Below are 57,671 nucleotides of genomic sequence, written 5' to 3'. Positions count from 1 at the left end.
CGGCGCAAACGGAAATCAGGACCGTGCAAATCGGCCGGTCCGCTCTGGAACGGATGGAAGAAAGCGCCAGGCACCGGCGTGAACACGGCATCCCAGAACAACAGGCCGAACAGCGAATTGATCAGGGCGTTTTCGACATACAGCGCCGGCGCATCGGCACAGGCCAGGTGCCGGCTGAGCGCCTGCTCGACCGAGATGCCCGGAGCAGGCCGCGGCAAGGCGATTTCGTGCTGTGCGATGCTGACGGCAGCGGACGGCGTCAATCTGGGATGGCCAAGCGCGCGCCGCAGACGCGGCATGACGCGCAGCAGTTGCTGCTGTTCGGCTTCACTCTCGGCCTGCTGTTCTGCCTGCTGCGCCAATGCAAATGCTGCTTCAGGCTGGCCGCAGCGCTCCAGCACCCGGATCGCCCGCAGGCGCGCGCCGGGCCGGCTGCTGCCGGCATACAGGCGCAGCGCCGGCGCCAGCTCGCCATTGCGTTCATAGTGCTGGGCGACCTGGAACAGCAGCTTGCCGCGGCGCTCTTCCAACCATGGGTTCGGATAGGGCTGGGCGGATATATCCGCCGCTACCGCCTGCGGCTCCTCGCCGCCGAGAAAGCGTTCGCGGCAGGCATGCAGATGCAGGTAGTCATCGATATCCTGGCGGCTGCTGAAGCCTTGCGCGGCGGGCGACAGATCGACCTGCTCATATTTGAAGATGCCCAGTTCGGACAGCACGAATTCCGACCAGTCCTGGTACAGGTTACCGAAAAACATCAGGCGCAGGCGGTCGCACAGCGCAGCCACCGGTTCGCATAGCTGCAGCAGGCTGTCGGCGGCGCCGGGCCACCATTCCTCCAGGCTGCGCACGCCCGCCGCACCGCCTCCTGCCTGCCGCAGGAAATCCAGCTGCTCGCTCTTGCGCGCCACCTGCCGCAGCTGCGGGAAAGCGGCGGCGATCTCGGCCTTGTTCAGTACCCGGAACAGCTGGCCGATATCCAGCAGCGGCCGCGGCTCGACCCAGCCCGCTGCAATCAGCGCCGCCGCCGCGCTGGCGGCGCAGCCGATTTCATCGTAACGCAGCTTGCTGAGCCGGAACAGCTCGCCCTTGCGCATCACCATCCGCACCAGCAATGCCGCCGAGGCTTGCGGCAGATTGCCGAAACCATCGACGAAGGCCTGCTCTTCCAGGCTCAGCAAATGACGATAGCGGGCGCGCACCGAGTCCACAACGGTGACGAAGTTGTCCAGGTAGTAGAAACGGTTTTCCAGCGTTTTGTTCATGTTCCGGGTGCAGGGGCTCAGTGCCGCAATAAGCGTCGCTTTTGCGTATATTAGCACTGTATGAACGTACAGCTGTTTTGCAATATATAGAAATGCGGAACCGTCGAGGACGGCGCTGTTGAACCAGGACAGCGGCCGCGGCATGTTCGCCGGACGCAGCCCGGCGACTTTCCTCAGCCATCCATGCATAAAAAATCCCCGGCGCTACAGATGTCGCGCCGGGGATTTTTTACAGGTCTGAGATATTAAGCGATCACACTAAGCGATCACACTTTCTGCTTCGCTGAAATCGCATTCGCCACCACCAGCGCTGTCATGTTGACGACGCGGCGCACCGTGGCCGACGGGTTCAGGATGTGCACCGGGGCAGCAGCGCCCAGCAGCACCGGCCCCACCGTCACGCCCTGGCCACCGGTCATCTTCAGCACGTTGAACAGGATGTTGGCAGCATCCAGGTTCGGCGTGATCAGCACATTGGCATCGCCCGACAAGGTCGATTTCGGCAGGTATTGGGCGCGCAATTCCGCGCTCAAGGCGGCATCGCCGTGCATCTCGCCATCGGCCTCGACATCCGGCATGCGCTTGACGAACAGGTCGCGCGCAGCGCGCATCTTCTTGGCCGAAGGCCGGTTGCTGGAGCCGAACATCGAATGCGACAGGAAAGCCACCTTGGGCGGCACGCCGAAACGGCGCACTTCTTCCACCGCCATGGCAGCAATGTCGGCCAGCTGTTCTGCGCTCGGATCGTCGTTGACGAAGGTGTCGGCGATGAACAAAGTGTGCTTGTCCAGCACCAGGCCGTTCATGGCGGCGAAGCCTTTGGCGCCCTCGCGCAGGCCGATGATGTCGCTGACATGCTCCAAGTGGCTGTCGAAGCGCCCCACCAGGCCACACAGCATGCCGTCGGCGCCGCCCAGCTCGACCAGCATCGACGCAATGGTCGTGTTCGAACGGCGCAAGGTCGATTTCGCCATCTCCGGCGTCACGCCGTCGCGCGCCTTGATCTCGTGATAGGCCTCCCAGTACTGGCGGAAACGGACGTCGTCTTCCGGATTGATCAGCTCGAAATCGCGTCCCGCCTGCAAGCGCAGGCCGGCGCGCTTGATACGCGCTTCGATCACGGCCGGACGGCCGATCAGGATAGGCCGCACCAGCTTTTCTTCCAGTGCGATCTGCACCGCGCGCAGCACGCGCTCGTCTTCGCCCTCTGCATAGACGATGCGCTGCGGCTCGCCGCGCGCAGCCAGGAATACCGGGCGCATGAACATGCCGGTGTGGCTGACGAAACGCATCAGCGACTGGCGATAGGCATCCATGTCCTTGATCGGACGCGTCGCCACGCCCGACTCTTCGGCGGCGCGCGCCACCGCAGGCGCGATGCGCAGGATCAGGCGCGAATCGAAAGGCTTTGGAATGATGTATTCCGGGCCGAACTGCAATTCCTGTCCGGCATAGGCCGACGCCACTTCTTCGCTGATCTCGGCCTTGGTCAGGTCGGCGATCTCGCGCACGCAGGCCACTTTCATGGCTTCGGTGATGCTGGTGGCGCCGCAATCGAGCGCGCCGCGGAAAATGTAAGGGAAGCACAGCACGTTGTTGACCTGGTTCGGATAATCCGAACGGCCGGTGGCGATGATGCAATCCGGCCGCGCTTCCAGCGCCAGCTCCGGACGGATTTCCGGTTCCGGATTGGCCAGCGCCAGGATGATAGGCTGGCTGCCCATGGCCTTGACCATATCCTGCGACAGCACGCCAGGCGCCGAACAGCCGAGGAAGACGTCGGCGCCGACGATCGCATCGGCCAAGGTGCGCGCGTCGGTGCTTTGCTGGTAGCGCTGCTTGGAAACATCCAGCTTGTCTTCACGCTTGTCGTGGATCACGCCGCGCGAATCGCAGACGAAAATGTTTTCGCGCTTGACGCCGAGTTCAACCATCAGGTCGAGGCAGGCAATCGCCGCGGCGCCGGCGCCTGATGCTACCAGCTTGACTTCGCCGATCTTCTTGTTGACCAGTTCCAGGCCGTTCAGCAGCGCAGCCGATGAAATGATGGCGGTGCCGTGCTGATCGTCATGGAAGACCGGGATCTTCATGCGTTCGCGCAGCTTCTTCTCGATGTAGAAACATTCCGGCGCCTTGATATCTTCCAGGTTGATGCCGCCCAGGGTCGGCTCCAGCGCCGCGATGATCTCGACCAGCTTGTCCGGATCGCGTTCGGCCAATTCGATATCGAACACATCGATGCCGGCGAAATTATGGAACAGGCAGCCCTTGCCTTCCATCACCGGCTTGCCGGCCAGCGGGCCGATATCGCCCAGGCCCAGCACGGCGGTGCCGTTGGTGACCACGCCGACCAGGTTGGCGCGCGAAGTGTATTCCACCGCCATCTCAGGATCTTCATGGATCGCCAGGCAGGCGTAGGCCACGCCCGGAGAATATGCCAGCGACAGGTCGCGCTGGTTCGACAAAGGCTTGGTCGGCACCACGGCGATCTTGCCGCGCGTCGGGCTGCGGTGATATTCCAGCGCAGCATCGCGCAGGGCCTGCTCGGCCGCCGAAAGAATGGTGGGGGTGCTCATTGATGGTCTCCTGGATACGCTAACGAAAATTCTGTGGCAGCGACATTAGCACAATGCCTATCGATTCGGTTTCTCGACGACCGATATCTCTGCTGTTGAAGATGCTTTTGGGAAAGGAAAATATTCTGTGGAGTTATGGTTTGAATTGTGCGGCTCATGGCAAATGGTAGACGAATCTGATCAAATTTGCAGCGTTCCCGTTAAAAAAACAAACCAGCCCATCGAGCGTCGCCTGCAGCGATTTCTGCAAAATATCCAGAGAGCAATTTTTGTGCGGCGCATCATGTCATTTACTGCGAACTCTGACAGCTGTACTGAGAAATTCATTGCGGTATAAAGGCCGTGGATTTGAAGAATTTTCCTTGACGATCGACAGATTCAAGCCTTTTACCGACAGACTCAATTCATCGCAAGCTCGCGACTGTTTTCATTGAATGTGCATATTTTTGATTTTCTGCTGCGCGAGCACGATAAAAATAAAATATAAAGGAATAGCACATGTTTGATTCTGCATTAGCCCAAAACACGGACGTTCAAATCGCGCAAAAATCTGGAGACGCTGAGGAGACAGATCCGGTAAAGATGGGATGGATGATCGGCTCACCTCCCCCTCCCGATAAAATAATCAGATTCTCGGATGGCGGCTCTTCCACGTTCCCCAAAACTCGCTGGTCGTTTTCCAATTCCCGCCAATTTATTCCCAGCACTGTCGTAGCGCGAGGCAGCGGACCGGTCAGCCTGTTACCGGCAGACAAGCGCGCAGACGCGGATATAGACAATGTATCGTTCCAACCGTTAGTAGGCGTTGCCCCAATGACCTGGAAGCAGTCGCTGGCCGCCAACTACACGGACGGAATTGTCGTGCTTCACGACGGGAAAATCGTCTATGAACGCTATTTCGGCGTGCTCACCCCTGAAAAACAGCATGTCGTGATGTCAGTCACCAAATCATTTTTTGGCACCATCGGCGCCATGCTGGTTGCAGAGGGCTTGATAGATGAGACCGCAGCGGTGTCCGAATATGTAGAAGAACTTGAAGGGACCGGTTTTGGCGACGCAACCATACGTCAAGTGCTGGATATGCTTACCGGCATCAAATACTCTGAGGACTATACCTGCCAGGACGCAGAAATTTACAAACATATGCTTGCCGGCAGCATGATTCCACGTCCGCCTGATTACGGCGACGACAAGCCGCAAACGTTTTATGAGTATCTTGAAACAGTAGAAAAAGAAGGCGATCACGGTAAAGTCTTTGCCTACAAGACCGTTAACACCGATGTGCTTGGCTGGGTGATTCGCCGCGTAACAAAAAAATCAGTGGGAGAAAATTTACAAGAAATGATCTGGAGCAAACTGGGAACAGAGCAAGATGCCTACTTCTCGGTTGACACCATTGGCAATGAATTTGCCGGCGGCGGTTTGAATTTGTGCCTGCGGGACATGGCGCGCTTTGGCGAAACAATGCGGCTCGACGGTTTTTTCAATGGCCAGCAAATTGTGCCTAAAGCCGTTGTGGCAGATATCCGCAATGGCGGCGACAGGGGGTTCTTTGCCGCCGCCGGCTATCGAACCCTGCCGGGATGGAGCTATCGCAACATGTGGTGGGTATCGCATAACAAGCACGGCGCGTATATGGCGCGCGGCGTTCATGGGCAAGCGATCTATATCGATCCCGCAGCAAAAATGGTCATCGCCCGCTTGGCTTCAAACAAGACGGCGGCCAATGCACCGGACATAGATAACGCTTCCTTGCCAGCCTACCATGCGCTTGCTGAATATCTGATGACGCGATAGACCCGTAGTTGCAGCCCCACACCGCTACGAGGACCGCTATTATCCGGTGGTCCTGCCCGCTCAAGCGACAACACTGCTTTCCAAGGGCTGCAAGACAAGCAGGGTTTCATAACTCCAGCGCGTCCAGCTTGAGGCTACGCCCAGGCGGGCGGTGTTGGGACGGATCTTCGGTTTGTGGATCGCCACCCGTATTTCATCGAGCATGGGGAATTGGCGGAAGGACAGGCTGGCCACTTCCGAGGCCAGCGTTTCCAGCAGGCGCGTATGCGGCTTGGCTTGCAGAAAGGCGGTGACCACGCTGCAATAATGATCGTAGTCGATCACCGCGGCGGCGTCGACGTCGCCTGCGCCGCTGCCGCCGGTCTTGTACGACAGTTCGATGTCCAGTTCGACCGCCTGCGGCTTTTCATGCTCGTGCGGATGCAGGCCCACACTGGTCATCGCCGACAAGCCCTCGACGAAAATCTGCCAGCGCACGCCGCTGGCGATGTTCTCGCTTTTCATCAAAAATACTCCTGACAGGCGTCAAGCAGGATCCGGCCGAAATAGTCGGCAAAGCTGCGGCGGATGATCAGTTCATAGGCGCCGTCGTCCAAAGGACGAAGCAGGACGCCGGCCTTGAAGTAATGGCTCTGCGCACACTGGCCAGGCTTGAATACGCCGGCATGGAAATCCAGCGGGCAGCCCTTCTGCAAGACTGCGCGCGCCTTTGTGCCGCTGAGCACCAGGCTGGTGCTGCCGCTGCTGACATCCACCACCGAGGCGAACTCTCCCGCCAGCGCGCCGGCCAGGTCGGCGCACAGCGCAGGCAGGCGCGGCTGCCTGGACTGGATCAGCCATTCATTCGGCGCCAGCCAGTAGATGACGAACTGTTCGCTTTCGGCGATCGTATTCGGCTGCACCGGCAATGCGACGCCGGTGCGATCCTTGACTGCCCGCAGGAAGCTTGCTGATCCAGCCTCGCCCTTGATATTGATCAGTTCCAGGAAAGGCTTCTCTTCCAGCCGGACCGGCTGGTCGGCGCCTGCCGTGAGCGGCGCCAGCAACTGTCCCAGTTCCGCCAACGGCGATTCCTGCTGTACCTGAAAAAGCTGGGTTTCATTCAACATGTTGACGGACTCCTTCTGCATCGTAGAACACCAGGCTGCTGATCTTTGCGGCAATATTGCGGCCGTTCTCCAGCGATATGCTGACTTCCTGCCCCATCTTGCCGAGGCCGCCCTTGACCAGCGCGAAAGCGATCGAGCGCTGCAGGATCGGACTGAAGTAGCTGGACGTCACATGCCCTATCATGCTGGCGGTCGGCTCGTTGCTGGGCTCGGCCAGGATCTGGCTGCCTTCCGGCAGCACGAAATCCTTGTCTTCGCTGAGCAGGCCCACCAGCTGCTTGCGGTTCTCGCCGGCGGTATCCGAGCGCGACAGCGAGCGCTTGCCGAGGAAATCCTTGGATTTGGCCACCAGGCCGCCCATCCCCAGGTCGAACGGCGTGACCGAGCCGTCGGTATCCTGGCCGACGATGATGTAGCCCTTCTCGGCGCGCAGCACGTGCATGGTTTCGGTGCCGTAAGGCGTGATGTCGAATTCCTTGCCTGCTTCGATGATGGCGTCCCAGATCGCCCGCCCCATGTTGGCCGGCACGTTCACCTCATACGACAGTTCGCCGGAAAAGCTGATGCGCATGATGCGGGTGAAGACGCTGTTGATGCTGCCTTCGCGGAAAGACATGAAGGGAAATTTCTCGTTGGAGAAATCGATATCCTTGCAGACTTTCTGCAGCACGCGGCGGGCGTTCGGCCCCACTACTGCAAAGGTGGCGAAATGATCGGTCACGGAAGTCAGGTTGACCTTCAGGTGCGGCCATTCAGTCTGCAGCCAGCGCTCCATCCAGTCCAGCACGCGCGCCGCGCCGCCGGTGGTGGTGCTCATCAGGAAATGCTGCTCGCCCAGGCGCACCGTGACACCGTCGTCGAACACCATGCCGTTCTCGTCCAGCATCAGGCCGTAGCGGCACTTGCCGACCTCCAGCTTGTTCCAGGGATTGGTATACATCCAGTTCAGCAGCGTGACGGCATCCGGTCCCTGCACATCGATCTTGCCCAGGGTGGAGGCATCGAGAATGCCGACGCTGTTGCGCGCCGCCAGGCATTCGCGCGACACCGCCGCATGCAGGTCTTCCTGTCCGCGCGGGTAGTACCAGGGACGCTTCCAGTTGCCGACATCTTCAAACAAGGCGCCCTGCTCCAGATGCCAGGGATGGATGCAGGTCTTGCGGATAGGCGCCAGGAACTCGCCCAGTTCGCGGCCGGCCACCGTGCCGAAGCTCACCGGCGTATAGTTCGGGCGGAAAGTCGTGGTGCCGGTTTGCGGGATGCTCTGGCCCAGCACTTCCGCCAGGATCGCCATGCCGTTGATATTGCCGAGCTTGCCCTGGTCGGTGCCGAAACCGAGCGCGGTGTAGCGCTTGACGTGTTCGACCGAATGATAGCCCTCGCGCGCGGCCAGATAGATATCGGCGGCGGAGACATCGTTCTGGTAATCGACAAACTGCTTGGGGCCGCGCCCGACGCGTTTTCGGTCGCCCACCAGCCACAGCGGCATGAGCGGCGCTTCCGACAGTTCCGCCACTTTCCAATTCGGCAGCGCCGCCGCTTTCAAGCCAACCGATTCGACAGCCTGCTGCGCGGCCAGTGCGCCGTCGCGCAAAGCGCCGGCCAGGCTGAAATCGCCATTGGCGGCGCCGGCGCTGGTTTCCTTTTGCATCGCCGAGCCCGGCACAAAGCAGGCTTTTTCATTGTTCCAGTGCGCCTTGCCGCCGGACTGGGCGAACAGATGTATGACTGGATTCCAACCGCCGGAGACGCCCAGCAAGTCGCAGGCAAGCGACGTGATGAACTGCCCCGGCACGCCATCGCTATGCGCGGCGACTTCCACCTTCTTGACGTGGCGGCGGCCATGCGCAGTCACCACCACGGCGTCGTTGATGATGTTCACGCCCTGCCGCTTGGCGGCGGCCGGCAGGCTGCTGCCGCTGCTGTTACTGTTGCTGTTGCCAGTCGGACGCGGATCGACCACGGTCACTTCGGCGCCGTTGCTCTTCAAATCAAGCGCGGTCTGGTAGGCATCGTCATTGTTGGCGAAGATCACCGCCTTGCGTCCAGGCAGCACGCCATAGCGATGGATATAGGTCGACACCGCCGAGGCCAGCATGATGCCGGGCAGATCGTTATTGCCGAACACGATAGGCCGCTCATGGGCGCCGGTCGCCAATATCACGTGCTTGGCGCGCACCTTCCACAGGCGCTCGCGCACTTTGCCGCCCCGCTGCGCCAGCGGCAAATGCTCGCTCAGGCGCTGGGTCACCGTCACCAGGTTGTGATCCTGGTAGCCGAATGCCGTGCTGCGCGACAGGATCGTCACTTCCGGCGAGGCCTGCAATTCCGCGCTGATTTTCGCTACCCACGCGGCGGCCGGCAAGCCGTCGATCTGCGCCCGGCCGGACAGCAGGCTGCCGCCCAGTTCCGACTGGTCGTCGACCAGCACTACCCGCGCGCCGGATTGCGCCGCCACCCACGCCGCCGCCAGGCCGGCCGGGCCGGCACCGGCCACCAGCACGTCGCAATGGGCATAGGTTTTTTCATAGCGGTCCGGATCGCGCTCGGCGGGCGCCTTGCCGAAGCCTGCGGCTTCGCGTATCACTTCTTCATACTTGCCCCACCAGCTGCGCGGCCACTTGAAGGTCTTGTAGTAGAAGCCGGCCGGGATGAAGCGGGCGAACAGCTGGTTGATCGCCATGCGGTCGTTTTCGATGCTGGGGCTGGCGTTGACGCTGGTCGCGCTCAAGCCCTGGTATAGCTCGATTTCCGTGGCGCGGGCGTTTGGCACGGTGAAGGCGCCGCTTTCCAGCTGCACCAGCGCATTCGGCTCTTCCACGCCGGCCGTGACGATGCCGCGCGGGCGGTGGTATTTCCAGCTGCGCGCGACGAAATGCACGCCGTTGGCCAGCAGCGCCGAAGCCAGGGTATCGCCTTGGTAGCCCTGGTAGCTTTTGCCGTTGAAGGTAAAAGTGAGGGGAACGGCGCGGTCGAGGCGGCCGCCGCTCGCCAGTCTGTGTGTCTGGTTCATCGGTTGGCCCATCTTAGGCTCCTGCGCCGTCGGCGGCAGGCTTGGTTTCGAACTTGCTGTAGCTGAGGAATTCGTAAGTGACGGTATCGCGCTCGGCCATGAACCAGCGCCTGCAGCCCTGGTTATGCACCCACTGCTCGCGGTGCACGCCGCGCGGATTCGTGCGCATGAACAGGTAGTCGCCCCAGGCTTCGTCGCTCAGTTTTTCGGTTTCCAGCGGACGGGCGATACCGGCTTCGCCGCCGCAATGGAACTCACTCTCGGCGCGCGGCCCGCACCAAGGGCAGGTGATCAGTAACATGGTGGTTCTCCAGACAGATGGCGGATTGAATCAGGATGCGAAAGGCAGGATCAGTGGGCGACGGCGGCGGCGCCGTGCTCGTCGATCAGGTGGCCGCTGTAGAAACGGTCCAGCGCAAACGGCGCGTTCAGCGGGTGCGGATTGTCGTTGGCGATGGTGTGGGCGAAGACCCAGCCCGAACCCGGCGTCGCCTTGAAGCCGCCGGTGCCCCAGCCGCAGTTGAAGTACAAACCCTTTACCGGCGTCTTTGAAATGATCGGGCAGGCGTCTGGCGAAACGTCGACGATCCCGCCCCACTGGCGGTTCATGCGGACCCGGCTGAACACCGGGAACATTTCGACGATCGCCTGCAAGGCGCCTTCGATCACCTGATAGCTGCCGCGCTGGCCGTAGCCGGCGTACTGGTCGACGCCGGCGCCGATCACCAGGTCGCCCTTGTCGGACTGGCTGATGTAGGCATGCACCGCGTTCGACATCACCACCGTATCGAGCACCGGTTTGATCGGCTCCGACACCAGCGCCTGCAGCGGATGGCTTTCCAGCGGCAGGCGGATGCCCGCCATCGCCGCCAGCACGCTGGAATGGCCGGCAGCGACCACGGCCACTTTCTTGGCCTTGATAAAACCCTTGACGGTGTCGACCCCGGTCACCGCGCCGTTCTCGCGGCGGATGCCGGTGACGCCGCAATTCTGCAGAATATCGACGCCGCGCTCGTCGGCGCCGCGGGCAAAGCCCCAGGCCACCGCGTCGTGCCGCGCTACCCCGCCGCGGCGCTGGAACGAAGCGCCCAGCACCGGATAGTGGCTGTTGAGATTGATGATAGGAACGATTTCCTTGACCTGCGCCGGCGTCAGCCATTCGGCATCGACGCCGTTGAGGCGGTTGGCGTTGATGCGGCGCTCGGTGTCGCGCACATCCTGCAAGGTATGCGCCAGGTTCATCACGCCGCGCTGGCTGAACATGACGTTGTAGTTGAGATCCTGCGACAGGCCTTCCCACAGCTGCATGGCCTTTTCATACAGCATCGCAGATTCGTCCCACAGGTAGTTGGAACGCACGATGGTGGTGTTGCGGGCGGTGTTGCCGCCGCCTATCCAGCCCTTTTCGATGACGGCGATGTTGCGCAAGCCGTGCACCTTGGCCAGGTAGTAGGCGGTAGCCAGGCCATGGCCGCCGCCGCCGACGATGACGATGTCGTATTCCTTTTTCGGTTCCGGGCTTTTCCAGGCCCGCTGCCAGTTTTCATGGTAGGAGAGGCTGTTGCGGATCAAGCTGAATATCGAATAATTGCTCATAAACCCCTCAAAATTCCGGAACCGTTTCGTCAACATTGAATGCCGAAAGCTACTCAGCACTCAATGACATTTACCGCCAAACCGCCGCGTGATGTTTCCTTGTACTTGGTCTTCATGTCGGCGCCGGTCTGCATCATGGTCTTGATGACCTTGTCCAGCGACACATAGTGCTTGCCGTTACCGCGCAGGGCCATGCGGGCGGCGTTGATCGCCTTCACCGCGCCCATCGCATTGCGCTCGATGCAGGGAATCTGCACCAAGCCGCCGACCGGATCGCAAGTCATGCCGAGATTGTGTTCCATGCCGATTTCGGCGGCGTTCTCGATCTGCTCGGTGCTGCCGCCCAGCACAGCCGCCAGCGCGCCTGCCGCCATCGAACATGCCACCCCGACCTCGCCCTGGCAGCCGACTTCAGCGCCCGAGATCGATGCATTTTCCTTGTAGATCAGGCCGATCGCCGCCGCCGTCAGCATGAAGGTCATGACGCCGTCCTTGTTCGAGCCCGGAATGAACTTGGTGTAGTAATGCAGCACCGCCGGCAGCACTCCTGCCGCGCCGTTGGTCGGCGCCGTGACGATGCGGCCGCCGGCGGCGTTTTCTTCATTGACCGCCATCGCATACAGGTTGACCCAGTCCAGCATAGCCAAAGGATCGGTGAACGATTCCTCGGAACGATCCTTCAGCTGCCGGTACAGTTCGGCAGCGCGCCGCTTGACCTTCATCGGGCCCGGCAGTTCGCCATCGATGGAACAGCCGCGCTTGACCGCCGCCGCCATCACATCCCAGATTCCCAGCAGCTTGGCGCGCACTTCTTCCTCCGAGCGCCAGTGCTTTTCGTTTTCCATCATCAGGGCAGCGATGGTCAAACCGCTTTCCGCCGACATGCGCAGCAGGTCGTCGCCGCAGTGGAAGGGATAAGGCAGCTCGCCTTCCGGCTGCACGCTGCCGGCCTGCACCAGGTTGACGCGCTGACCTTCCTTGCTGACCACGAAACCGCCGCCGACCGAGTAATATTCTTTCTCCGCTATCGCGCTGCCAGCCGCATCCAGGGCGACGAAGCGCATGCCGTTCGGATGCTGCGGCAAAGCCTCGCGCCGGAAAAACAGCATATGCTCCTTTTCCACGCAGCCGATCGGATGGGTGCCGTTCAGCAGCAGCTTCTTGCTGCTGCGGATTTCCGCCAGCCGCGGCTCGACGTGGTCAGGGTCGATGGTGTCCGGCAGGTTGGCTTCCAGCCCCAGCAATACCGCCTTGTCGCTGCCGTGGCCCTTGCCCGTGGCGCCGAGCGAACCGTACAGCTCGACGCGCACCGCGTGCACCGCATCGAGCAGATTTGCGTCGTGCAAATACGCAGCGAACCGGTTGGCGGCAATCATCGGTCCCACCGTGTGCGAACTGGATGGGCCGATGCCGACCTTGAATAAATCGAATGTGCTGATGTTCATAGACAACCCGATTTCATACTCTGGCAAAATTCTGTAAAACCGTTCATGACAACTCCTGGGTGGGTTGAAGTATTTTTCTCGGCAAACATCACCGGCCGCGCAAGACGCCACAACGCAAGAGTACAGTGCAACAGTGCTGATCGATGCTGCCTTCAGCGATAACCGCAGTGCTATTCCTTGACATCATTTTGTCCTTGCAGCGGCTGGTCTATTTTCCGTAGCTGACAAGTGTTTGTCCTTTTCCGACAAGCACGACATTTTAATTTTACGACCAAGTGGCAACCTCAATGCGATGACATTTCCTTGTAGGGGATAAGTTAAGCGCACAAACCTTGCCAATTAGGCATTTTCGGCCAGGGCGGCAAGCTTTTCCCCTGCAAACGAGAAATGGCTTTCGCGGCGGCAATGCCAAATCGCGGTAGGATAGCAAGCTTCCTTTCCCCGACCTAGCCAAAAACACCTCAGCCACCAGATATGTCTAACGCCAATCTACGCAATCAATGCCATACCTTCTTTTCTGCATCCGCACCGCGCTCCGCCGCCCAGGATTTTGCCGCGATGGCGGCCTGGTGCGAGGAGCATGATATCCAGCACGACAGCTATGGCGAAGGCAAGCTGATCCAGGATTTCGAGAACAAGGTAGCGGGATTGCTGGGTTTCGAGGCGGCCCGCTTCATGATCACCGGCACCATGGCGCAAACAGTAGCATTGCGCATTGCCTGCCAGGACAAGAACAAGCGGCTGGTGGCGCTCCATCCGACGGCGCATATCTTGCGCCACGAAAGCAGCAACTATCAGCTGCTCGACCATTTCACCGTACTCAATGTCGGCGGCCCGTTCCGGCCCTGGACGGCGGATGACCTGAAAGCCTTGCCGGACCGACTGGGAGCAGCGCTGTATGAGCTGCCCATGCGTGAAATCGGCGGCCAGCTGCCGGCTTGGGAACAGCTGGAAGCAGTCAAGCAATACTGCAGTGAAAAGAATATTCATTTGCACCTGGACGGCGCGCGCCTGTGGGAAGCCGCCGCCGGCTACGACCAGCCGCCGGCCAGCGTGGCAGCCGGCTTTAACAGCGCCTATGTCTCCCTCTACAAAGGTATCGACGGTCTGGGCGGCGCCATGCTGCTGGGCACACGGGATTTCATCGGCCGCGCATCCGAATGGATGAAACGCATGGGCGGCAACGTCTATCAGCGCTCACCTTATGTGGTGGCAGCGGCAATGCGTCTGGATGAAAAGCTGGCGCGCATGCCGGCCTACCTGCAGCGCACGCGCGAACTGTATCAATTGCTGACGCGCTACCCGCGCTGGCAAGTCAACCCGCGCCAACCGCATTGCAATATGCTGCATCTCTACCTGCCGGTCGAGCGCGAGGCAGCGAACGCCGCGCGCGACCAGCTGGCCAGGGAACACGGCGTCTGGCTGTTTGGCCGCGCCAGCGACGCGGCCTTGCCGCAGCAGTGCTATATCGAGTGGTATGTGGGAGAGGCGCTGCTGTCGCTGTCCGACCAGCAGGTTGTTACGGCGCTGGATCAGTTCCAGGCGCTGCTGGCGCCTGCCTGACAAATACGGCCGCCGCGCCAAACGGCCGGCGGCCCTACTCCATCAAGCCGCTTTTTTCAGCAAATGATGCGGATCGATGACAAACTTCTTCGGCGCCCCGGCATCGAACTGCTGATAGCCGGCCGGCGCCTGGTCCAGGGTAATGACCTCAACGCCGACGATATCGGCAATCTTGATGCGGTCCCACAGGATGGCCTGCATCAGCTGGCGGTTGTACTTCATCACCGGCGTCTGGCCGGTATGGAAACTATGCGACTTGGCCCAGCCGAGGCCGAGGCGGATGCTCAGGCTGCCGCGCTTGGCGGCGCTGTCGACGGCGCCCGGATCGTCCGTCACGTACAAGCCGGGGATGCCGATCTTGCCTGCTACCCGCGTCACTTCCATCAGCGAATTGAGCACGGTGGCAGGCGCTTCCGCCTGCGCCCCGGCATGGCCGTGGCCGCGCGCTTCAAAGCCGACGCAGTCAATCGCGCAATCGACCTCGGGCACGCCCAGTATCTGCGCGATCTGATCGCTGAGCGAAGCATCGGTGGACAAGTCCACCGTTTCAAAGCCGACGCTGCGCGCATGGATCAGGCGCAAAGGATTGACGTCGCCGACAATCACCACCGCCGCCCCCAGCAAACGCGCGGAAGCAGCCGCCGCCAGTCCGACCGGACCGGCGCCGGCGACATACACGGTAGCGCCGGGACCGACGCCGGCGGTGACCGCGCCGTGGTAGCCGGTCGGCAGGATATCCGACAGGCAGGTCAGGTCGCGGATCTTGGCCATCGCCTGTGCTTTGTCCGGGAAGCGCAGCAGGTTGAAATCGGCATAAGGCACCATCACGTACTCGGCCTGGCCGCCGATCCAGCCGCCCATGTCGACATAGCCGTAGGCGCCGCCGGCGCGCGCCGGATTGACGGTCTCGCAGACGCCGGTGTGCTGTTCCTTGCAGGTGCGGCAGCGGCCGCAGGCGACGTTGAACGGCACCGACACCAGGTCGCCCTTCCTGATGGTTTCGACATCGGCGCCGGTCTCGATCACTTCGCCGGTAATTTCATGGCCCAGCACCAGCCCCGCCTGGGCCGTGGTGCGGCCGCGCACCATGTGCTGGTCGGATCCGCAGATATTGGTGGACACCACTTTCAGGATCACGCCATGCTCGATTTTCCGGCCTTGCGGATTATCCAGCTTGGGGAATGGGATGGACTGTATTTCTACCTTGCCCTGTTCGATATAAACCACGCCGCGATTTTCCGACATTGTGTCTCCTCCAGTCAGGATGTTATGAAATCTGAAATTTGCCGTCTGGGCGATCCTGCCTCGCCGGGGACGACGCCCCCGATTGTTTGCTCCGTTACAATCCGAGTGAAGTCTTCACCGCCGGCAAACCGTCCTTGCCGTCGAAGGTCTTGACGCCGGCCAGCAGTTTTTCCAGGGCCTGCGGATTCTTCTTCAGCCATTCCTTGGCCGCGGTCTTCGGATCTTCCTTGTCCATGATGCGTCCCATCAGCTGGTTTTCGATGCCGGTGGAAAATTGCAGGTTGGCCGCCAGCTTGTCGGCATTCGGGCAACGTGCTGCGTAGTCAGTCGCGGTCACGGTGTAGACCTTGGCTTCGCCGTAGTTGGGGCCGAACACCTCATCGCCGCCGCTCAGGTAGCTGATCTTTTGCTGCACATTCATCGGATGCGGCTCCCAGCCCAGGATCACGATCCATTTCTTTTGCTTGACCGCCCGGCCCAGCTCGATCAGCATGCCGGCCTCGCTGGATTCCACCATCTTGAAGTTCTTCAGGTTGAACTGGTTCTTGCTGATCATGCCCTGGATCAGCGCATTGCCGTCGTTGCCGGGCTCGATGCCGTAGATCTTGCCGTCCAGCTCCTTGGAAAATTTAGCGATGTCGGCAAAGGTCTTGAGGCCGGCATCGTAAGCATAGGTCGGCACCGCCAGCGTATATTTGGCGCCGGTCAGGTTAGGCGTGGCCAGCACCTTCACCGAACTGTCCTTGACGAACGGCGCGATGATCGGATCCATGGTCGGCGCCCAGTAACCGAGGAACAGGTCGATCTGCTTGTTCTTGACGCCGGCAAAGGTGATCGGCACCGAAGCGATGGTCTTGCTGGTGTGATAGCCCAGCCCCTCATAAACAGCAGATGCGAGGCCGGTGGTGGCGGCGATATCGGTCCAGCCGACATCGGCGAAACGCACGTTCTTGCACGATTGCGGCTCCTGCGCCTGCGCGGAACCCGGCATCAGCATAAAACAGGCCGAGGCCATGCCCATGCCGGCCAGCGCCAGCTTGAATGATTTCATTGCATTTTCTCCTGTGGCAAAGACGAAAGTCCGACGCTCCCGGTTGCACTGCATCGGCATCAATTAAACGCTTAGCTTCGCACTTCGACGCAAGGCCCGCGCTCAGCGGGAACCATGCGTGCTCGTACAAGCCAGAAATTACTCGCATGCGCGCAAGGGCTTAGACCGATTGCGACATGCTATTGCCTGCCTGCGTCAAACAGCTCGTCCGGCGCCAGCGGCAGCGGCGGCAACGGCGGCAATTCGTCGACCGCGGCCAGGTAAGGATGGCGCAGGTGCCGCTCGCTGCTGGGCGAACGTCCGAACTGGTTGCGGTAAGCCTTGCTGAAATGGCAGGACGACTGGAAACCGCAAGCCACGGTCACGCTCATGATCGACATTGTGGTCTGCAGCAGCAGTTCGCGGGCGCGCCGCAAACGCAGCTGCAGGTAGTAATGGGTAGGCGTGACATCAAGGTAATACTTGAACATGCGCTGCAGCTGACGCTGCGACAAGCCCACCAGCCTGGCGATCTCCTCAAACGACAGGGTTTCCTCGATGTGGGTTTCCATCAGCCGCGCCACCTCGATCAGCTCCTTGCGGCTGAAGCCGAGCCGCGCTGCAATCGGAATGTGCTGCTGGTAGGCGCCGTCGCGTATCCGTTCCAGGATGAACTGTTCGGAAATTTCCGCCGCCAGCGTCTTGCCGTAGCGGTTGGCGGTCAGGTTCAGCATCAGGTCGATCGGTGCGGTGCCGCCGGAACAGGTGAGGCGGTCGCGGTCTACTGCAAACAGCCCCTCGGTGAACAGCACCCGTGGAAAATCCTCACGCAGGGCCGAGATGTTTTCCCAGTGGATGGCGCACTGGTAGCCGTTCATCAGGCCGGCTTTGACCAGTGCATAGCTGCCGGTGCAGATCCCGCCCAGCATGACATTGCGCCGCGCCAGCTGGGTCAGCATGGCGTTCAGCTTATCGTTGACCGCCTCGTGGATCTTGACGCCGCCGCAGACGAACAGGATGTCGGGCGTGCCGGCCTGTTCCAGCGTCAGCGTCGGCGTGATCGGCAAGCCGTTGCTGGCCTGCGCCGGCAAGCCGTCGACGCTGATCACCGACCAGCGGTACAAGGTCTGGCGGCTGATGTAGTTGGCCATGCGCAGGACTTCGATGGCGCTGGCGAAGGCGATCATCGAAAAATTCGGCAAGGTCAGGAAACCGAAATGGACCACCGCCGCTGGCGCCGCGCTGTGCGGTGAAACCGGTTTTGAAGCTAGCTGCTGCGAAGACATCCTGCCTCCATCTTTGGCTACCGGCGCTGGACTTCCAGCGCGCGGATCACGTTGCTGCAATCTTGCTCAAGTTGCGCATGCTCCTGCCGGCCTGCTAGCCGGCGGCCAGCGCCGGACTCTTGCGAAACCATTTGCGCAGCCGGAAAAATCGCTGCACCTTGCCGGCTTCCGGCGTGCGGCCGAAACTTTCGGTAATGCGGTCCAGGACGATCGCCAGCAGCACCACGCTCAGGCCGCTCTCGAAACCAAGCCCGATATCGAGCCGCTGGATGCTGGCCAGCACATCGTTGCCGAGGCCGCCGGCGCCCACCATGGAGGCGATGATCACCATCGACAAGGCCATCATGATGGTCTGGTTGATGCCCGCCATGATGGAAGGCAAGGCGTTCGGGAACTGCACCTTGTACAGCAGCTGCCAGCTGGTGCAGCCGAAGGCCTGGCCGGCTTCGACGATTTCATTGTTGACCTGGCGGATGCCGAGCGCGGTCAGGCGCACCGCCGGCGGCATCGCAAAAATCACGGTGGAAATAATGCCCGGCACCCGGCCCAGGCCGAACATCATGGCGGCCGGGATCAGGTAGACGAAGGCCGGCATGGTCTGCATCAGGTCGAGGATGGGCCGCACGATCATCGCCACCCGCTTGCTCTTGGCGGCCCAGACGCCGACCGGAATCCCCAGCGCCAGGCTGATCAGGGTGGAGGAAATGGTCAGCCCCAGGGTGACGATGGTCTGGTCCCAGAAACCGGTGTTGTAGATCACGAAAAACGACACCGCGGTGAACAGCGCAAACTTGAAACCGACGCGCCAGACGCCCAGCGCGATGAAGAAGCCCATCAGCAGCCACAGCGGCAATGCTTGCAAGCCGTGCTCTATGGATTCGGCAAACCAGCTGATGGCGTTGCCGAAACTGTCGAAACTGTTGCCGTGCTTGTCGAGGATGTAATGGACGAACTGGTCGACCCAGCGTCCCAGCGGAAGGTGCTCAGACATGCGAACCTCGGGATGTTGACAAAGCTTTCAATACCATGGCCTGGCTGATCGCGCCGCAATAGCAGCCGTCGCCGTCCACCACCGGCAAGGGCGAGCGGCTCACTATCAGCTTGTCCATCACGTCTTCCAGGCTGCTGCGGTGATGGATCGCCTCGATCCGGTCCATGCCGCTGGCCTGGGGATTGCCGCTGGCGTCGGCATGGCGGCGGGTGGCGACGATGCCCTGCACCTTGCGCGCGCCGTCCACCACGAAGGCGTAGTCGGAGCGGCTTCTGGCGTACAGCTCGCCATTGGCATGCACTTCGCTGGCAGAGGCCACCAGCGGCACGGCGTTGGCTTGCATCAGGTCGCCGGCGGTCAGGTAGCGCTTGGTGTCGACGCCGTCGAAGAAGGCGCGCACATATTCTTCCGCCGGGTTGTCGATGATTTCCTGGGCGGTGCCGACCTGCACCAGGCGGCCGCCTTCCATGATGGCGATGCGGCTGCCGATGCGCAGCGCTTCTTCCAGGTCGTGCGAAACAAAGATGATGGTGCGACGCTGCTCCTTTTGCAGATCCAGCAACACGTCCTGCATTTCCTTGCGCTTGAGCGGATCGAGCGCAGAGAAGGCTTCGTCCATGATCATCAGCGACGGATTGACCGCCAGCGCCCGCGCCAGGCCGACGCGCTGCTGCATGCCGCCCGACAGTTCGCACGGCAGCTTGTTGGCGAACGGCGCCAGGCCGACCTGTTCCAGTACCGCCATGGTGCGCCGTTCGCGCTCTTTTTTCCCGGCGCCGGCCACTTCCAGGCCGAAGGCCGCATTCGAGAGCACGGTGCGGTGCGGCATCAGCGCGAACGACTGGAACACCATGCTCATGTCGCGCCGGCGCAGCTTGATCAATTGCGAATTCGTCATCTGCGCCACGTTCTGGCCATCCACCAGGACATTGCCGGCGCTCGGATCGACCAGGCGGTTGATGAGGCGGATCAGGGTCGACTTGCCGGAGCCGGACAGCCCCATCAAGACGAAGATCTCGCCCTCCTGCACCTCGAAGGAAACGTTGTGGACGCCGACCACCTGCCCGGTTTCGGCGAATATCTTGTCCTTGGAGTGCCCTTTTTCGAGCATGCTCAAGGCCAGTTGCGGATTGTTGCCGAAGACCTTGTACAAACGGTCGACCACTACTTTTGCAGACTTCATTACCTGTCTCCTGATAATGCATGCGATCAGTTGCTGCCGGGACAATGCCTTGCTGCAACGTATCGCTAGCGTGCGGGTCTAGCCTGACGGTCATTGCCCGCTTGTTTGAAATCCACTGCCGCAGAGTGTATGTGCAGCACAGCAGGAAAGACAAGCAGCAGCGGCATCGGCCCGACCGTCACGATCGCGGGAAATCCACGGAAAACTTCGTCCAGCGTTAATGACATAGTCGCGACAAAGGTCTTTGATCGAATGACGATTTACGACAAGCGCTTAATCAAAAACGACGAAGCACGTGTCGTGCCATGACTGGTGGCGGCCGGCACGCAGGCGGTATGTCGCAATTCCATCATTTTTAGTCGCAATTGCGGGGAGTTGCGTTTGGACGCCGGGACAATAATTATCCGCAGGTAATCGCCCCACACATCAACCTGGCGCGCGTTGCCGCACCGGCACGGCAGCGATTCGACTGCCGCCGCATCCATGCAGTCTCGTTTTCTGTTTGCAGCAATCGCCGGCAATCGTCATCAAATGCGGTCGATGTCAAAATGGAAACGCATTCAAAGGGAGCAGCAGACATGTTTCAGAAATTCAACAGAATCAGGATAACTCCGTGGCTGGCGGCGCTGATGGCCTGCGCCTTGCACCTGCCTGCACTGGCCCAGACCAGCGACGGCGGCGGCGCTGCTGCTGCGCCGGCTGCGGCGCCCGCCGTCGCTCCGGCATCGCCGTTCACCGCCAACGTCACGATCGCATCGCAATATGTCTCGCGCGGTTTCCGCCAGACCTGGGGCAAGCCGGCGATACAGGGCGGCGTCGACTATGCCCATCCGAGCGGCCTGTTTGCCGGCACCTGGATGTCGAGCGTGAGCGATCATTTCATCGAGAACGGCTCGGTCGAGTGGGACTTGTATGGCGGCTATACCGGCAGCGCCGGCGACCTGACTTACACCGGGCAGATCTACTACTACGTCTACCCGGGCGCGGAAGTATCGTTTGCCCGCACCAAGTACAACTATGGCGAAGCGGTCGCCTCGCTCACCTATAAATGGTTCAACGTCAAGTACTGGCTGACCTACACGCCGGACTATTTCGGCTACAACAGCGCCACGCTGGGCATAGGCAGCGGCCAGCACAGCCGCGGCTCCGGCTATCTCGACCTGAACGGCACTTTCGATCTCGGCAGCGGCTACAGCCTGCTGCTGCATTACGGTAACGAACGGGTAAGGAATTTTTCCGCCTACAGCTTCCAGGACGGCAAAGCGGCGCTGAGCAAGTCCTTCGACGGCGGCTGGTCGGTCACCGGCGCGGTCACCAAGGGCTGGGGCAAGAACGGCGTCTACGATCATTACACTACCGGCGTCCTGAATTCAGCCGGCGTGGCGGCAGTCTCCAATCCGCTGGCCACAACGCTGGTGCTGTCGCTGACCAAAACCTTCTGACAAACCGGGGCCGCCTGACGGTTTTCGGGTCAGGCGGAATGCAGGCGGAAATCGAGCGCCGACGGCCGGCCCGGCAAGCTCAGGGTGGCTTGCGCCGCCGGCGACTGGCTGATCACCTTGCCGCGCCGGATCACATAGCGCCTGCCGGCGCGCAGCCTGATCGCCTCCACCGTGCAGCCGGCGTCCAGCACCACCAGGTCGGCATTGCAGCCCGGCGCCAGGCCGTAGCCGCCAAGGCCGAGTATGCGCGCCGGCGTTTCCGTCACCGCCATGAAGCAGGCGTGCATCGCTTCCTGCCCGGTCATCTGCGCCACATGCAAGCCCATGTGCGCCACCTCCAGCATATCGCCCGATCCCAGGCTGTACCAGGGATCCATCACGCAATCATGGCCGAAGGCGACCTCGATCCCGGCTGCCAGCATTTCCGGCACGCGGGTCATGCCGCGCCGTTTCGGGTAAGTGTCGTGGCGGCCCTGCAAGGTGATGTTGATGAGCGGATTGGCGATCGCCGCCACGCCCGCTTCGCGGATCAGCGGCAGCAGCTTGCTGACGTAATAGTTGTCCATCGAATGCATCGAGGTCAGGTGCGATCCCGCCACCAGGCCGTGCAATCCCAGCCGCCGCGCATGGAAGGCCAGGGTTTCGATATGGCGCGACATGGGGTCGTCCGATTCGTCGCAATGCATGTCGACGCGCAGCCCTTTTTCGGCGGCGAACTCGCACAGCAGCTTGATCGACTCGGCGCCCTCGGCCATGGTGCGCTCGAAATGCGGAATGCCGCCGACCACGTCAACGCCCATGGCGATGGCCCGCTTCAGGTTGGCGAACGCATTCGGACTGCGCAGCAAGCCATCCTGCGGAAACGCCACCAGCTGCAAATCGAGATAAGGCGCGACCCGGCGCTTGACATGCAGCAGCGCCTCCACCGCCAGCAGGCGGTCGTCGCAGATATCGACATGCGAGCGGATCGCCAGCAAGCCGCGCGCCACCGCCCAGTCGCAATACTGCATGGCGCGCGCCACCAGCGCTTCCTGCGTCAGCATGGGCTTCAGTTCGCCCCACAGCGCAATCCCCTCCAGCAGCGTGCCGGAGCTGTTGACGCGCGGCAGGCCGTAGCTGAGGGTGGCATCCATGTGGAAATGGGCATCGACAAACGGCGGCGTCACCAGGTTGCCGCCGGCATCGATTTCCTGCGCGGCGTCGACCGCCAGCGCCACGCCCACTGCATTGATGCGGCCGCCGGCAATAGCAATATCGACCCCGGTCCTGCCGTTCGGCAGCGAGGCATTTCGAATAAGCAGATCCATAAGCATCCTCTTTAATGAGATACGCGAAAGCCGGTACGTTGCCAGCGCGGCGTGAACCCATAGTAACGGCAAAGGAAACGCGCTGACAACCGCCGGCTTGCACTCGTTGCAAGGGAACTTATGCGCCGGCGCGGCTTCTGATGCACAGCCATGCGCGATGCGCTAGCCGCATTCGGACCATGGCAAGGACCCGGATGCTAAGATCCAACACGTGTCATTTTCTCTACTCATTATTTCATCATGGCATAGTGAATGGCAGAACATGGCGATCCGGCAATCCGTGGACTCCCATCATGCGTTTATTGAAAAACAGACCCCTGACCTACATTGTTTCCGCAGGGCTACTTTTACTGATTGCCTTCGGTCTCTACCGACATTTCTTTTCCGCTGGCAAAGAACCGCAATATCTCACCGCGCCGGTCACCACCGGCGACATCCAGGACACCGTGCTGGCTAGCGGTTCGCTGGAAGCCTTGCAGCAGGTGAATGTCGGCGCCCAGGTATCCGGCCAGCTGAAATCGCTGAAGGTGGTGCTGGGCCAGGAGGTAAAGAAAGGCCAGCTGGTGGCGGAGATCGATTCGCTGACGCAGCAGAACGCGCTGCAAAACGCGCAGGCGGGGCTGAACCAGGTGCGCGCCCAGCTGCGTTCCAAACAGGCCAGCCTGGCGCAGGCGCGCCTGAATTTTGCGCGCCAGCAGCGCTTGCTGGCGGGCGATGCCGGTTCGCGCGAGAACTATGAAAGCGCGCAAGCCACGCTGCAATCGACCCTGGCCGATATCGATGCGCTCAACGCCCAGATCGAACAGGCCAAGATCACTGTCAGCACCGCCATGCTGAACCTCGGCTACACCAAGATCACCGCACCGATGGATGGCAAGGTAGTGTCTATCGTCACCAAGGAAGGGCAAACCGTCAATTCCGCACAACTGGCGCCGACCATCATCATCCTGGCCGAACTGAAAACCATGACCGTGAAAGCGCTGGTGTCGGAAGCCGACGTCATCCGCGTCAAGCCGCAGCAGCCGGCCTTCTTCACCATCCTGGGCGATCCCGACCACCGCTACCACGGCACCTTGCGCAGCGTCGATCCGGCGCCGGATTCGATCAGCAGCGACGGCACAGATAAAAGCAAGACCAATGCAACCGCAGCGCCGGTGTACTACAACGCCCTGTTCGACGTCCCCAATCCCGACAACAAGCTGCGCATTTCGATGACTGCGCAGGTCTCCATCGTCCTGAACGAAGCCAAGGGCGCACTGATGATTCCCTCGACCGCGCTGGGCGAACGCGGCAAGGATGGACGCTATCTGGTCAAGGTGCTGCGGGAAAAGGAAGGCAAGCATATAGTCGATAGCCGCCAGGTGCGGATCGGCATCAACAATGTCCAGGCGCAGGTGCTCGATGGCCTGAAGGCCGGGGAAAAGGTTGTCATCGGTGAAGCCGACGGCGCCCCCGCGGCCGAACAAAGCGCCATGATCGCGGGCTGAGCATGGAACCCGCACTGCTAGAACTGAGCGGACTGTACCGGCGCTTTCCATCCGGCGAAGAAACCGTCACCGTCCTCAACAATATCAACCTGAAGATCGCCGCCGGCGAAATGGTGGCGCTGGTCGGCCCATCCGGTTCTGGCAAGTCGACGCTGATGAATATCCTCGGCTGCCTCGACCGGCCCAGCAGCGGCAGCTACCACGTCGCCGGCCAGGCTACCGGCGAGATGCAGCCGGATGCGCTGGCGCAGCTGCGGCGCGAGCATTTCGGCTTCATCTTCCAGCGCTATCATCTGCTGCCGGACCTGGATGCCGCGAGCAATGTCGAAATCCCGGCGATCTATGCCGGCAAGCCGGCGGCGGCGCGCAGGCAGCGTGCACATGAGCTGCTGGCGCGCCTGGGCCTGGCCAACCGCAGCCACCACCGGCCCAGCCAGCTGTCCGGCGGCCAGCAGCAGCGCGTCAGCATCGCCCGCTCGCTGATGAACGGCGGTCAGGTGATACTGGCGGACGAACCGACCGGCGCCCTCGACAGCCACAGCGGCCAGGAAGTCATCAAGATCCTGCAGGAACTGCATGCCGAAGGCCATACCGTGATCATCGTCACGCACGACATGCACGTGGCCGAATATGCGCAACGCATCATCGAGATCAGCGACGGCGAAATCATCGCCGACCGTCCTAGCAAAAGCGGCGGCAGCATCGTGTCAGCTCCAGCGCCGGCTGCCGCAGCAAACGTCAGCCGGCCGCAGATCGGCCTGCAGCAGGAGTCGTCCTGGCGCGCCACCGGCGCCAGCCTGGTCGAAGCCTGCCGCATGGCTTTGCTGGCCATGCGTTCGCACCGGCTGCGCAGCTTCCTCACCATGCTGGGGATCATCATCGGCATCGCCTCGGTGGTGTCGGTGGTGGCGCTGGGCGAAGGCTCGCGCCGCCAGATCCTGAAGGACATCAGCTTCCTCGGCACCAACAACATCACGATCTATCCCGGCAAGGACTGGGGCGACGAAAAGGCCTCCGCGCTGCGCACCCTGGTGTCGGCCGATGCCGATGTGCTGGCCCAGCAGCCGTATGCCGACAGCGCCACGCCCGGCGTCACCACGGCGGCCACGGTGCGCTACCGGAACATCTCGGTGAGCGCCTCGCTGCAAGGCGTCGGCGACCAGCATTTCCGCGTGTACGGGATCGAGATGGCGGAAGGGAGATCCTTTACGCCGGACAGCATCCGCCATCAGCTGCAGGAAGTGGTGATCGACCACAACACGCGCCAGAAACTGTTCGGCAGCGGCGGCGATCCTGTCGGACAGGTGCTGATGCTGGGAAATGTCCCGAGCCGCATCATCGGCGTCGCCAAGAAGGAAAAAAGCTCCTTTAGCGGCGGCGGCAGCAGCCTGACCTTGTGGGTGCCCTACACCACTGCACAGAAGCGCATCGTCGGCCAGTCTTCCCTGCAGTCGATCGCGGTGCGCATCAACGATGCCGCCTCGCCTGCCGCTGCCGAGCAGAGCATCGTCAAACTGCTCACCCAGCGCCACGGCAGCAAGGATTTCTACATCCTGAACAGCGACAGCATCCGCAAGACGATCGAATCGACCACCCGCACCATGACCCTGCTGGTGTCGATGATCGCGCTGATCTCGCTGGCGGTCGGCGGCATCGGCGTGATGAACATCATGCTGGTCTCGGTCACCGAACGGATCCAGGAAATCGGCGTGCGCATGGCGGTCGGCGCGCGCCAGGGCGACATCATGCGGCAGTTCCTGATCGAAGCGGTGCTGGTGTGCCTGCTGGGCGGCGTGCTCGGCATCGGCCTGGCGCTCGGCATCGGCGTGCTGTTCGCCAGTTTCGGCGGCAGTTTCCAGATGCATTATTCGCTCACCTCGATCGTGGTCGCCTGCACCTGCTCCACCCTGATCGGCATCATCTTCGGATTTCTGCCCGCCCGCAACGCGGCCCGCCTGGATCCGGTCGAGGCCTTGGCACGAGAATGAAACCTATCCCCATGCGCAATTTCAAGATGACTCTCGGCGTTGCCGCCATCAGCCTGCTGGCTGGCTGCGGCAGCTTGCACACACCCTACCAGCCGCAAGCGCTCAGCATGCCGACCGCCTGGCAGAACCAGCCGATCCCGACTGCCGGCGCCGCTACCCAGCGCGACCGCTGGTGGCGCAACTTCAACGATCCGCAGCTGGATCAGCTGATCGAGCTGGCGCTGGCGCGCAACAACGACCTGGCTGCGGCTGCCATCCTCGTACGGCGGGCGCAGCTGCAAGCCGGCCTCGCCGCCACCAATCCAACCGTCTCGCTAGGCCTGAGCACCAGCAACAGCCGCAACCTGGGTGGTTCATCCAATAATCCGCCAGGCCTTTCCGGTGCGCCGGCCAGCAGCCGCAGCCAGTCGCTGAGCGCAAGCGTCGCCTATGAAGTCGACCTGTGGGGAAAACTGGCCAGCCAGCGCGACGCCGCCCAATGGGAGGCGCTGGCGACGGCGGAAGACCGCGACAGCGCGGCCTTGTCGTTGATCGGCACCACTGCCGGTCTCTACTGGAAAATCGCCAACCTGCAGCAGCGCATCGCCCTTAGCGAGCAAAGCATCGCCTATGTCGCCAGGATCCTGCAGCTGGTGCGCGTGCAATACGACGCCGGCGCCGTGTCCTCCCTGGAAGTGCTGGAAGCCGAACGCTCGCTGGCGTCGCAGCAGGCCGGCCATACGCAGCTGCTGCAAGACATGGTTGAAACCCGCAGCGCGCTGGCGATCCTGTTCGACGGCCCGCCGGAAACCGAGGGCAGCGAACATTACCGGCTGGCCGCCGAGACCCTGCCGGCTGTCGACGCCGGCCTGCCTGCCGAGCTGCTGGCGCGGCGCCCGGATTTGCGCGCGGCGGAACTGCGCCTGCGCAAGACGCTGTCCAGCGCCGACGCCATTCGCACCAGCTACTACCCGACCTTCAGCCTGACCGGCAGCCTCGGCAGCGCCAGCACCAGCCTGCAAAACCTGCTGCAGAACCCGGTAGGCACGCTGGCCTCCAGCCTGACTTTTCCATTCCTGCAGTGGAACCAGATGCAGCTGAACATCGCCGTCTCCAAGATCGATTATGAAAAGGCCTCGGTCGACTTCCGCCAGACTTTCTACAAGGCCTTGCGCGACGTCGAAATCGCGCTGTCCGCACGCAGCCAGTTCCAGGCCCAAGGCCTCAAGCTGGCACAGTCGCTGGCGGCGGCCCGGCACGTCGAAAGCCTGTACCAGGAGCGCTACCGCGCCGGTTCGGTGGCGCTGAAGATCTGGCTCGACGCACAGGAAACCTTGCGCTCCGCTGAGATTGCCATGGCGGACAACAATCTCAACCTGCTCAACAGCCAGGTCAAGCTGTATCAGGCGCTCGGCGGCGACATGAAAATAGCCGCCGCCAGCCCACCGGCTGCGGAGCGGCCGCCCTTACCCTACAACGAGAAATAGGCAGGCCGTTGCGGCTGCCTTATTTTTGCAGCCACTCGCGGACGCGCTGCGGATGCGCATCCAGCCATTGCCTGGCCGCCGCTTCCGGCTTGGCGCCGTTTTCCACCGCCAGCATGACGCTGTCGATCTCGCCCGGCTTCCATGAAAAATTCTTCAGCAAGTCATTGACCGGCTTGGCCTTCGCCGCCAGGCCGGGATTGGCGATATTGTCGACATGTTCGGCTTCGCCGTAGACCTTCTTCGGATCGTCGAGGAACTTGAGTTTCCACTTGGCGAACATCCAGTGCGGCACCCATCCCGTCACCGCGATCGCCTTGTTGTTCCTGATCGAGCGTTCCAGCTCAGCGGCCATGCCGCTGCCCGAGCTTGGCAGCAGCTTGTAGTCCAGGCCGTACTCCTTGATCGCCAGTTCAGTCTTGGTCATGACGCCGGCGCCGGCATCGATGCCGACGATGCGTCCCTCGAAAGCAGCTTTCTGCGCCGGCAAGTCCGCAATGCTGCTGGCATTGACATAAGCAGGCACAATCAGCCCTATCCTGGCGCCAGGATAATTGACGCCCAGATTGACCACCTTGCCCTTCAGCTTTTCATAGTAGGCACCCTGGGTAGCCGGCAGCCACGCCGACATGGTCGCGTCCAGGTCGCCGCGCGCCACGCCCTGCCACATCAGGCCGGCGGAAACCGGAATCAGTTTGACTTCATAGCCGAGATCCTGCCTGATGATTTGCGCCGCGACATAGGTCGTCGCCACGCTGTCGGACCAGCCTTCCACATAGCCGATCCTGATGACCGGCTTAGGTTCAGCATTCACCGCGCCCGTGCTTGCGAGGCATGTCAGTGCGAGGACAAGGCAGCATAGTTTTCGTAGTGGATTCATGGCAGGACTCTTTCAATGTTATTGCAATCAATTGGGGTCAGAGTCGAATTGATTTTCTTCGACTTACTGCTGCTCGTGCTCCGTAACCAGCTAATTGAATTAATTGGGATCGGAGTCGAATTTATTTGCATCGGCTTGCTACGGCTGGCGCTCCGTGGGCCGTCAATTGGGGTCAGAGTAATTTACGACGATGAAACTGTCGTAAAAAAACTCTGACCCCAATTGACTGCGTTTCCGGTGCGCCTTCTTATTTGTCTACTACGAATTAATTGGGGTCGGAGTCGAATTTATTTACATCGGTTTGCTACGACTGGTGCTCTTTGGGCCGTCAATCGGGGTCAGAGTAATTTACGACGATGAAACTGTCGTAAAAAAACTCTGACCCCGATTGACTGCGTGATTGACTGCGTTTCTGCTGCCTTTTCTATTTGTCTACTACGAGGTTGCTTAGCGGTTTGCTGCAGCACAGGAGCACCATGCCTTGGTCGATTTCGCGCTGGCGGATGCCGCCTTTGTGCTGCATGTCGACGCTGCCGGAAACCAGCTTGACTTTGCAGGTGCCGCACATCCCTTGGGCGCAGGACGATGCCAGCCGCACGCCGGCATTGCGGGCGGCTTCCAGCACATGCTGCTGCGGGCCGCAGACGATCTGACGGTTGCTTTTCTGGAAGTTGATTTCGAAACCGGCCAGCGCCGCTGGCTCGCTGCTTGCCGGTGTTGCGCCGCTTTCTGCTCCGCCGATTGCTCCGTTTTCCGCGCTTGCCTGTCCGGCCTCCAGCTGCAAAGTCTCGAAGGAAAAGCTTTCTTCGTGATAGCGCGCGCGGTCGAAGCCTGCTTCATCCAGCATGCTGCGCACCGCCTTCATGTAGGGCGCGGGGCCGCAGACGAAGACTTCGCGCTCCATGAAATCGGGCGCCATCAGTTTCAGCGCCGCCAGCGACAGCATGCCGGTCGGTCCCGGCCAGTCGCGCCGCTGTCCCAGCCGTTCACAGATGAAACGGGTCTTGAAATTCTGCTGGCTGGCGGCGATCAGGCCCAGCTCGCGCTCGAAGATGATGTCGTCCGGCGTGCGCGCGCTGTGCATGAAAACGATGTCGCGGTCGTCGCACAGGTCGTGATGGGCGCGCGTCATCGACATCAATGGCGTGATGCCCGAACCGGCCGACAGGAACAGGTATTTCTCCGCCGGATGGAGCGCGCAGGTGAAATCGCCGGCCGGCCGCAGCACCTTGACCTTGTCGCCTGCTTTCAGGTTATCGTGCAGCCAGTTCGACACCGGCCCGCCCGGCACACGCTTGACCGTGATCGAGATGGCATGCGGCCGTGCCGGCGACGAAGAAACGGTGTAGCAGCGGTTGACGGCTTCGCCATCGATTTCCAGCTCCAGCGTGATGAACTGGCCGGGCTGGAAGATGAAGGCGCTGCCGTCGGGCGTGGCGAAGAAAAAACTCTTGACGTCATGCGTCTCCGTCCGCACCTGGCAACATACCAAGGTATCCTCGCTCTCGCTGTTCCACGGCGGCGGCATGGCGTCCCAGAAATTCCGGCGATTCAGTTTATTTGTTTCCATGACCGGTCCCGGCAGCATTTCGGCTTTCAATCCATTCTCCGCAGCAGGCTCACTGAAGCAGCCTCGGGCGCGGCCAAGCCTGCCTGCAGACGGCCGATGTACCAGGTGCAGAATTTTTCCACCAGGCCTTCCGTAAACGGCGAATAAGGGCCGGGCTGATAGGCGCTGCTGCGCGCCCCCTGCTGCGACAGCTCGACCAGCCGCTTGTCCTGGTCGTTGGTGGCGTTCCACACCGCCGTCAGGTTATCCAGCTGATAGTCGATGCCTTCGCGCGCATCCTTGTGCACCAGCCATTTGGTGCGCACCAGCGTGCGTTCCGCCGACAAGGGCAGGACCGAAAAACTGACAATATGATCGCTCATGAAGTGATGCCAGGAATTCGGCTGGGTCCAGAACGACAGGCCGCCCAGGTCGGCGCGTTTGAACTGCCCCAGCAGCATCCCGCAGGCGACCTTGCCATCGAGCGTCTGCGATTCGCCAGCGCGGTCCAATGGCAGGCGCTGCGTGCGGAAACCGCTCACCAGCTCGTCCAGGCGCTCGATCTCGGCCGACGGCAGGCCGCCGCGCTCCCATTCGGCGCAACGCTCCGCGGCCAGGCGATTGAACTCGCCGATCTGCTCGGCGTTGCCGGGCGCGGTCTGGTAGCCGAAGCCGAATTCAAACAAGGACGCCGTCAGTTCCGGATGGTTGGTCGCGCAGTGGTAGCACTCGCGATTGTTTTCCATGGTCAGCTTCCAGTTGCCCTCTTCGATCAGGTCGACCTGCTTGGCGATCTTGCAATCCTGCAGGCCGTGCGGCAGCAGATACGGCGCCATGGCTGCGCGCATCACCGAAAAATCTTCAGGCGGATGTTCCGCCAGGCAGATGAAGATCAGCCCTGCCAGGTTTTCCACGTGCACCGGCTTGAGACTGTGCTTGCAGCGGTCGAATTTCTCGCCCATGTGTTCGGCATAGATCAGCTCGCCACCCAGGTTGTAAGTCCATTGATGATAGGGACAGACCAGGTTGCCGACCGAACCCTTGTGCTCGGAACACAGGCGCGCGCCGCGGTGGCGGCAGACGTTGTGATAGGCGCGCACCGCCATGTCGTCGTCGCGCACCACCACGATGGAATTGAGGCCGATCTCGACCGTCACGTAGTCGCCCGGCTCGGGAATATCCGGATCGACCGCGACATGGATCCAGTGCTTGCCGAAAATCTCCCGGACATCCATCTCGAAAATTTCCGGGCTCAGGTAAAACGGCGCATCCAGGCTATGGCCCGGCAGGCGTTCGGCGATCAGTGCTTGGATCTCTTTGGATACTTTCAATTTTTTCTCCATGTGGTGCATGTATGGAACCGCCGCAATTGCAAACGTATTTGCAAACGCATCTGCAAACTAATAATCGACCAGGCGATGCTCGCGCAAATAAGCCAGCACCGCCTGCGCCTTGTCAGCCGCACTGCCCTCCTGCAGCACCTTGCCGCCTCGGCTTTCGGCCACGGTGGCCGCCTGCATGCGCGCATGGCCGGAACGCTTCTCGGGCGCCGCCAGCTTGCGCGGCAAGGCTTTGGCGGCTTCGACCTGCCATTCCTCGCCGGCATCGCTCGTCTCCCCAGGAAAAACCTGGCTGCTGATGCGGCCGGCACGCAGCCTGGCATAGGCATAACGCAAGCGGGACGGCGCCAGCGGATGCACCGTCAGCAAAGCCGGCAGCGGCAAGGCGACCTCGCGCCGCCGTCCTTTCGGCAAGAACTGCTGGGCGACGATGGCATCGCTGCCCGGCGTCACCGCAATCACCCCGGCCAGCAAAGGCAGGTTCAGCCGCGCGGCCAGCCGATAAGGCAGCATGCCGCTGGCTTCGCCGCTCTCGGCGCGGCTGCCGCACAGCACCAGGTCGTAGGCTTGCAATTGCTCCTGCAAGGCCGGCAATACGTCCTGCGCCGCAGCCGTTTCGATCACGCTGATCCTGGCCGCGCCCAGCGCCAGATACTCGGGCAGCGCAGGATTGCCGGCCTGGCCGGCATGGATCACATCGATGCTGGCATCGGCCGCTTGCTGCGCCAGTTCGCTCGCCAGTCCGAGCGCGGCGGCGTCGTTGCGGCTGTAGCGCGGCACGCCGCTGACCGGGTGCCGGCCTATCGATACCAGTACGGCAATCCGCTTGATAGCCTGCTGCCTCATGGTGCTGCCTCCACCGCGCGGGCTTGCCTGACCTGTTGCAGCAAAGCTGACATCAGTTCCTGCGCGTCGCCGATGATGCTGAGATCGGCGCGCTTGATCATGGGGGCGCTGGCGTCCAGGTTGACCGCGATCACATGGCGGCAATCCTTGATGCCCTGCAGGTGCTGGACCGCGCCTGAAATACCGAAGGCCAGGTAAGCGCTGGCGCTGACCGTCTTGCCGGTGGCGCCGATCTGCTTGTCGCGTTCGAACTTACCGTCGTCGACCGCAACCCGGCTGGCGCCCACCGCGGCGTCCAGCACCTGCGCCAGCGAGTTGAACAGTGCGACATCGCCGACGCCATTGCCTGCCGAAACGATGAAATCGGCTTCATCCAGCGCCATTTGCGAAGCCGCCATGGTTTTGACGCCGAGGTCGGTAAATGCTCCTGCTGGAGCGTTGCTGGCCGCGACGCCGAGCGTAGCGGCGAGCTGCTCGTCCCGCTGCCCGCGCCCAAGGAAGGGCAAGCGCGCATCCACGGCATCGGCTTCCAGCAGCACGATTGCCGTCAGTTCGCGGCGCGCCATCAGGCTGCCTTGCTGCCTATAGACCGCCAACCCTTCTTGCTTGATCTCCACCACGTGCGTGGCGATGCTGGCCACGCTCATGGCCGCCCCCAGGCGCCGTCCCAGGTCGCTGTCGGCGACGCCGTTATCCGGCATGAACACATGCGCTGGCTGCAATTCTTTGAACAAGGCGGCCAGGGCCGCCAGCTCCGCTTCCGGCGCAAACAGATGACTGCCGTATTGCGGCAGGACGATGCAGCGGTCGGCGCCGAGGGCGGCCGCATCGTCGTTCAGCTCGCCGAACACCAGCAGCACCACTTCCGTGACGCCATCCGCCAGCAGGGCAGCAGCGGCCACTGCCTGCCGCGCATGTTCGTCAAGGCTGCCGCGGTCGCTGTGCACCACCGCCAGCAGGTATTTTGCCAGCCGAGCATCGGCTGCCAGGCGCTGCGGCTTGATCGGATGCTGCGCCGGCGCGGGCGGAAGCGCTTGCAGATCAAGGCCTGCAGCGCCCGTCTGTCCCAGCACGATGCGCTTCAAGCCGTCGGCATTGAGCGTGAACGGACGACGCGGATCTATCCGCCTGATGCCTGCTGTTGCCATGGTGGTTGCCATCTTCAATGCTCCAATGCAGCGGCCAGCAGTTCGGCGATATCGCGCACCTCGGGGCGCGGTCCCACGACGCCTTCCAGCATCGCGGTGCAGTTCGGACAAGCCACCACCACCGTATCGGCGCCTACCGTGCGCGCATCGTGGATGCGGATGTCGGGAATGCGCTGCTTGCCGGGGATATCGGTGAGCGGCGCGCCGCCGCCACCGCCGCAGCAGCGGCCGCGCATGCCGTGACGCTCCATTTCGTGCAGCGGCAGGCCCAGCAGTTTCAACAGTTCGCGCGGCGCTTCGGTTTCGCCGTTATAGCGGCCCAGGTAGCAGGGATCGTGATAGGTGAAACGCTGATCGCTGTCGGCGGCTGCGCGCGGCTTGAGCTTGCCTTCGCTGACCAGCGATGCCATGAAGCCGGTGTGATGCAGCACCTCGTAGCGCCCGCCCAGCGCCGGATATTCGTTGCGCAAGCAGTGCATGACATGCGGATCGGCCGTCACAATCCGCCTGAAGGTGAACGCCGACAGCTGCGCAATCATCTGCTGCGCCAGGTTCTGGAAGGTGGCTTCATCGCCAAGGCGGCGGGCGACATCGCCGCAATCGCTTTCCAGCGAACCAAGCACGGCGAAATCGACCTGCGCGGCTTGCAGCACCTTGACCAGTGCGCGCAGGCTGCGCTGGTAACGCATGTCGAAGCCGCCTTCGCCCACCAGCAGCAGCACGTCGACCGGCTGGCCGGCGCTGATCCGCCGGACATCCAGGTCGAGCGCCCAGTTGTAGCGCGCCCCAAGGTCGTAGCCGCCGGCGCTGCCGGTTTCACGCAAATTGGCCAGCACTTCCGGTCCTTTGCCCGGCACGGCACCGAACTGCAAGGTTTGATGGCGGCGCAGATCGACGATGGCGTCCACATGCTCGATCAGCATCGGACACTCCTGCACGCAGGCGCGGCAGGTGGTGCAGGACCACAGCGTGTCGCTGGAAATCAGGCCGGGTACGATCGCCTCCAGCGGGCTGCCTTGATGGCCGCCGAGCGGGATGCCGGGATAAGGACTGCCGGCGAAACCGGCGTCGCTGCCGCCTGCCATGCCGGTCACCATGTCCTGGATCAGCTTCTTAGGATTCAAGGGCTGGCCGGCGGCAAACGCCGGGCAGGCGGCTTCGCACTTGCCGCACTGGACGCAGGCATCAAAGCTCAGCAACTGGTTCCAGCGGAACTCGATCGGTTTGCCGACGCCCAGCTCGCCCTGTTCCAGCTGCAAGGACTTGAGCGCGGTAGTCGGGGCGCCGCCGGCGGTTTTATTGAAGCGTTCCGGACGTGGATGAAAGGCCAGGTGCAGCAAGCCGGCCAGCGCGTGCTTCATCGGACCGCCGCGGGCAGCGCCGACAGTCAGGGTCCAGGCGCCCAGGCCCAGCAAGACCACGGTCGCCAGCGCGCTGGCACCGGAGACAAATTGCAGTGGGACAAAGCCCAGCGCCAGCATGCCCAGCGCAAACGCGGACAGCATCCATGGCAGCCGCATCCAGGCGCCGCGCGACAGCCGCGCCGGCGGCGTGCGGCGGCGATGCCAGACGAACAGCACGCCCACCAGCATCAGCAGCGCGAACAAGCCGATTGCGGTATTCAGGGCTGGCGCATACAGCATCAAGCCGTAGTTGACCGCCACCAGCGCCATGGCGGCGATGGCGCCGCCGGCGGTGGCCACGTGGGTGCGGGCAATGTACGGATCGCGCGCCACCACATGGTGCAGGTCAACGAAATAGCGCTTGGGGATGGCCAGCAAGCCTGGCCAGGCCACCGGCGCTGCACGGCCTGCGCGCCACAGGGCAGCCCGCCGCGCCATGCCCGCCGCCAGCCCCGCCAGCGAAAGCCAGAACAGGACCGTGATGAACAGATTGAGAGAAGAAGCCGCCGCGCTCATGGTCAGAAGTCTTTGCACAGGCGCAGCGAATCGTAGATCGCGGCGTGGATGTTATGCATGGAGATGCAGTCGCCGACCCGGAACAGCAGGAAACGGCCGTCGCCCAGCGTTTCCGACAGAGCCGGCTGCGGCTCGGCGGCGAACAGCTTGTGGACGTCGGTCTGGCCGCGGTTGAGCGATTGCGGCTTGAGCGACCAGTACAGCTGGTCGTTGGGCAGGATGCCGTTTTCAATCACCACCTGGTCCACCACCCGCTCCTCCTGCAGCTCGGTGTACTCGTTGCGCAGCACTGCCACCTTCTTGCCGCCTTCGGCATAGACCCGGTCCAGCCAGTAGTTCGGCGTCGGAATCACGCCCTGGGCATACAGGCGGCGATAAAAAATCGGGAAGGTGGTGCCGCCGGTGTCGTCGGCGATCTTGACGTCGGGCGTGACGATTTCCACCAGGCTGCCGCGGCTGGCCAGGAAATCGGCGACGCCGAAGCCGGCGTGGGTGCTGATGCCGTCATACACCAGCACGTTCTTGCCCGGTGCGACCCGCCCTTGCAAAATGTCCCAGGAGCTGACCGACAAACCCTCGGCGATGCCCCATGCCGCAACCTGGCCGGTGTAGTTGCTGCCGCCGGTGGCCAGCACCACGATATCGGGCTGTTCAGCCATGATCATGGCTTCATCGGCATTGACGCCCAGCCGGCGGTCGACGCCGAGACGCCTGGTTTCCATGTCAAACCAGCGCACAATGCCGGCCATCTGTTCGCGCTGCGGCGCCTTGGCGGCCAGGTTGATCTGGCCGCCGACCGCTTCGCTGCGCTCGAACAGAACCACCTCATGGCCGCGCTCGCGCGCCACGCGCGCCGCTTCCAGCCCGGCCGGACCGGCGCCGACCACCACCACCTTGCGCTTAGGTCCGCGGCTGCTGGCAATCTGGTGCGGCATGCTCTGTTCGCGCGAGGTGGCGGCATTCTGCACGCACAATACATCGAGGCCGTTGTACTGGCGGTCGATGCAATAATTGGCGCCGACGCACTGCTTGATTTCGTCTTCGCGGCCGTCGCGGATCTTGATCACCATGTACGGATCGGCGATCTGCCCGCGCGTCATGCCGACCAGGTCCACCATGCCGGTCGACAGTATGCGTTCCGCCTGGCCGGCGTCGCGTATGCTTTGCGCGTGCATCACCGGCACGCTGGACACTGCCTTGATGCCGGCCGCCAGGTGCACGAAAGGTTCCGGCGGCAAGGCCATGGGCGGCATGCAATTGGCCAGCGTGTTGTGGGTATCGGCGCCGGAGCCGACCACGCTCAGGAAATCGATCAGGCCGCTGGCAGACATCGCCTGCGCAATCTGCTTGGCGGTTTCGTGATCGACGCCATCCTCATGGAATTCATCGCCGCACATGCGCAGGCCGACGCAAAAATCCTTGCCGACCGCTTCCCGCACCGCCGTCAACACTTCGATGCCGAAGCGCATGCGGTTTTCCAGGCTGCCGCCGTACTCATCGCTGCGCTGGTTGACGCGCGGGCTCCAGAACTGGTCGATCAGCTGCTGGTGGGCGGCGGAAATCTCGATGCCGTCCATGCCGGCTTGCTGGACTCTCTTGGCGGCGGCGGCGAAGTCGGCGACGATGCGGCGGATTTCTTCGATCTCGATGATCTTGGCGTTGCCGCGATGGACCGGCTCGCGGATTCCCGACGGGCTGACCAGGTGCGGCCAGTTCTCGCCATGCCATGCCGTGCGGCGCCCCATGTGGGTGGCCTGGATCATGATCTTGGCGCCGTGCCGGTGCATCGCTTCCGCCAGCCGCGACAAAGGCTCGATCACTTTGTCGGTAGTCAGGTTGACCGATTTCCACCAGCCTTGCGGGCTGTCGATGGACACCGTGCTGGAGCCGCCGCAGATCGCCAGGCCGAGGCCGCCCTTGGCTTTTTCCTCGTAGTAGCGGATATAGCGTTCGCCGGGCAAACCGCCTGCTTCCGCATAGACTTCGGCATGTGCGGTGCTGACTACGCGGTTGCGCAGGGTTACCTGGTTCAGGGTCAGCGGCGAAAACAAAGTGGGATAGCGCATGATCGGTTTTGGCCCTAGGCGGAAAGCGGTGTAACCGTGAAGACGCAATGCGCGTGTCCTTCGCCGCCGCACTGGGTTTCGCTGCACGCCGCGCGGCGCGGATTGCCGGTGGTGTCGGACACCCAGTCCATGGCGCCGGCGAACCAGCCGGCGAACATGTAGCACAGCTTGCCTTGCGCTTCGGGCTGCTGCAGCACGAACGATGAATTGGCCAGCCTGATGCTGGCGCTGGCATTGGCGGCATCGACCTCGGTAAAGGAGAACAGGCCCCAGCCGCGTTGCGACAGGCGTTTCAGGTAGTGCTTGTAGACGTCGAGGCCGGACATGCCATGCTGCCGGGCCTCCTTTTCGCACCAGTAATAGGCGGACTTGTGGCCGGCGTCGTACAGGATCTGGGCATATTTTTCGCGCCCGAGCGCCGCTTCCACCGCGGTATGGTTATTGGTGAAAAAATGGCGCGGCACGTACAGCATCGGCAGCTTGTCGGTAGTCCAGACGCCGGTCTCGGCATCGACTTCAATCGGCAATTGTGGTTGCATCGCTACTCCTCGGTATTTAGGTAGAGCTGTCAGGCGGCCCAGACTTCGCCGAACACCCGCAGCCAGTTTTCGCCCAGCACCTTGCGTATGCGACTTTCCTTCCAGCCGGCGCGTTCCATGGCCGTGGTCAGGTTGGGGAAATCGCCGATGGTGCGGAAGCCTTCCGGGTTGATCACCGTGCCGAAATCGGTCAGGCGGCGATGGCGTCCCTTGTCGTGCGTCAGCCATTCGAAGAAAGGCTTGCCGTAGCCTTGCGTGAAATCGGTGCCGATGCCGACGCAGTCGTCGCCGACCAGCTTGATGATGTAATCGAAGGCTTCCACATAGTCGTCGACATTGGCGCTGCTGCCGCGCTTGAGGAAAGGCGGGAACATGGTGACGCCGATGAAGCCGCCGTGGTCGGCGATGAACTTCAGCTGCTCGTCGCTCTTGTTGCGCGGATGCTGCTTCAGGCCGGACGGCAGGCAATGCGAATAGCACACCGGCTTGTTCGACGCCAGGATCGCTTCGGTGGAGGTATTGCCGCCGACATGCGACAGATCCACCATGATGCCGACCCGGTTCATCTCGGCGATCACTTCGCGGCCGAAGCCGGACAGACCGCCGTCGCGCTCGTAGCAGCCGGTGCCGATCAGGTTCTGCGTGTTGTAGCAAAGCTGCACCACCCGCACGCCCAGCTCTGCGAACACTTCGATATAGCCGAGATTGTCTTCAAACGCATGGGCGTTCTGGAAACCGAGGATGACGCCGGTGCGCCCTTCCTGCTTGGCGCGCTTGATGTCGTCGACGCCGCGCACCAGGGTCAACAGGTCGGCGTTGTCGCGGATAAGGTTCTTCATGTCGACCACGTTGCCGACCGTGCCCTGGAAGTTCTCCCACACCGAGATGGTGCAGTTGACGGCGCTCAGGCCGCCTTTCTTCATGTCTTCGAATACCGGCCGCTCCCACTTGGAGATGTTCAGGCCGTCGATGACCAGGCTTTGCTGATGGAGGTTGCTCATGCTTGCTCCTTTACCTTAATAGATAGGGAAACGCTTGCACAGCGCCTGTACTTCAGCCAGCACCTTTTGCTCGACCTCGGCATCGCCTTCCGGCTTGCGCGCCAGGGCGTCGAAGATCTCTACCGTCAGGCGGCCTATGGTGCGGAACTCATCGACGCCGAAGCCGCGCGCGGTGCCGGCCGGCGTGCCGAGACGGATGCCGGAAGTGACGGTCGGCTTTTCGGTATCGAAGGGAATGCCGTTCTTGTTGCAGGTGATGCCGGCGCGCTCCAGCGCATGCTCCACCTGCGTACCCTTCAAGCCCTTGGGACGCAAATCGACCAGCAGCAGATGGTTTTCGGTGCCGCCGGTGACCAGGTCGACGCCGCCGGCCAGCAGCACCTCGCCCAGCGCCTTGGCGTTGGCGACCACCTTGCCGATGTATTCCTTGAACTCCGATTCCAGCGCCTCGCCGAAGGCCACCGCCTTGCCTGCGATCACGTGCATCAGCGGGCCACCCTGCAAGCCCGGGAATACGGCCGAATTGATTTTCTTGGCGATGTCTTCGTCGTTGGTCAGCACGAAGCCGCCGCGCGGGCCGCGCAAGGTTTTGTGGGTCGTCGAAGTGACGACATGCGCATGCGGCACCGGGCTCGGATGATGGCCGGTCGCCACCAGGCCGGCGATATGCGCCATGTCGACCATCAGCAGCGCATCGACGCTGTCGGCGATGGCGCGGAAGCGGGCGAAATCGAGCTGGCGCGGATAGGCCGAGTAGCCGGCGATGATCAGGCGCGGCCTGTGCAGCCTGGCCAGCGCTTCGACTTCCTCATAGTCGATCAGATAGGTGTCGCGGCTGACGCCGTACTGCACCGCGTTGAACCACTTGCCCGACATAGCCGGCCGCGCGCCGTGCGTCAGATGGCCGCCGGCGTCCAGCGACATGCCAAGCACCGTCTCGCCCGGCTTGACCAGCGCCAGCATGACGGCGCCGTTGGCCTGGGCGCCGGAATGCGGCTGCACGTTGGCGAACCTGGCGCCGAACAGCTGCTTGACGCGCTCCAGCGCCAGGGTTTCCACCTGATCGGCGAATTCGCAGCCGCCGTAGTAGCGCTTGCCCGGATAACCTTCGGCGTACTTGTTGGTCAGCACCGAGCCCTGCGCTTCCAGCACCGCGCGCGAGACGATGTTTTCCGAGGCGATCATTTCGATCTGGTTTTGCTGGCGCTGCAGTTCGAGGTCGATAGCGCGCTTAATCGGCGCGTCGCGTTCCGCCAGCGACTGGGAAAATGCGGGAAGTGTCATTACGAGATCCTGGAAAGGGAGATGCGTCAATCGGGCTAACTCTTGACATCATTCTTCTCCCAAGCCTTTGGCCGCTATTGACTTGATCTGACGGGAACCTTTCAATTTGCGACATTGCTGTCACTTTTAGCCAAGCGCCGTTTTCGACGCCTGCTGACGCCGCTTGCGCCGAAATGGATCGCGTGCACAAAAAGCGGGATCGCCACGTGGCCGTTTGTATATTTATTGCTATCGATCGCACGCAGATGATCACGCATTGCCCGCTATCCGAAACGCCGGGCAGCATAGTCCTGCGCCGCGCGAATCCAGGCGGCAATTGGTCCTGCGGCGGATGGCGAGGCGGCGTCCGTTCGGCTTGGCATGCTTATTGCGACGCACAACCGAAAGCGTTTGTTAGTTCGGCCATTTCAACGTTACATTGTCCATCGCTGATGTTTGCCAACGGAGCAGGTCATGTCTCAAAGCACTTCCAATTCCTTCACCCACTTTGCTTTCATGCCGCTCAATAGCTTTACGATGCTGGCATTTTCAAATGCCATCGAAGTATTGCGCATGGCGAATTACCTGGAAGGAAAGCCGCTCTACCGCTGGTCCATCATCAGCCCCGAAGGCGGCCCCGTGAGCGCCAGCAACGGCCTCGCCGTCACCACCATGCGCGCCGACCAATGCCCGGCTGCCGATGCCGTCTTCGTCTGCGGCGGCACCCAAATCGCCAGCGCCATCAACAGCGCCACCTTGGACTTGCTGAGAAACCTGGCGCAACAAGGGATAACCTTGGGCAGCCTGTGCACGGGCGCTTTCGCGCTGGCCGAAGCCGGACTGCTGGACGGTTATACCTGCGCCACGCACTGGGAAAACCTGTCGTCGATGAAGCGCTCTTATCCCGCGGTTGCGTTCGCCCCTGACCTGTTTGTGGTGGACCGCGACCGCATCACCTGCACCGGCGGCATTGCGCCGCTGGACATGATGCTGAACCTGATTTCCGGACAAGTCGGGAAAACCACGATTGCCGCGATTGCCGACCAGTTCATCCTGGAACATGTGCGCGACCACAAGGACCAGCAGCGGGTGCCGCTGACGGTGCGCATGACCTCGGCCCGGCCGGCCATGGTGGAAGTGGTGTCGCTGATGGAAGCCAATATCGAAGAACCCTTGTCGCTGGATGAACTGGCGCAGCTGTCAAACTCGTCGCCGCGCCAGCTGCAGCGCATGTTCAAGGAACACATGGGCATGTCGCCCACGCATTACTATCTGACGCTGCGCCTGCGCAAGGCCAGGGAACTGCTGCGCCAGACCGACATGTCCATCCTCAGCATCACCGTCGCCTGCGGCTTCCAGTCCGCCTGTCACTTCAGCAAGACCTACCGCGAAGTATTCAGCGTTGCGCCCAGCACCGAACGCCGCCAGCAAGCAACAGTCCCGGCAGCACTTCTCGCAGCCCAAAACCGGCACCCCGCCGCATTCGTATAGCACAAATTAAATTGGGGTCAGAGTCGAATTTTTGTTCTTCAAAAAATTCGACTCTGACCCCAATTTAACGGACCACGGAGCCGTGGCCGTTGCGCACACAAGAAACTGGCTTACCCTTGGGAAGACTTCTCCCACAAATTAATCCCGCCATCCTGCGCCTGCACATCAATCGCCGCCAGCTCTTCCTTGGAAAAATCCAGCCGCGCCAGGGCCGCTACGTTTTCCCGGATCTGCGCCGGGCTGCTGGCGCCGATCAAGGTCGTCGTCACGCGCGGATCGCGCAGCACCCAGGCCAGCGCCATCTGCGCCAGGCTTTGCCCGCGCGCCTTGGCGATCTCATTCAAGGCCCGCACCCGCGCCAGGTTCTCAGGACTCAGATGCGCCTGCTGCAGGGAACCGCCGCCTTCGCGGTTGATGCGCGCATCCTGCGGAATCCCGTTCAGGTATTTATCGCTCAATAAACCCTGCGCCAGCGCGGTAAAGGTGATGCAGCCCATGCCTTCCTGCTGCAGCGTATCCAGCAAACCCTGCTCGATCCAGCGGTTCAGCATGTTGTAGGAAGGCTGGTGGATCAGGCAAGGCACTTTCCAGTCGCGCAGCAGCTGCGCCGCTTCCGCCGTCTTGGCCGGCGAGTAGGAAGAGACGCCGACATACAGCGCCTTGCCCTGCTGCACGGCGGTCGCCAGCGCGCCCATGGTTTCTTCCAGCGGCGTCTCCGGATCGAAGCGGTGCGAGTAAAAGATATCGACGTAGTCCAGCCCCAGGCGCTGCAGGCTCTGGTCGAGGCTGGCCAGCACGTATTTGCGCGAACCGCCGCCCTGGCCGTACGGCCCCGGCCACATGTCCCAGCCGGCCTTGGACGAGATGATCAGCTCGTCGCGGTAAGGCCGCAAGTCTTCCTTCAGGATGCGGCCGAAATTGGTTTCGGCGCTGCCGTACGGCGGCCCGTAGTTGTTGGCCAGGTCGAAATGGGTGATGCCGAGGTCGAAGGCGGTATGCACCATCTCGCGCTGGCGCGCCAGCGAGGTGGTGTCGCCGAAATTGTGCCAGAGCCCCATCGACAACAACGGCAGCTTGAGGCCGCTGCGGCCGCAAAAACGGTACTGCATGTCGTCGTAGCGCTTGCTTGATGCGTGATAACTCATGACTGATTGTTCCTTTAAACGATGGTCTCTTTGAAAATCCTGCTTTACCGGCAGGACGATTCTACAGAGCTATTTCCCGCCCTGCCGAGAGCGCCCCGCCGGCATTCGTCCCAGTCTCCGAAAACAAAACGAGGCATTTTTCAAAAGCTTTTAAGAAATTACATAACTATAATTGCGAATGATTATCATTTATATATAATGACGGCTATTACAAAAATAAAATTAACTATAAGCAACTCGGTGAGGATAAGGTTTTGAAAAAACGATTAGTAGGAATATGTTCGCTCGTGCTGACGCACGGCGCGATGGCAGCGGATCTGCCGACACAGTCAAACAACAACGCCGCGGCAGCCGAAAACGTGCTGCCCACGGTCTCTGTCAAAGCCAGCCGGGATGGCGGTAATCCGGCCGAAAACGGCTACCAGGCGAAACGCGCTTCCGTCGCCAGCCGCAGCGACGCTGCCCTGATCGACGTGCCGCAGGCGGTCAGTGTTGTCACCTCCCAGTTCCTGCAGGACCGCCAGCCGAGCAGCCTGGCGGAATCGCTGGATACGGTCTCCGGCATCCGCATGGGCAATACGCTGGGCGGCACGCTGGACGCCATCATCAAGCGCGGCTTCGGCGACAACCGCGACAACTCCATGCTGCGCGACGGCATGCTGTCGGTCCAGCCGCGCAATTTCACCCCGACCACTGAGCGCATCGAAGTGCTGAAAGGGCCCTCCTCCATGCTCTATGGCAGCATGGATCCGGGCGGCGTGATCAATGTCATCAGCAAGAAGCCGCTGCTGGAAAACCAGCGTTCCGTCATGCTCAGCGGCTCCAGCTACGGCGGCATCAGCGAACAGATCGACCTGACCGGACCGATCGGCGATTCCGGACTGGCTTACCGGCTGATCGCCGACCATCAGCGCAACAACTATTGGCGCAATTTCGGCGAAACCACGCAGTCGGTGGTGGCGCCGTCGCTGGCCTGGTATGGCCGCGACACCACGCTGTCGTTCGCCTACGAGCACATGAATTATTCGGTGCCGATCGACCGCGGCACCATCATCGATCCGCGCACCGGCAATCCGGTGGCAACGCCCAAGGAACGCCGCTTCGACGAAGCCTACAACGTCTCGGCCGGCCGTTCCGACGCCGTCAACCTGCGCTTCGACCACAAGCTCAACGCCGACTGGACCCTGCACGGCGGCTACGGCTTCAGCCGCAGCTATTACAACGACTGGCAGGCGCGCGTGCTGTCAGTCAACTATGCCACCGGCGCCGCCACCCGGCGCGTCGACGCCACCCAGAACGGCGTGCAGTCGGCGCACACACTGACCTTGAACCTGGAAGGAAAATTCAACTGGGGCGATGTGCGCCACGACATCGTCGGCGGCGTCGACTACATGCGCAACTACCGCGTACTGGGCGATCTTTATCGCGGCCCGAGCAACACCCAGTTCAACATCTACAACCCGGTCTACGGCCAGCTGACGCCTGCCGGCAGCAAGATCAGCCCGGCCGACAGCGACCAGACCGACAAGCTGATCTCGCGCGGCGTATTCCTGCAGGACTCGATCCACCTGGATGAACGCTGGATCCTGCTGGCCGGCGCCCGCTACGAATATTTCAACGAACTGACCGGCAAAGGCCGTCCCTTCATCGTCGGCAGCAAGGTCGCCGCCGGACGGGCGACGCCGCGCGCCGGCGTGGTCTACAAGCTGGCGCCGGACTGGTCGATGTACGCCAGCTACAGCGAATCGTTCAAGCCGAATACTTCGATCGCCACGCCGATCGGCGAGCTGCCGCCGGAACTGGCCAAGGGCTATGAGATCGGCTCCAAGCTGGAAACCGAAAACCTGACGGCGACGCTGGCGGTATTCGATATCCAGAAGCGCAACATCCAGACCACCGAAACCATCAACGGCATCAACTACACCCGCAATGCCGGCAAGGCGCGCTCGCGCGGCCTGGAGTTCGACGCCACCGGCCGCATCAGCAAGAACCTGAGCCTGGTCGGCAGCTATGCCTACACCGAAGCGCGCTACGCCGACGACCCCAAGCTGGCCGGCAATCCCTTGCCGAACACGCCGAAGCATACGGCTTCGCTGTACCTGACGCGCGATTTCGGCATCTCGCGTCTTGGCCCGGTCGAAGGCCGCGTCCGCGCGGGCGCCGGCGCCCGCGTGTTCAGCAGCCTGCCGGTGGGCGACGGCAGCGGCAAGGTCTACCACCTGCCTTACGGCCGCGTGATGGATGCGTTCGTGTCGTGGAACACTTTGATCGAAGGCCAATCGGTAGACTGGCAGTTCAACGTCAAGAATCTTTTCGATTCGACTTATTACACCGCCAGCTGCTGCAGCGGCACGCCCTTCGTCAATATCGGCGCCGGCCGCGAGTTGGCGCTCAGCGCCAAGCTCAATTTCTGAGGATGACAGCCATGTCTGTGTATTCAAGAACGCTGCTGGCTGCCGCGCTGTCATGCTGCGCCGGCGCGGCGATGGCGGAGCTGGATCCCGGCCTGCCTGAGTATCAGGCGCGCAGCGTGCAACTGCCGGCCCAGGCCAGCTACCTGGATGAGCAAGGCGCCATCCGCATCGGCGGCGCCGAGCACGCGCAGTTCGTGATCGACCGCTTCAATGCCTTGTTCGCCAGCAGCCATCCAGGCCTGCGCTTTGCCGGCCACATCAAAGGCACCACCGCCACCATGCCGCTGCTGACATACGGGCGCATGCTGTTCGGTCCGATGGGACGCGGCGCCAATGCGGCCGAGCTGGAAGCCTATGAAAAAGCCGTCGGCGCACCGCCGCTGGAAATCCGCATCGCCCATACCTCCGACGACGCGCAGCAGGAGATGTCGTACTCGATCGGCATCTACGTCAACCGCGTCAATCCGGTCGAACGCCTGAGCGCACGCCAGGTGGCGCGCATCTTCAGCAACGGCAATCCGGAAGGCGACCTTTCCCACTGGGGCCAGCTGGGCGCCGGCGGCGACTGGAAGGAACGCGCCATCCACCCTTTCGGCACACCCGAATACACCGGCATGGGCACCTACATGCAGGCCGGGCCGCTGCAAGGACGCACTTTCACGCCGGCCTACGAACAATGGGGCAGCACCGAAACCATCCTGAAACGGCTGGAACAGGATCCGGCCGGCATTGCGTTTGCCGCCATCGGCCATGAAAACGCCGCACTCAGGCAGCTCGCCATTGTCTCCGAAGACGGGCGCAGCGAAACGCGCGGCAGCCGTCAGGAAGTCGCCGCCGGCAGCTATCCATACGGCCGCTATGTGTATTTCTATCTGCGGCGCGAACCCGGCAAAGCGCTCGACCCGGTCGCAAAGGAGTACCTGCGCCTGGTGCTCTCGCGCCAGGGCCAGGAAATCATCGCCAGCCAGGCCGGCGGGTATATTCCCTTGTCGGCGGCGGAAGTCCTTGCTGAATTGCGCAAGCTGGATTGACGCTTGCCATGTCCCATTTCTTTCGGTATTCCATGAACATCAGCTCACGCATGCGCACATCGGTGCCGCAGGCAGTATCCGTCGTTTTTTCACTATGTCTTTTAGCGTTAGCGGCAAGCTCCGCTGCCATGTCGGCTCCCGAGCCAGACAAGCTGAGCGCGGCAGCCGCCTCAAACCAGCCGCAACGCGATGCAGTACGCTTGACCCTGGCCGGCGCCGAGGGCACGTCGGATCTGTTCACACAGATCAACGCCATGTTCGCCGGTACGCAACCGGCGGTGCGCATCGACATGGCGCTCAAGGGATCCGTCACCGGCTTGCCGGCGCTGACCGCTGGCGCCGCCTCCATCGTCGTAGTCACCCATGAAGCAAGCGCCGCCGAAATCGCCGCCTTCCGGCAAGTCTGGGGCTACGCGCCGTTCCTGCTGCGCATCGGCTACGCCGGCTACGGCCAGAACGCGCCCGCGGTCTATGTCAACCGGCGCAATCCCCTGCCCGGCCTGAGCATGCAACAACTGGCCCGGGTATTCACCGCGGGCGCCGCCGCCGGCAACATCAATTTCTGGTCGCAACTGGGATTGAAAGATAGCTGGCAACAGCGCCGCATCCATCTGTACGGCCTGCGCGACGACGGCGGCAGCGCCACGGTGTTGCGCACCGGGCATCTCGGCAAGCACTCGTACGCTTCGCACTACGAGGCGCTGGACAGCCGGCAAGCGGTATTGGCCGCAGTCGCGGATGATCCTTACGGGATTGCCTTGCTCGCTCCGGGCGACACCGCTGCGCTGCCGGAATTGCTGCGCATATTGCCCTTGTCGGCGGCTGATGGCACGGCTGCCGTCACGCCGTCTCGCGACAATGTAGCCTCGGGAAAATATCCGCCGGCGGTGTATGTGCAGCTGTATCTGAACCGGCCTCCGGCTCAGCCGCTGGACGAACAGTACAGGAATTACCTGAAGCTGATCCTGTCGCCCGCCGGGCAAAACCTGATGGCCGGCGCCGCCGGCAGCAAGACTGGATACCTGCCTTTGTCGGCGGACGATTTGAAGAAGGAAATCAAGAAGCTGGACTAATACAGCAGCCGACGGCTACGACGTCTGCAACTGGCCGGCAGACGCACGCTCCGGCCGATGCATAAACACCGTGAGCGTATCGCGCTGCGGCGGCACACCGATCTGCGCAAGGATACGGCCGACCGCGCCGCGATGGTAATTGCCATGCGTGAGCACATGCATCAGCATTTCGGCACGCGACATCCGCCCCGGCGAGCCGTCGACGAAAATGAAGTCGACGGTTTCATCAAGCTCCGCTTCGCTCAGGCCGCCCGCATACGCCAGCAGCCAGCCATCGGTCTCGCGCACCGCCGCGCGCAGATCGGCAAGCGCAGGAGTAGCCGGCGTATTCAAGCCCTTGTAGTCGTGCGGCAGGCGCTGCAGATTGGCTTCAAATATGCGGTCCACCACGTAGGCATGATTCAGGATGCGCGTCGCGTCATGCTTTTCGCGCTCGTGCGCATCCTGCGGCAAAGCGCTGACGGCGGCAAACAAGGTGTCGTTGGCCCAGGCTTTGTATTCAAACAGGGTAGTAAACAGGTTTTTTGCGTTCATGATGGCTGGCGTCGTCTGGCGATGAAAGATTGGGGAAATTCTATCGGGTTTTCTCCATCCTTACATTTTCTCCCCGATCACGATCCGACGGGCCAAATCCCGCCAAATTCGCCGCCTCCCCGCCGGATGCCCTACAATCTCGCCATGAGTCATTTAACTATCCTATTGCCATTCGGCCTGCCTCCACCGGAACTGGCGCGCGATTTATTGCGCGAATTGAAGCTGCCCGCCCTTGCCACGCTGATGGCGCGCGCAAAAAATCAGCATTCCCGTCGAGAGTTCGACGATTTTGCACGCGCCCTGCCGCATGAAATGTGGCTAAGCTCGCAATTTCCCCTGCCGCCGTTTTCTCCTGCGAGTCCCGAGCAAGGACATGACGCACATAACAGCCCTGCCCTGGCCTGCGCCGCCATGCGCGCGCTGGGCCTGCCGGCGGAGCAAGGCGCGTGGTTCATGCTGCACCCGGCACACATCCATATCGCCCGCGATCACCTGGTGCTGACCGATATCCGCCAGATCGGCCTGTCCGAGTCGGATTCGCGTGAACTGTTCGATGCCGCGGCGCCGCTGTTTGCCGAAGTTGACCGCGAACTGGTCTACGGCAGCGCCAACACTTGGTTCATGCGCGCCGACGACTGGCAGGGGCTGCTTACCTCGACGCCGGACGCCGCTTGCGGCCATAACATCGACATCTGGATGCCGCAAGGCGAAGGCGCCCGCGCCTGGCGCAAGCTGCAGAATGAAGTGCAGATGCTATGGTTCGCCCATCCCCTGAACGAACGCCGCCAGATGCAAGGCCGTCAGGCAGTCAACTCCCTGTGGCTATGGGGCGGCTCGCCGGCTGCAGCGTCAAGCGCCGGCCAGCGCGAGGTATTCAATCTGCCGGACGGCTTCAACGGTCTCGGCCAGTATGCCAAGGCTGCCCGCACCAATGCCGGCGCAGCCGATGTCATCGCCGCCAAGCCTGAAAAAGGCCTGCTGACGCTGGACCCGCTGATCCAGCCGGCCCTCACCGGCGAATGGTCGAGCTGGCTGGAACAGCTGAAAGCCATGGAAAGCGCCTGGTTCGCACCCTTGCTGCAAGCCATGCAACAGGGGCGTCTGGATAGCCTGTCCCTCGTCATTACCGACAGCAGCCACGTGCTTGAACTGAGCACCAGCCGCTTCGCGTTAAAAAAATTCTGGCTCAAGCCAACCCTCGACAGATTGCTGCCATGACCCGTATCGCCACCCGCCCCTATTCCTTCCGCGACTCCGAACGGCTGCACCAGAGCGGCGTCCATCCGGTGCTGGCCCGCGTCTACAGCGCGCGCGGCCTGCTTGACGTCAAGGAGCTGGAAAGCGAACTGACGGCGCTGATCCCGCCCGCCGGCCTGCTGCACATCGACGCCGCCGCCAGCTTCCTGGCCGACGCCATTGCCGCGCAAAAGAAAATGGTGATCGTCGCCGACTACGATTGCGACGGCGCCACCGCCTGCGCAGTCGGCCTGCGCGGCTTGCGGCTGCTGGGCGCCAACATCGATTTCATCGTGCCGAACCGCTTCGAATACGGCTACGGCCTGACGCCGGAGATCGTCGAACTGACCGCGCGCGAGAAATCACCCGACATCATCGTCACGGTCGACAACGGCATCGCCAGCATCGACGGCGTGGAAGAAGCCAACCGGCGCGGCATCGAGGTGGTGGTCACCGACCATCACTTACCGGCCGACACCTTGCCGGCGGCGCGCGTCATCGTCAATCCCAACCAGCCGGAATGCGGCTTTCCCAGCAAAAACCTGGCGGGCGTCGGCGTCATGTTCTATGTCTTGCTGGCGCTGCGCGCAGAAATGCGCAAGCGCGGCGTGTTCGACGCCAAGAGCCAGCCGAAACTGGACGTGCTGCTGGACCTGGTGGCGCTCGGCACCGTGGCCGACGTCGTCAAGCTGGACGCCAACAACCGCATCCTGGTGGCGCAAGGCTTGAAGCGCATGCGCGCCGGCCGCATGCATGCCGGCATTGCCGCCCTGTTCCGCGCCGCCGGGCGCGAGGCGCGCCGCGCCACGCCTTTCGACCTGGGCTTTGCACTGGGACCGCGCCTGAATGCGGCCGGCCGCCTGGCCGACATGGCGCTCGGCATCGAATGCCTGACCACTGACGACGAAGGCCGCGCCTGGGCCATCGCTCAGCAGCTCGATGCCATCAACCGCGAGCGGCGCGACATCGAAGCCGGCATGCAGGATACCGCGCTGGCCTTGCTGGATGATTTCAAGCCGCAAGACAGCACCACCATCAGCGTGTTCGACGCCTCATGGCATCAGGGCGTGATCGGCATCGTGGCGTCACGCCTGAAGGACAAGTTCTATCGGCCGACGATTACCTTTGCGCCGGGCGGCGAAGGCTTGATCAAGGGCTCGGGACGCTCGATTCCCGGCTTTCATCTGCGCGATGCGCTGGACCTGGTGTCCAAGCACGCACCCAGCCTGATCCAGAAATTCGGCGGCCATGCAATGGCTGCCGGACTGACTATCCGCGCCGACGCGTTTGAAGCCTTTGCCGAGGCCTTTGAAAAAGTCGGGCGCGAGTGGCTGGGCAAGAGCCAGCTGGAACGCGTGGTGGAAACCGACGGCCCGCTGGAAGATGCCTACTACACCACGCAGTTCATCGAGCTGATGGATGGCCAGGTGTGGGGTCAGGGCTTTGCGCCGCCGCTGTTTTGCGATGAGTTCCGAGTGGTCAGCCAGCGCATCCTGAAGGAGAAGCACCTGAAGCTGCTGCTGGAGCGCAATGGCACACGCTATGACGCGATCTGGTTCGGCCATACCGATGAGCTGGGCAGCAAGGCTAAGGTGGCGTTCCGGTTGGATGCGAACGAATATAACGGCGTGACCAAGGTGCAGCTGATGGTGGAGCACGCGGAACCGATGTAGGTTGGCGGATGCAAATATTTGTACTCCGTAGTCCGCTAAATGGGGTCAGAGTCGAATTTTTGTTCTTCAAAAAATTCGACTCTGACCCCATTTAACTACTGAGCTGGCGTTGCTGGCTGGGTGGGAAATTTTCGAATTTGCTCCATACGCGTCTTAGCTGGCGGGTTGAATTGAAGCCGGCCTGCTGCGCTACCTGCTCCATGTCGAGCTTGGATTGCGTCAGCAGTTCGCGCACCAGGGCGACGCGGATGCGCTGGATGTAGTCGACCAGGCTGCAGCCGGTATGTTCGCGGAACAGCCTGGTGAGGTGGCGTTCGCTGGTGCAGGCGATGTCGGCCAGCTGCTGCAGGTCCCAGTCGCGGGCGGGGTCGCCGATGACGGCGTCCTGCACCCGGTGCACCGCGGGGTGCAAGTGATTGCGGCAAGCCTGCCATGGCGACAGCTGCGGATCGCTGCCGGCGCGGCGCATGTAGATCACCAGCGAGCGCGCAATCGAAGCGCTGCGGGCATGGCCGGCGATTTGCGCAACCACGTGCAGCGTCAGGTCGATGCCGGTGGTGACGCCGGCGCTGGTGTAGATATTGCGGTCTTCAACGAAGATGCGGTTTTCCAGTACATGGGCGCGCGGCGCGATGCGGCGCAAGTCGTCGCAATGGCTGTGATGCGTGGTGCACTGGCGGCCGTCCAGCAAACCTGCGTAGCCGGCCAGCAAGGCGCCGGTGCAGCTGCACAGCAGGCGATGGCTATCCCGCCATTGGGCGCGCAGCCAGGCGACGGCGCGCTGGTCGTTGGCGCTGCTGAAATCGTCGTCGCTGCCGACGCAGCCGTGCAGCACCACCATGGCGTTGTGCGGCAGGCTGTCCGGCAAAGGACCGAATCCGGTCAGGCCGAGCCCGAGCGAGGTGCTGATGCGCTCGGCCGCGCTGACATAACGCAGGTCGAAAAAATCGGCGCGGCCTTCGCGCTCGGCGATCCGGTTGGCGTAGCGCAGCACCTCCGCCGGACCCATCAGGTCAAGCGTCATGGTGGCGTCGCGCAGGAGGAAATAGACCGGGATCGTGGTCCCGGCCCGGCGCGAATTGTCAGCTATTGCAGCCATCGGTACTCCATCTGTCTGGCGGTGGCGTCGGCCAGCGGACGTCCAGCCAAGCGCTCGACCAGGTGCAAGCTCATGTCGATGCCCGCCGATATGCCGCCGGAGGTCACTACTTTACCGCAATCTATCCAGGCTGCGCCGCTCTTCACGTTCAGGCTCGGAAAACCCTCTTGCAATTGCTCCAGGTCTTCCCAATGCGTCGTCACATCCAGCCCGTTCAGGAGGCCGGCCTTGGCCAGCAGGAAGGCGCCGGTACAGACCGAAGCCATGATCGCCGTGCTGTCAGACTGGGCGGCAATCCACGCGATTACCGCGTCATTGTTGAGGATAGCCGCCACGTCGCCACCCGGCACCAGCAGCACGTCGAGATCGGAAGACGGCGTCAGCACGCAATCCGGCAACACTTTCATTCCTCCTCTTGCACGCACCGGCCGCATGGCGGGCGCGACCAGGAAGCACTTGAACAGATTCGCCGCGGCGCCGTTGCCATTGCTCCGGCCATGGACCCGCGCGGCAGTTGAAAACACTTCATAGGGTCCGGAAAAATCCAGGATCTCCACATCGTCAAATACCAGTATTCCCACGCTCAGCATCTCTTGACCTCATCCGATATACGCGCTGCCCGGGGACCGGACTGTCATCGCTGGAGATCATGTTAAGTCTGCTGCCAATATCTAAAAATGCCCTGCGTAGACATAATGCGGACAAAACCGGACATAACGACTCTAAATATTCAGAGGAGGTGGGAAATGCGCAAATCCGACAGCTACCCCAATGTGTGGGACCCGATTGCCAATGCGGCTGAACAAGCCGCCAACCTGCATACACGTTCTGAACTGCTGGAGAAAATCAGCGAAATCGTGCGGCAGAGCGGATGGACGGAAAGCGACGCAGCCCGCCATTGCCGCATCAGCCAGCCTCGCATGGACGATCTGCTGTGCGGCCGCGTGGCGCACTTTTCCCTCGATGCCCTGGTCAATATCGCGACGGCGCTCGGCCTGCGCGTGCACGTGGAACTGGCGCCAGCCTGAAGCTATCCCTGCCTTAGCGCACCGGCAGGAATTGCAGGAAAGTTCCGCCGACCAGGTTCTGCAGGTAGCTGATGCCGGCGCGGCGGTACTTCTCGGTGGTCATCTCGGCCAGCAGGTCGATACGGGCGATGATCTTGCCGAACTCTCTTTCAAAACTGATGTTGTGCTCGCTCTCGCTCATGTCGTTGGATAACAGCAAGGGCTGGCCTGCCGTGTTCTTGCGGTTGCTGAGTATCCATGCGGCAATTTCCATATTGCGCGCGGCGTTGTACAGGTATTGGGCGTCGAAGCCGTCGATCAGGTAGAAGCTGGTCTTGCCACCGTGGGCGACGATGATCATGTCGGCCGCGCCATAGATGAAGGCCGCCGCGCGGTCGCCGCTGAAATCGGGCGTCAGCGCCAGCGACAGCGCCTGGATGTCATGCTTGCCCTGCAGCTCGGGCCATGGCTGGCGCGCTTCGATCGCATCGCGCACCCGCTTGATGGCCAGTTCGCGGCTGCTTGCGGTCTTTTTCCATTCGGCCGGATTGCGCCGGTACAACTTATCCAGCAAGCGATACAGGCTGTCCAGGTTGTCGCGCATGCCCAGCGTGGCGATGCGGTTGACGTCGGACTGCGCCAGTTCCGCCCCGCTGGTGGAGGCGCCCTGCACTTCGCCATGCGGCGCCGGCGTCGGCGCCAGCATGCTGCAACCGCCCATCATCAAGCACAACGGCAGCGCCAGCGATGATAAAACGGCATCACATCGTAGTTTAAGAAGCATGGGCGGCAGGGCCAGGCTGAAGAGTTATCAAGCGTATTCCATTGTAATGAGCTTGCCGCTTCGATAGCTGCCATCTCGCAATGGTTCACATTGCTTCCGATTTGAGACAAAACATTGCAGAATCCGTGTCAATCGGGAAACACCCGCGCCATCCGGCATGCTGCTGGCGTATAATTTAGGGTTTGATTGCAAAAGAGCCAAAAATGGAAGCCGAACGCTTAAATTCCCTGCAAAACCTGCTTGCCGACCTGACCAGTCGCGAAGCCGAACTTCGGAGGTATCTTTGACTTCGATACGAAGTTAGAGAAACTCGACCAGGTCAATGGCGAGCTGGAAGATCCGGAAGTCTGGAACGACCAGAAGCGCGCCCAGGACCTGGGTAAAGAAAAGAAATCGCTGGAAGCCATCGTGCTGACGCTGACCAAGATCGAAGCCGATCTGCGCGACACGACCGATCTGTTCCTGATGGCCCGCGAAGAACAGGATGAAGAAACGGTAGAAGCGGTGGAAGCCGATACCGAGGAATTGCGCAAGCTGGTGGAAGGCATGGAATTCCGCCGCATGTTCAGCAATCCGATGGACCCGAACAACTGCTTCATCGATATCCAGGCCGGCGCCGGCGGCACCGAGGCGCAGGACTGGGCTTCGATGCTGCTGCGCCAGTATCTGCGCTATTGCGAGCGCAAGGGTTTCAAGGTCGAGATCCTGGAACAGTCCGACGGAGAAGTCGCCGGCATCAAGACCGCGACCCTGAAAGTCGAAGGCGACTACGCCTATGGCTTCCTGCGCACCGAAACCGGCGTCCACCGCCTGGTGCGCAAATCGCCATTCGATTCCGCCAACGGCCGCCACACCTCGTTCTCCAGCTTGTTCGTGTATCCGGAAGTGGATGATTCGATCGATATCGACGTCAATCCCGCCGATGTGCGCGTCGATACTTACCGCGCCTCCGGCGCCGGCGGCCAGCACATCAACAAGACCGACTCGGCGGTGCGCCTGACGCACATGCCGTCCGGGATTGTGGTGCAATGCCAGAACGACCGCAGCCAGCACCGCAACCGCGCCGAAGCGTGGGACATGCTGAAAGCCAAGCTGTATGAGCTGGAACTGCGCAAGCGCATGAGCGAGCAGCAGAAACTGGAAGACTCCAAGACCGACGTCGGCTGGGGCCATCAGATCCGCTCCTACGTGCTGGACCAGTCGCGCATCAAGGATTTGCGCACCAACTTCGAAAGCGGCAACACCAAGGCCATCCTCGACGGCGACCTTGACGACTTCATCGCAGCCTCGCTCAAGCAAGGCGTGTAATTGCAGACTCGGCAGCACCACGCGCCACGGACCATCGCCGTGGCGCGGTCTTCCCCGCCGCACCACAGACGTTTCACCGCATCATTTAAAAAGACACTGACATGACGACAGACAATCAGCAGCAACCTGTCCCGCAAGACGAAAACAAGATCATCGCGGAACGCCGCAACAAGCTCGGCGCCTTGCGCAGCCAGGGCGTGGCCTTCCCTAACGATTTCCGCCCGACGCACAAGGCGGACGCGGTGCAGGCGGAGTATGCCGGCCAGGACGGCGAAACGCTGGACGCCGCCGCCGTCAAGGTGGTGGTAGCGGGCCGCATGATGCTCAAGCGCGTGATGGGCAAGGCTTCCTTCGCGACCTTGCAGGACGCCTCGGGCAGCAAGGCCGACGGCCGCATCCAGCTGTTCATCACCAAGGAAAACATCGGTGAAGACAACTACGACAGCTTCAAGCACTACGACCTCGGCGACATCCTCGGCGCCGAAGGCACGCTGTTCAAGACCAAGACCGGCGAACTGTCGGTCAAGGTGACCACGCTGCGCCTGCTGACCAAGTCGCTGCGTCCGCTGCCGGACAAGTTCCACGGCCTGGCCGACCAGGAAACCAAGTACCGCCAGCGCTACGTCGACCTGATCATGAACGAAGAAACGCGCCGCACCTTCAAGGCGCGCACTGCCGCCATGTCGTCGATCCGCCGCTTCATGGAAAAGAACGACTTCATGGAAGTCGAGACGCCGATGCTGCACGCCATCCCCGGAGGCGCCGCGGCCAAGCCGTTCATCACGCACCACAATGCGCTGGACATGCAGATGTTCATGCGTATCGCCCCTGAGCTGTACCTGAAGCGGCTGGTGGTCGGCGGCTTTGAGCGCGTGTTTGAAGTCAATCGCAACTTCCGTAACGAAGGCGTATCGCCGCGCCACAATCCGGAATTCACGATGATGGAGTTCTACGCAGCCTACGTCGATTACCAATGGCTGATGACCTTCACCGAACAGGTGATCCGCCAGGCGGCGGTCGATGCCCACGGCACCGCCACCCTGACCTACCAGGGCCGCGAACTGGACCTGAGCAAGCCGTTCCAGCGCCTGACCATCGTCGGCGCCATCAACAAGTACGCGCCGCAATACCAGGACGCGCAATTGCAGGATGCGGAATTCATCAAGGCCGAGCTGAAGAAATTCGGCGTCAAGCCGCATGCGCACTCCGGCCTCGGCGCGCTGCAGTTGGCGCTGTTTGAGGAAACCGCCGAAGCGCAGCTGTGGGATCCGACCTACATCGTCGACTATCCGGTGGAAGTATCGCCGCTGGCGCGCGCTTCCGACACCGTGCCCGGCATCACCGAACGCTTCGAACTGTTCATCACCGGCCGCGAAATCGCCAACGGCTTCTCCGAGCTGAACGATGCCGAAGACCAGGCCGCGCGCTTCCAGGCCCAGGTCGCCGCCAAGGACGCCGGCGACGAAGAAGCCATGTACTACGACGCAGACTACATCCGCGCGCTGGAATACGGCATGCCTCCGACCGGCGGCTGCGGCATCGGCATCGACCGCCTGATGATGCTGATCACCGACTCGCCGAACATCCGCGACGTCATCCTGTTCCCGCACCTGCGCCGCGAGGACTGATATATCCGGAAGCGCTGGTTTTTCCAAAAACCAGCGCAGACGCAGTCAAATGGGGTCAGAGTTTTTTTCGCGGCTTTTTGCGAAAATTACTCTGACCCCATTTGACGTCCCAAGCAGTACAAATACAGGCAGTCGCCAAAATAAATCGACTCTGACCCCAATTAAGTATTAAAACCTGGATCGGGCCTCTGGCTAAAACTCCTGCCCGAGCGCGCGGATAATCATTTCGCTGACATCGATGTGATCGGGCTGGTCCAGTATCCACATCACCGCGCGCGCGACGTCATCTGCTTCCATCATGGCGTCTGGACGCTCGGCCCACAGCGGGGTATCTACATGACCCGGGGAAATGACGGAGACACGCACCCCGCTTCCCACCACTTGCTGGCGCAGGCTTTCCGCCAGGCCGGTGACAGCCCATTTGGTTGCGGTATAGAGATTGCCCGGATAAACCTTGCGGCCGGCGGTGCTGCCGGTGAACAGGAAATAGCCGCGTGCCGTGGTAAGCGCCGGCAAGGTGGCCTTTATCAGCAGCGCTGCGCCCAGCACATTCGTCATCAGCATCTCGCGCCATTTCTCCGGATCGCCGCTGGCCAGATCGCCACGTGCGGAAAATCCGGCATTGGCGAAAGCCACATCCAGCCTGCCCCAACGCTGCAGGCATGCCTGCACCGCAGACTCGGTCTGCTCCCAGGAACCGGCATCGACCACCTCGCCGAAAATGCGAGAACGCTGTTCGCCTTGAAAGGAATCCAGGAAAGCCTGCAGTCGCGGCTCGCTGCGGCCGGTGACGAATACATTGTGGCCGGCAGCAATCGCATGGCGTGCCGTGGCCGCGCCGATGCCACTGGTGCCGCCGGTAATAAAAATGTTTTTCATGGCTTTTCTTTCAAACAATAAAAAATTAGGAT

General features: G+C 62.0%; 47 protein-coding genes (1 of these 47 only partly in view). 15 read left to right on the top strand and 32 right to left on the bottom strand.

Features of this window, described 5'->3' with window-relative positions:
• Together KHU30_RS19635 and KHU30_RS19630 are read right to left on the bottom strand one after the other, a co-directional pair.
• Window positions 1-1,265, bottom strand: the 5' portion of a protein-coding gene (locus KHU30_RS19635) for a VRR-NUC domain-containing protein (protein WP_211444301.1). Its footprint begins 394 nt before the window's first position; the window shows 1,265 of its 1,659 coding nt (coding positions 1-1,265); its start codon is at window positions 1,263-1,265; the stop codon falls past the left edge of the window.
• Between the two features lie 266 nt (window positions 1,266-1,531).
• Window positions 1,532-3,841: an NADP-dependent malic enzyme gene (locus KHU30_RS19630; RefSeq protein WP_211444300.1), complete on the bottom strand. Its 2,310-nt coding sequence runs from the start codon at window positions 3,839-3,841 to the stop codon at window positions 1,532-1,534.
• 498 nt (window positions 3,842-4,339) lie between these two features.
• Between KHU30_RS19630 and KHU30_RS19625 the strand changes: the two genes are divergently transcribed.
• Window positions 4,340-5,638 carry a serine hydrolase domain-containing protein gene (locus tag KHU30_RS19625; RefSeq protein WP_211444299.1) on the top strand — a complete coding sequence of 433 codons (1,299 nt, stop codon included), beginning with the start codon at window positions 4,340-4,342 and terminating at the stop codon, window positions 5,636-5,638.
• A 60-nt stretch (window positions 5,639-5,698) separates the two neighbouring features.
• Here the strand turns inward: KHU30_RS19625 and KHU30_RS19620 are convergent, their stop codons facing one another.
• From KHU30_RS19620 to KHU30_RS19595, 6 genes are read right to left on the bottom strand one after another with little or no spacing between them, the layout of a single operon-like run.
• Window positions 5,699-6,142: a dihydroneopterin aldolase gene (locus KHU30_RS19620; RefSeq protein ID WP_230427483.1), complete on the bottom strand. Its 444-nt coding sequence runs from the start codon at window positions 6,140-6,142 to the stop codon at window positions 5,699-5,701.
• A complete protein-coding gene (locus tag KHU30_RS19615; RefSeq protein WP_230427482.1) occupies window positions 6,142-6,747 on the bottom strand; it encodes a sarcosine oxidase subunit gamma in 606 nt (201 codons plus the stop codon). Before KHU30_RS19615 ends, KHU30_RS19620 begins: the two co-directional genes overlap by 1 nt.
• On the bottom strand, window positions 6,737-9,760 hold the full coding sequence (locus KHU30_RS19610) for a sarcosine oxidase subunit alpha family protein (protein WP_211444297.1): 3,024 nt from the start codon (window positions 9,758-9,760) through the stop codon (window positions 6,737-6,739). The genes KHU30_RS19615 and KHU30_RS19610 overlap by 11 nt, the downstream gene beginning before the upstream one ends.
• A gap of 13 nt (window positions 9,761-9,773) precedes the next feature.
• A complete protein-coding gene (locus tag KHU30_RS19605; RefSeq protein ID WP_211444296.1) occupies window positions 9,774-10,061 on the bottom strand; it encodes a sarcosine oxidase subunit delta in 288 nt (95 codons plus the stop codon).
• 50 nt (window positions 10,062-10,111) lie between these two features.
• Entirely contained in the window at window positions 10,112-11,356 is a 1,245-nt protein-coding gene (locus KHU30_RS19600; protein WP_211444295.1) for a sarcosine oxidase subunit beta family protein, read from the bottom strand.
• A 53-nt stretch (window positions 11,357-11,409) separates the two neighbouring features.
• Window positions 11,410-12,801 carry an L-serine ammonia-lyase gene (locus KHU30_RS19595; RefSeq protein ID WP_211444294.1) on the bottom strand — a complete coding sequence of 464 codons (1,392 nt, stop codon included), beginning with the start codon at window positions 12,799-12,801 and terminating at the stop codon, window positions 11,410-11,412.
• A gap of 474 nt (window positions 12,802-13,275) precedes the next feature.
• Between KHU30_RS19595 and KHU30_RS19590 the strand changes: the two genes are divergently transcribed.
• Complete coding sequence (locus KHU30_RS19590) at window positions 13,276-14,364, top strand: threonine aldolase family protein (protein ID WP_211444293.1); 1,089 nt, start codon at window positions 13,276-13,278, stop codon at window positions 14,362-14,364.
• Window positions 14,365-14,406: 42 nt separating this feature from the next.
• Here KHU30_RS19590 and fdhA read toward each other — a convergent pair whose 3' ends face one another.
• From fdhA to KHU30_RS19560, 6 genes are all read right to left on the bottom strand, one after another.
• On the bottom strand, window positions 14,407-15,609 hold the full coding sequence (fdhA, locus tag KHU30_RS19585; protein WP_211444292.1) for a formaldehyde dehydrogenase, glutathione-independent: 1,203 nt from the start codon (window positions 15,607-15,609) through the stop codon (window positions 14,407-14,409).
• Between the two features lie 94 nt (window positions 15,610-15,703).
• Complete coding sequence (locus tag KHU30_RS19580; RefSeq protein WP_211444291.1) at window positions 15,704-16,660, bottom strand: choline ABC transporter substrate-binding protein; 957 nt, start codon at window positions 16,658-16,660, stop codon at window positions 15,704-15,706.
• A 179-nt stretch (window positions 16,661-16,839) separates the two neighbouring features.
• Complete coding sequence (locus tag KHU30_RS19575; RefSeq protein ID WP_211444290.1) at window positions 16,840-17,925, bottom strand: GlxA family transcriptional regulator; 1,086 nt, start codon at window positions 17,923-17,925, stop codon at window positions 16,840-16,842.
• A 94-nt stretch (window positions 17,926-18,019) separates the two neighbouring features.
• Window positions 18,020-18,916, bottom strand: coding sequence for a choline ABC transporter permease subunit (choW, locus tag KHU30_RS19570; RefSeq protein ID WP_211444289.1), 897 nt, complete (start codon window positions 18,914-18,916; stop codon window positions 18,020-18,022).
• A complete protein-coding gene (locus KHU30_RS19565; protein WP_407928111.1) occupies window positions 18,909-20,027 on the bottom strand; it encodes a quaternary amine ABC transporter ATP-binding protein in 1,119 nt (372 codons plus the stop codon). The genes choW and KHU30_RS19565 overlap by 8 nt, the downstream gene beginning before the upstream one ends.
• A gap of 332 nt (window positions 20,028-20,359) precedes the next feature.
• The gene (locus KHU30_RS19560) at window positions 20,360-20,584 is read right to left on the bottom strand and encodes a hypothetical protein (RefSeq protein WP_211444287.1); all 225 of its coding nucleotides are present in this window, start codon (window positions 20,582-20,584) and stop codon (window positions 20,360-20,362) included.
• Between the two features lie 93 nt (window positions 20,585-20,677).
• On the opposite strand from KHU30_RS19560, the gene KHU30_RS19555 reads away from it, so the two are divergent.
• Window positions 20,678-21,541 (top strand): TorF family putative porin, encoded by an 864-nt coding sequence (locus KHU30_RS19555; protein WP_211444286.1) that lies wholly within the window; start codon window positions 20,678-20,680, stop codon window positions 21,539-21,541.
• 29 nt (window positions 21,542-21,570) lie between these two features.
• Here KHU30_RS19555 and KHU30_RS19550 read toward each other — a convergent pair whose 3' ends face one another.
• Window positions 21,571-22,848, bottom strand: coding sequence for an amidohydrolase family protein (locus tag KHU30_RS19550; RefSeq protein WP_211444285.1), 1,278 nt, complete (start codon window positions 22,846-22,848; stop codon window positions 21,571-21,573).
• Between the two features lie 293 nt (window positions 22,849-23,141).
• Here KHU30_RS19550 and macA point away from each other — a divergent pair, with 293 nt between their 5' ends.
• Genes macA through KHU30_RS19535 form a run of 3 tightly spaced genes read left to right on the top strand, consistent with a single transcriptional unit; the run spans window position 23,142 to window position 27,789 of the window.
• Window positions 23,142-24,335: a macrolide transporter subunit MacA gene (gene macA, locus KHU30_RS19545; RefSeq protein WP_211444284.1), complete on the top strand. Its 1,194-nt coding sequence runs from the start codon at window positions 23,142-23,144 to the stop codon at window positions 24,333-24,335.
• 2 nt (window positions 24,336-24,337) lie between these two features.
• Window positions 24,338-26,323: a MacB family efflux pump subunit gene (locus KHU30_RS19540; protein WP_211444283.1), complete on the top strand. Its 1,986-nt coding sequence runs from the start codon at window positions 24,338-24,340 to the stop codon at window positions 26,321-26,323.
• Complete coding sequence (locus KHU30_RS19535) at window positions 26,320-27,789, top strand: efflux transporter outer membrane subunit (protein ID WP_230427481.1); 1,470 nt, start codon at window positions 26,320-26,322, stop codon at window positions 27,787-27,789. The genes KHU30_RS19540 and KHU30_RS19535 overlap by 4 nt, the downstream gene beginning before the upstream one ends.
• Window positions 27,790-27,808: 19 nt before the next feature.
• Here KHU30_RS19535 and KHU30_RS19530 read toward each other — a convergent pair whose 3' ends face one another.
• From KHU30_RS19530 to KHU30_RS19480, 11 genes are all read right to left on the bottom strand, one after another.
• Window positions 27,809-28,666, bottom strand: a complete 858-nt coding sequence (locus KHU30_RS19530) for a glycine betaine ABC transporter substrate-binding protein (protein ID WP_211444282.1) — start codon at window positions 28,664-28,666, stop codon at window positions 27,809-27,811.
• A 424-nt stretch (window positions 28,667-29,090) separates the two neighbouring features.
• Window positions 29,091-30,236, bottom strand: a complete 1,146-nt coding sequence (locus tag KHU30_RS19525) for a hybrid-cluster NAD(P)-dependent oxidoreductase (RefSeq protein WP_230427480.1) — start codon at window positions 30,234-30,236, stop codon at window positions 29,091-29,093.
• Window positions 30,237-30,262: 26 nt separating this feature from the next.
• The gene (locus KHU30_RS19520; RefSeq protein WP_211444281.1) at window positions 30,263-31,567 is read right to left on the bottom strand and encodes an aromatic ring-hydroxylating oxygenase subunit alpha; all 1,305 of its coding nucleotides are present in this window, start codon (window positions 31,565-31,567) and stop codon (window positions 30,263-30,265) included.
• A gap of 48 nt (window positions 31,568-31,615) precedes the next feature.
• Complete coding sequence (locus tag KHU30_RS19515) at window positions 31,616-32,401, bottom strand: electron transfer flavoprotein subunit beta/FixA family protein (RefSeq protein ID WP_211444280.1); 786 nt, start codon at window positions 32,399-32,401, stop codon at window positions 31,616-31,618.
• A complete protein-coding gene (locus KHU30_RS19510; protein WP_230427479.1) occupies window positions 32,398-33,561 on the bottom strand; it encodes an electron transfer flavoprotein subunit alpha/FixB family protein in 1,164 nt (387 codons plus the stop codon). Before KHU30_RS19510 ends, KHU30_RS19515 begins: the two co-directional genes overlap by 4 nt.
• A 2-nt stretch (window positions 33,562-33,563) precedes the next feature.
• Complete coding sequence (locus tag KHU30_RS19505) at window positions 33,564-35,468, bottom strand: (Fe-S)-binding protein (RefSeq protein ID WP_211444487.1); 1,905 nt, start codon at window positions 35,466-35,468, stop codon at window positions 33,564-33,566.
• A gap of 2 nt (window positions 35,469-35,470) precedes the next feature.
• Complete coding sequence (locus tag KHU30_RS19500; RefSeq protein ID WP_211444279.1) at window positions 35,471-37,534, bottom strand: NADH:flavin oxidoreductase; 2,064 nt, start codon at window positions 37,532-37,534, stop codon at window positions 35,471-35,473.
• A 14-nt stretch (window positions 37,535-37,548) separates the two neighbouring features.
• Entirely contained in the window at window positions 37,549-38,073 is a 525-nt protein-coding gene (locus KHU30_RS19495; protein ID WP_211444278.1) for a DUF5943 domain-containing protein, read from the bottom strand.
• A 29-nt stretch (window positions 38,074-38,102) separates the two neighbouring features.
• Entirely contained in the window at window positions 38,103-39,074 is a 972-nt protein-coding gene (locus KHU30_RS19490) for a dipeptidase (protein ID WP_211444277.1), read from the bottom strand.
• 15 nt (window positions 39,075-39,089) lie between these two features.
• A complete protein-coding gene (locus KHU30_RS19485; protein ID WP_211444276.1) occupies window positions 39,090-40,358 on the bottom strand; it encodes a serine hydroxymethyltransferase in 1,269 nt (422 codons plus the stop codon).
• Window positions 40,359-40,459: 101 nt separating this feature from the next.
• On the bottom strand, window positions 40,460-40,615 hold the full coding sequence (locus KHU30_RS19480) for a hypothetical protein (protein WP_211444275.1): 156 nt from the start codon (window positions 40,613-40,615) through the stop codon (window positions 40,460-40,462).
• Between the two features lie 196 nt (window positions 40,616-40,811).
• On the opposite strand from KHU30_RS19480, the gene KHU30_RS19475 reads away from it, so the two are divergent.
• Window positions 40,812-41,828, top strand: a complete 1,017-nt coding sequence (locus KHU30_RS19475; protein ID WP_211444274.1) for a GlxA family transcriptional regulator — start codon at window positions 40,812-40,814, stop codon at window positions 41,826-41,828.
• A gap of 110 nt (window positions 41,829-41,938) precedes the next feature.
• Here KHU30_RS19475 and mgrA read toward each other — a convergent pair whose 3' ends face one another.
• Window positions 41,939-42,973, bottom strand: coding sequence for an L-glyceraldehyde 3-phosphate reductase (mgrA, locus tag KHU30_RS19470; protein ID WP_211444273.1), 1,035 nt, complete (start codon window positions 42,971-42,973; stop codon window positions 41,939-41,941).
• Between the two features lie 254 nt (window positions 42,974-43,227).
• On the opposite strand from mgrA, the gene KHU30_RS19465 reads away from it, so the two are divergent.
• The 3 genes from KHU30_RS19465 (at window position 43,228) to KHU30_RS19455 (ending at window position 47,491) form a co-directional block, all read left to right on the top strand.
• Window positions 43,228-45,387 (top strand): TonB-dependent siderophore receptor, encoded by a 2,160-nt coding sequence (locus KHU30_RS19465; RefSeq protein ID WP_211444272.1) that lies wholly within the window; start codon window positions 43,228-43,230, stop codon window positions 45,385-45,387.
• 11 nt (window positions 45,388-45,398) lie between these two features.
• Entirely contained in the window at window positions 45,399-46,418 is a 1,020-nt protein-coding gene (locus KHU30_RS19460; protein WP_211444271.1) for a PstS family phosphate ABC transporter substrate-binding protein, read from the top strand.
• 128 nt (window positions 46,419-46,546) lie between these two features.
• Complete coding sequence (locus tag KHU30_RS19455; protein ID WP_211444270.1) at window positions 46,547-47,491, top strand: PstS family phosphate ABC transporter substrate-binding protein; 945 nt, start codon at window positions 46,547-46,549, stop codon at window positions 47,489-47,491.
• A 15-nt stretch (window positions 47,492-47,506) separates the two neighbouring features.
• Here KHU30_RS19455 and KHU30_RS19450 read toward each other — a convergent pair whose 3' ends face one another.
• Window positions 47,507-48,025 (bottom strand): DinB family protein, encoded by a 519-nt coding sequence (locus tag KHU30_RS19450; protein WP_211444269.1) that lies wholly within the window; start codon window positions 48,023-48,025, stop codon window positions 47,507-47,509.
• 144 nt (window positions 48,026-48,169) lie between these two features.
• Between KHU30_RS19450 and KHU30_RS19445 the strand changes: the two genes are divergently transcribed.
• Window positions 48,170-49,243 (top strand): hypothetical protein, encoded by a 1,074-nt coding sequence (locus KHU30_RS19445; RefSeq protein WP_211444268.1) that lies wholly within the window; start codon window positions 48,170-48,172, stop codon window positions 49,241-49,243.
• The gene (recJ, locus tag KHU30_RS19440; protein WP_211444267.1) at window positions 49,240-50,934 is read left to right on the top strand and encodes a single-stranded-DNA-specific exonuclease RecJ; all 1,695 of its coding nucleotides are present in this window, start codon (window positions 49,240-49,242) and stop codon (window positions 50,932-50,934) included. Before KHU30_RS19445 ends, recJ begins: the two co-directional genes overlap by 4 nt.
• 91 nt (window positions 50,935-51,025) lie before the next feature.
• Here recJ and KHU30_RS19435 read toward each other — a convergent pair whose 3' ends face one another.
• Window positions 51,026-52,033 carry a GlxA family transcriptional regulator gene (locus KHU30_RS19435; protein ID WP_211444266.1) on the bottom strand — a complete coding sequence of 336 codons (1,008 nt, stop codon included), beginning with the start codon at window positions 52,031-52,033 and terminating at the stop codon, window positions 51,026-51,028.
• A complete protein-coding gene (locus KHU30_RS19430; RefSeq protein WP_211444265.1) occupies window positions 52,021-52,623 on the bottom strand; it encodes a DJ-1/PfpI family protein in 603 nt (200 codons plus the stop codon). Before KHU30_RS19430 ends, KHU30_RS19435 begins: the two co-directional genes overlap by 13 nt.
• Window positions 52,624-52,779: 156 nt before the next feature.
• On the opposite strand from KHU30_RS19430, the gene KHU30_RS19425 reads away from it, so the two are divergent.
• Window positions 52,780-53,061: a helix-turn-helix domain-containing protein gene (locus KHU30_RS19425; RefSeq protein ID WP_211444264.1), complete on the top strand. Its 282-nt coding sequence runs from the start codon at window positions 52,780-52,782 to the stop codon at window positions 53,059-53,061.
• 13 nt (window positions 53,062-53,074) lie between these two features.
• Here the strand turns inward: KHU30_RS19425 and KHU30_RS19420 are convergent, their stop codons facing one another.
• Window positions 53,075-53,824: a hypothetical protein gene (locus KHU30_RS19420; RefSeq protein WP_211444263.1), complete on the bottom strand. Its 750-nt coding sequence runs from the start codon at window positions 53,822-53,824 to the stop codon at window positions 53,075-53,077.
• 203 nt (window positions 53,825-54,027) lie between these two features.
• Here KHU30_RS19420 and prfB point away from each other — a divergent pair.
• Both prfB and lysS read left to right on the top strand, forming a co-directional pair.
• A protein-coding gene (gene prfB / locus KHU30_RS19415) for a peptide chain release factor 2 (protein WP_211444262.1) occupies window positions 54,028-55,132 on the top strand; the annotation gives its coding sequence in 2 pieces (ribosomal slippage) (window positions 54,028-54,108 and window positions 54,110-55,132; 1,104 coding nt in all).
• 101 nt (window positions 55,133-55,233) lie between these two features.
• Window positions 55,234-56,760, top strand: a complete 1,527-nt coding sequence (lysS, locus tag KHU30_RS19410; protein WP_211444261.1) for a lysine--tRNA ligase — start codon at window positions 55,234-55,236, stop codon at window positions 56,758-56,760.
• A gap of 192 nt (window positions 56,761-56,952) precedes the next feature.
• Here lysS and KHU30_RS19405 read toward each other — a convergent pair whose 3' ends face one another.
• On the bottom strand, window positions 56,953-57,639 hold the full coding sequence (locus KHU30_RS19405) for an SDR family oxidoreductase (protein WP_211444260.1): 687 nt from the start codon (window positions 57,637-57,639) through the stop codon (window positions 56,953-56,955).
• Window positions 57,640-57,671: the final 32 nt, after the last annotated feature.

This window comes from Collimonas humicola, from assembly GCF_018304945.1.
GTDB classification, from domain to species: Bacteria; Pseudomonadota; Gammaproteobacteria; order Burkholderiales; family Burkholderiaceae_D; genus Collimonas; species Collimonas humicola.
Note: the sequence above shows the minus strand (reverse complement) of the source record. Positions and strands in the feature narration are given on the sequence as shown.

Bases quoted from the DNA above. Each gene is read 5' to 3' on its own strand.
- fdhA (WP_211444292.1), bottom strand. From the start codon at position 15,609: ATGTCGGAAAATCGCGGCGTGGTTTATATCGAACAGGGCAAGGTAGAA.
- KHU30_RS19460 (WP_211444271.1), top strand. From the start codon at position 45,399: ATGTCTGTGTATTCAAGAACGCTGCTGGCTGCCGCGCTGTCATGCTGC.
- KHU30_RS19565 (WP_407928111.1), bottom strand. From the start codon at position 20,027: ATGCTCGAAAAAGGGCACTCCAAGGACAAGATATTCGCCGAAACCGGG.
- mgrA (WP_211444273.1), bottom strand. From the start codon at position 42,973: ATGAGTTATCACGCATCAAGCAAGCGCTACGACGACATGCAGTACCGT.
- recJ (WP_211444267.1), top strand. From the start codon at position 49,240: ATGACCCGTATCGCCACCCGCCCCTATTCCTTCCGCGACTCCGAACGG.
- KHU30_RS19485 (WP_211444276.1), bottom strand. From the start codon at position 40,358: ATGACACTTCCCGCATTTTCCCAGTCGCTGGCGGAACGCGACGCGCCG.
- KHU30_RS19560 (WP_211444287.1), bottom strand. From the start codon at position 20,584: ATGGATGCGGCGGCAGTCGAATCGCTGCCGTGCCGGTGCGGCAACGCG.
- KHU30_RS19445 (WP_211444268.1), top strand. From the start codon at position 48,170: ATGAGTCATTTAACTATCCTATTGCCATTCGGCCTGCCTCCACCGGAA.
- KHU30_RS19430 (WP_211444265.1), bottom strand. From the start codon at position 52,623: ATGCTGAGCGTGGGAATACTGGTATTTGACGATGTGGAGATCCTGGAT.
- KHU30_RS19530 (WP_211444282.1), bottom strand. From the start codon at position 28,666: ATGAATCCACTACGAAAACTATGCTGCCTTGTCCTCGCACTGACATGC.
- KHU30_RS19495 (WP_211444278.1), bottom strand. From the start codon at position 38,073: ATGCAACCACAATTGCCGATTGAAGTCGATGCCGAGACCGGCGTCTGG.
- KHU30_RS19475 (WP_211444274.1), top strand. From the start codon at position 40,812: ATGTCTCAAAGCACTTCCAATTCCTTCACCCACTTTGCTTTCATGCCG.
- macA (WP_211444284.1), top strand. From the start codon at position 23,142: ATGCGTTTATTGAAAAACAGACCCCTGACCTACATTGTTTCCGCAGGG.
- KHU30_RS19455 (WP_211444270.1), top strand. From the start codon at position 46,547: ATGTCGGCTCCCGAGCCAGACAAGCTGAGCGCGGCAGCCGCCTCAAAC.
- lysS (WP_211444261.1), top strand. From the start codon at position 55,234: ATGACGACAGACAATCAGCAGCAACCTGTCCCGCAAGACGAAAACAAG.
- KHU30_RS19490 (WP_211444277.1), bottom strand. From the start codon at position 39,074: ATGAGCAACCTCCATCAGCAAAGCCTGGTCATCGACGGCCTGAACATC.
- KHU30_RS19590 (WP_211444293.1), top strand. From the start codon at position 13,276: ATGTCTAACGCCAATCTACGCAATCAATGCCATACCTTCTTTTCTGCA.
- choW (WP_211444289.1), bottom strand. From the start codon at position 18,916: ATGTCTGAGCACCTTCCGCTGGGACGCTGGGTCGACCAGTTCGTCCAT.
- KHU30_RS19595 (WP_211444294.1), bottom strand. From the start codon at position 12,801: ATGAACATCAGCACATTCGATTTATTCAAGGTCGGCATCGGCCCATCC.
- KHU30_RS19420 (WP_211444263.1), bottom strand. From the start codon at position 53,824: ATGCTTCTTAAACTACGATGTGATGCCGTTTTATCATCGCTGGCGCTG.
- KHU30_RS19435 (WP_211444266.1), bottom strand. From the start codon at position 52,033: ATGGCTGCAATAGCTGACAATTCGCGCCGGGCCGGGACCACGATCCCG.
- KHU30_RS19610 (WP_211444297.1), bottom strand. From the start codon at position 9,760: ATGAACCAGACACACAGACTGGCGAGCGGCGGCCGCCTCGACCGCGCC.
- KHU30_RS19520 (WP_211444281.1), bottom strand. From the start codon at position 31,567: ATGCACCACATGGAGAAAAAATTGAAAGTATCCAAAGAGATCCAAGCA.
- KHU30_RS19550 (WP_211444285.1), bottom strand. From the start codon at position 22,848: ATGGATCTGCTTATTCGAAATGCCTCGCTGCCGAACGGCAGGACCGGG.
- KHU30_RS19575 (WP_211444290.1), bottom strand. From the start codon at position 17,925: ATGTCTTCGCAGCAGCTAGCTTCAAAACCGGTTTCACCGCACAGCGCG.
- KHU30_RS19600 (WP_211444295.1), bottom strand. From the start codon at position 11,356: ATGAGCAATTATTCGATATTCAGCTTGATCCGCAACAGCCTCTCCTAC.
- KHU30_RS19615 (WP_230427482.1), bottom strand. From the start codon at position 6,747: ATGTTGAATGAAACCCAGCTTTTTCAGGTACAGCAGGAATCGCCGTTG.
- KHU30_RS19500 (WP_211444279.1), bottom strand. From the start codon at position 37,534: ATGCGCTATCCCACTTTGTTTTCGCCGCTGACCCTGAACCAGGTAACC.
- KHU30_RS19450 (WP_211444269.1), bottom strand. From the start codon at position 48,025: ATGAACGCAAAAAACCTGTTTACTACCCTGTTTGAATACAAAGCCTGG.
- KHU30_RS19480 (WP_211444275.1), bottom strand. From the start codon at position 40,615: ATGCGTGATCATCTGCGTGCGATCGATAGCAATAAATATACAAACGGC.
- KHU30_RS19505 (WP_211444487.1), bottom strand. From the start codon at position 35,468: ATGAGCGCGGCGGCTTCTTCTCTCAATCTGTTCATCACGGTCCTGTTC.
- KHU30_RS19425 (WP_211444264.1), top strand. From the start codon at position 52,780: ATGCGCAAATCCGACAGCTACCCCAATGTGTGGGACCCGATTGCCAAT.
- KHU30_RS19555 (WP_211444286.1), top strand. From the start codon at position 20,678: ATGTTTCAGAAATTCAACAGAATCAGGATAACTCCGTGGCTGGCGGCG.
- KHU30_RS19540 (WP_211444283.1), top strand. From the start codon at position 24,338: ATGGAACCCGCACTGCTAGAACTGAGCGGACTGTACCGGCGCTTTCCA.
- KHU30_RS19535 (WP_230427481.1), top strand. From the start codon at position 26,320: ATGAAACCTATCCCCATGCGCAATTTCAAGATGACTCTCGGCGTTGCC.
- KHU30_RS19605 (WP_211444296.1), bottom strand. From the start codon at position 10,061: ATGTTACTGATCACCTGCCCTTGGTGCGGGCCGCGCGCCGAGAGTGAG.
- KHU30_RS19625 (WP_211444299.1), top strand. From the start codon at position 4,340: ATGTTTGATTCTGCATTAGCCCAAAACACGGACGTTCAAATCGCGCAA.
- KHU30_RS19620 (WP_230427483.1), bottom strand. From the start codon at position 6,142: ATGAAAAGCGAGAACATCGCCAGCGGCGTGCGCTGGCAGATTTTCGTC.
- KHU30_RS19525 (WP_230427480.1), bottom strand. From the start codon at position 30,236: ATGGAAACAAATAAACTGAATCGCCGGAATTTCTGGGACGCCATGCCG.
- KHU30_RS19580 (WP_211444291.1), bottom strand. From the start codon at position 16,660: ATGAAATCATTCAAGCTGGCGCTGGCCGGCATGGGCATGGCCTCGGCC.
- KHU30_RS19515 (WP_211444280.1), bottom strand. From the start codon at position 32,401: ATGAGGCAGCAGGCTATCAAGCGGATTGCCGTACTGGTATCGATAGGC.
- KHU30_RS19405 (WP_211444260.1), bottom strand. From the start codon at position 57,639: ATGAAAAACATTTTTATTACCGGCGGCACCAGTGGCATCGGCGCGGCC.
- KHU30_RS19510 (WP_230427479.1), bottom strand. From the start codon at position 33,561: ATGGCAACCACCATGGCAACAGCAGGCATCAGGCGGATAGATCCGCGT.
- KHU30_RS19630 (WP_211444300.1), bottom strand. From the start codon at position 3,841: ATGAGCACCCCCACCATTCTTTCGGCGGCCGAGCAGGCCCTGCGCGAT.